The sequence below is a fragment of the Streptomyces sp. NPDC059994 genome, from assembly GCF_042737755.1.
GTDB lineage: Bacteria > Actinomycetota > Actinomycetes > Streptomycetales > Streptomycetaceae > Streptomyces.
Genome location: NZ_JBHWUR010000008.1, coordinates 57,672 through 113,774, shown reverse-complemented (window position 1 = coordinate 113,774; position 56,103 = coordinate 57,672). Strand labels below are relative to the sequence as shown.

The following is a 56,103-nucleotide window of genomic DNA, read 5'->3' as shown; positions in this document are numbered from 1 at the left end:
ACCGAGATCGAATTTGCGAATGACAGATCTCTTGTTACCGTTCTAAGAGCCCGGTCGCTGGTGCATCCCCCGTCGCCAGCGATCGGGCCCTTCCATTTCCTCTTCCGGTTCGCCGCACGCGCCCACGTGGCCGCTTCCCGCTCAACGAGCCGCGTCCGCCGCCTAGTTGAGCGCCGCGCCGTCGGCAGTATTGGACCCGGAACGCAGCAGCAGAGGTGCTTCCTCGCCCGTTCCGGCGAACTCCGCGACCGCCGAGTACGCGCCAGGTTTTCCCCTCGAAGGCCCTCTCGGGGTCTCACACACTCCCGGTTGATCTCCCGCACCGACTGCACAGTTCGTCTGTACGGTGTGGCCGGCCGGCCCCATCAGGGTGAGTACCGAGCGCAACCGTCCGCCCGTGGCATTGCGGTAGTAGGTGCGCGCCCAGGCATCGCGGCCCTCGGTCAGCACACAGGTCTGCGCCTCGACGCCGTCGGGCGAGACCAGTTCGGGCCCGCAGTGGGCAGCCGGCTCGGCGGGCGCACCGCCCACGCGCGCGTGAGGAGCCTGCTTCGGGTCGTCCGGTACGGAGCCGGAGCCACCGGACCGAGCGGAATCGCGCCCACCGGAAGCGGACCCACCGGATTCGGCCCCTACGGAATCGGTCCCTACGGAATCGGACCCCATGGAGTCGGCCGACCCGGAGCCCGCCGCCTCCGCAGGGGTGGGGTCGGCCCGGGCGGGATCGCCGCCCGATGACTCGGCCCCCGTCGGATCCGGCTCTTCGGCCGGTCCGGCCGAAGCCGCCAGCGGCAGCAGCGCCGCGAACACCACCACGGCCCCGATACCGATCATGCGGAGGTTCACGGCGGCCCACCCATCCCATGGAATTCCTGCGGTGGGCCGAAGATAGCGACGGAAACCGGGCGCCCGGTGATCCGCGCGCCCGTTTCCCGTACAAGTGGGGCGCTCTCACACCCGAACGAGTGACACCACGCTCCGGCGGGAACTCGGCGCGCGTCCCGTTCGCTGACCCGGTACGCAGACTGGGTCGGCCGGGTCGCCGGCTCAGTACGCGAGCCGGGACCCGCCGTCCGGTGCGCTGGTCGACGCCGCGACCAGCGCGTCCACCACCGCCTCCACGTCCGGCAGCCAGGGCTTGGCCGACCCCGGCAGCGGGGCCCGCTCCCAGCGCACCTGCCCCTTGCCCGTCTCGGACGGGGGCAGCACCAGATATCCGCCCTCTCCGTGGAAACGGAGCGAACTCGGCACCCAGTCCTTGGAGTAGAGGAGGTCACCCAGACGTTCCAACGAGTACGGAGCGACCAGCAGCGACCACCGGGTGGGCGTCGCCACCACCGGGCCGAGCCGGACGCCCATCTCGTCGAGCACCGTGAGCGCCCGCGCCCCGGCAACCGCCGGGAGGCTCACCGCGCACGGCGCCCTGTCACCCGTCGCGAGGAGCACGGGCGCTGCCGGGCGGTTGGTCCACCACCAGCGCACCAGGCGTTCGTCGGTCGAGGCCGCGAGCAGCCCCGGGTCGAAGGGGTGCGCCCCCGGGACGGCGCAATCGGGGTCGGGACAGGCACAGCCGCGGCCCCGGCCACCGCGGCCGCCGGCCGCCTTGAGTCCCACACCTGGGAGTACGGGCCATTTCCACTCGGTCGCGCAGGTCAGCGCGGCGCCAAGCTGAGCAGCCCTTTCACTGCGCCGGAACCGGAGCCTGCGTCGCCTTCCGAGGATCTCGCGCATGAGCGCTCGTTCCTTTCCGTTGAACGCCGAGGTCCACATCACACCATGTGTGCATCACTTCACTGCGCGTATATGCTCTGTGAGCTCTGCGAGCCTGCGGTACGGGTAACCCGTCAGGACCGAACGTGGGCTGTGACCATTAAAAGCATGGCGAGGGGTGGCGCGCGCCTGGCGCTTGCCGTCCCTTGTGCAAAAACCCCGCCACTCGGGGATGGGGCGCGGCCGTCGGCTCCTAAGACGCCGTGGCCCGCCGCCGGGTTCCGGGACATCGTCAACTGCCCCTGGCCATCACCGAGTACGTACCCAACCCGCTCGATATGACGCGCTCTTGAACGCCCTCAGTCGACCCCAGAGGTGGGCCATAGGGGGCAATTTTCCGCCAAGTTGAACACCCTCTGGACACCAACAATCCCGCTATGACAATGCTGGACATCCCCTTACTTGTGCGTGTACATCTGGATGCATTGATGGCGGCGCAGATTGACATGGGGGTTTGCGATGCTATTGAGCGGAATCGACCGGCCGGAAAGCCGACTGCCATGAGCGCCCCACACTTCCCGAAAGTGGCTGGAATCGATCCAGCCGTCCCGCCCCCCGCGCACACTTCTGCGCCTCTGCCCACATCCACCCCCGGCTCCCCCGCAGGCCCCTGCGCGGTGATCCAGGACCGGCTGGCCAGCTGGGTCTCCGACCTCACCACGCTGCACGAACTCACCGAGCGCCTCTCCCGCACCTGTGTGCTCGACGACGCCCTCAACGAGCTGCTGCGGGCCGGTGCCGCGCTGGTCGGCGCCCGGCGCGGGCTGGTCGTCCTGGAGCCCGCCGACGGTCTGGGCCCCGCCGTCACCACCGGCCTCGGCCTCGCCCACGCCGACCTCGGCCACATCGAGACGGTCCCGCGCAGCGCCACCCCGTACGGCAGGATCCTCGACGGCCTCCCCGACGCCGACGGCGGATCGGACCTGGTCGGCGCGGTGGGCAGCGGCCCCGGCCCCGACCCGCGCCACCGCGAGGTGGCCGCCCGGCTCGGCTACGCCGCCAGCTACGCGCTGCCCCTCACCACCGACACGGGGGGCCGCCTGGGCGCGGTGGTCTGGTTCTACGACGAGCCCGCCGAGCCGCCCGAGCGCCGCCGCCACCTCGTCGGGCTCTATCTGCGGCAGGCCGCCGAGCATGTGGCCCGGCTTGTCGAGCTGGACCGCGCGCGGACGCGGCTCGCCACCGTCACCGAGGAACTGCTGCCCAGCAGACTGCCCCGGGTGGCGCGGGTGCAGCTCGCCGCCCGCCACCGCACCGGGCCGCGCGGCGGCGGCGACTGGTACGACGCGCTGCCGCTGCCCGAGGGCGCACTCGGCCTCGCGGTCGGGTCCGTCACCGGGTCCGGGCCGAGCGCCGTCGCCGCGATGGGCCGACTACGGGCCAGCCTTCGGGCGTACGCGGTGATGGAGGGCGAGGACCCGGTCGCCGTCCTCTCCGACCTCGAACTGCTGCTGCGGCTGACCGAGCCGGCCCGCTCGGCGACCGCGCTCTTCGCCTACTGCGAGCCCGCGCGCCGCAAGATCGTCCTGGCCGGCGCCGGGCACACGCCGCCGCTGATCGTCGGCGAGCGCCGCACCGAGTACGTGGAGACCTCGCTCTCCGCGCCGCTGGGAATGCTCACGTGCTGGGAGGCGCCCAGCGTGGAGATCCAGTGCGCGGCAGGAGAAACGGTGCTGCTGTACACCGACGGGCTGCTCCACCGCACCGGCGACCCGATGGACCGGGCCTTCGCCCGCCTCCACGCGGCGGCCGCGAGCGTCCCCAGGGCCGCCCGCGACGACCCGGGCGCGATCGCCGACCACGTCCTGCGGACCGTGCTGCCGGACGGGCTCGACGCATCGGACGGCGGCGAGGACGTGGTGCTGCTCGCGGCCCGCTTCGCGTAGCGGCTCGGGCGGCTCCGCGGGCCGGGGAACGGGCAGCGGCGCAGGCCACGGGCGGCCCGCGGCTCCGGTAGCGGTCGCCTACGGGGTGTAACGGGCCCTACGGCCCCGGACCCTTTTCCACCCGCCCGTACGATGGACGGAGGTCCAATGTCGTACTAAGTGGAGGCAGACCGTGGCCGAGCAGCTCACCCCGGAGACCCCGGACGAGTCGGAAGAGCAGCCGATCAAGCAGCGCAAGAACGGCCTGTACCCGGGCGTGTCCGACGAGCTGGCCGAGAACATGAAGTCCGGCTGGGCCGACACCGAGCTGCACGGCCTTGAGCCGATCGCCCAGGCCGCGCACACCGCCGACCGCCGCGCCGCGCTGTCCAAGCGCTTCCCCGGCGAGCGCCTGGTGATCCCCGCGGGCAACCTGAAGACCCGCTCGAACGACACCGAGTACAGCTTCCGCGCCTCCACCGAGTACGCGTACCTCACCGGCGACCAGACCCAGGACGGCGTGCTCGTCCTGGAGCCCAAGGGTGACGGCCACGAGGCGACGCTCTACCTGCTGCCGCGCTCCGACCGGGAGAACGGCGAGTTCTGGCTGGACGGCCAGGGCGAGCTGTGGGTCGGCCGGCGCCACTCGCTGGGCGAGGCCGAGCAGCTCCTCGGGATCCCGGCCAAGGACGTCCGCGAGCTGGCCGCCGCGCTCAAGGAGGCCACCGGCCCGGTCCGCAACGTGCGCGGCCACGACGCAGGCATCGAGGCGGCGCTCACCGACAAGGTCACCGCCGAGCGCGACGAGGAGCTGCGGGAGTTCCTGTCCGAGGCGCGCCTGGTCAAGGACGCCTTCGAGGTCTCCGAGCTGCGCAAGGCCTGCGACGCCACCGCGCGCGGCTTCGAGGACGTCGTCAAGGTGCTGGACAAGGCCGAGGCGACCAGCGAGCGCTACATCGAAGGAACGTTCTTCCTGCGCGCCCGCGTCGAGGGCAACGACATCGGCTACGGCTCGATCTGCGCGGCCGGCCCGCACGCCACCACCCTGCACTGGGTGCGCAACGACGGCGCCGTGCGCCCCGGCGAGCTGCTCCTGCTCGACGCCGGCGTCGAGACCAACGAGCTGTACACCGCGGACATCACGCGCACGCTGCCGATCAACGGCACGTTCTCGCCGCTCCAGCGGAAGATCTACGACGCGGTGTACGAGGCCCAGGAGGCCGGTATCGCCGCGGTGAAGCCGGGCGCCCCGTACCGCGCCTTCCACGACGCCGCCCAGCGCGTCCTCGCCGAGAAGCTCGTCGAGTGGGGCCTGTTCGGCGACCTGGACGTGGCGAAGGTCCTGGAGCTCGGCCTCCAGCGCCGCTGGACCCTGCACGGCACCGGCCACATGCTCGGCATGGACGTCCACGACTGCGCCGCCGCGCGCACCGAGACGTATGTCGCGGGCGACCTGGAGCCGGGCATGTGCCTGACCGTCGAGCCGGGTCTGTACTTCCAGGCCGACGACCTGACCGTGCCCGAGGAGTACCGGGGCATCGGCATCCGGATCGAGGACGACATCCTGGTGACCGAGGACGGCAACGAGAACCTGTCGGCCTCGCTGCCGCGCCGGGCCGACGAGGTCGAGGCGTGGATGGCGCGGGTCAAGCAGGGCTGACGCCGCCACGAGTGCCGGAGCCCGGTCGCCCCTCGGGGAGGCCGGGCTCTTCTCATGGCGCCGTTCACGCCTCCGTCGTGTCCGCCTCTTCCCCCACGCGCGCGCAGGGGGACGGATGAGTGGCTCTACTCACCGCACGGGACCCTCATGAGACGTTGAGGAGGGCGCCTTCCCGCCATTTCAGGATCTTGTCGAAGCTCACCACGGCGCCTCTGCCCGGCCGGTTGCCGAAGTGGACGTGGTCGGCGAGCTGTTCGATCAGGCAGAGTCCTCTGCCTTGCTCCGCCATCGCGGAGCCCAATGTGCTGTTCATCCGTGCTGCGGTGCGACGGCCTCGTCGTACGGGAAAGCCCGGCCCCGAGTCGGCGACCTCGATACGGCATTTCTCGCCATCCAGATACGCGGTCACCCGGTACGCCGCCGAGGTGCCGGAACCTTCGTCCCCACCGTGCTCGACCGCGTTCGCACACGCTTCACCGAGTGCGACCGACAGGTCGTAGGAGATGTCCGGATCAACGCCCGCGGTCTCCATGGTGCCGAGCAGTAGACGACGTGCGAGCGGAACGCTCGCGGCCTCGCGCCGCAAATGGAGTGACCACCAGATGCTCATGCTCCGGCCTCCTGGCTGCGGCTCGACATACCCCTACGTATTGCCGCAACCCTTGCTTCGTAAGCACGGACTTGACGTGATAGCGCTCATTCGGCGGATGTATGCGCTCCCTGTACCGGTGTATGGACGCGGCGGACGGCCACCCGTCAGGTTCCGGACAGCCGGGGACGGATGTGATCATCACAGGAATACGGCACCTTGTGGACCTGCCGCATGGGACGGCCAAGGCTGGTGCGATGATGGCCCCGCCATGTCTGCCCGACACGCCCGACACACCGACGCAGGCGCCGGTCTCCGGCTGCTGAGGGCCGCGGTCTTCGCCGCGGTCTGCGTCGTGCTGTCCGCGCTCGGACACGTCCTGGCCGCCTGTACGACGGTCCCGTGGTGGACGCTGCTCGCCGGATTCCTCGGGGTGTTCGCGGTCGCCGCGCCGCTCGCCGGACGGGAGCGCGCGCTGCCGTCCATCGCGGGCGCCCTGGCCGCCGGACAGCTCGGGCTGCACGCCCTGTTCGGCATCGGCCAGCACACGGCCGCCGCCTCCGGAAACGGGGCACCCGGCGACACCTCGCTGCTGCGGCTCGCCGCCAAGCTGGTCTGCGGCCCGGCCGCGTCGGCCCAGCTGACGGCCTCGGACGCGCGACGGATCGTCACCGACGCGGGCCTGCGCCCGCCCTCCGGTGCCGCCCCCGCCGCACACGGCTCCATGACGAGCATGACCGGAATGCCCGGGATGACTGATTCCGGCTCGGCGCACAGCGCCTTGGCCGGACTGTTCCCCTCGCTCCCGATGCTCCTCGGCCATCTGCTGGCCGCGTTGCTGACCGGCTGGCTGCTGCGGCGCGGCGAGGCCGCGCTCTTCCGTCTGGTGCGGCTCTCCGCCCAGGCCGCCACCGCTGCCGCCGAAGGGGCGTGCGCACGTTCGCTGCGCGCCGCCCTCGCGCTCGTACGGGCTCTGCGTGCCGGTCTGCCGGGGGCGCCCGGGCACGGCCCGCGCCTTCCGCTCGCCCGGCTCGCCACCCCCCTGCCGCCGGCCGGGGAAGCACTTCAGCACTCGGTGATCAGGCGCGGGCCGCCCGCCGTATACACCCTCGCAGCCTGACGCGGCCCACTCCGTAACGCACCAGACAACACCCGTCCCAGGAGTGGTCCGTGGAGTCCGCGCGCATCTGCGCTGCGGGCCGCCACCACTTACCTTCCTGCTGACTGGAGTGTCTCCGCCATGAACGTTTCCCGTCGTATCGCCATCGCCGGTGCCGTCGCCGCCTCGTCCGTCCTGATGCTGGCCGGCCCGGCCCTCGCGCACGTCAGCGTGCAGCCCGAGGGCGCGGCCGCGAAGGGCGGCTACGCCGTCGTCAACTTCAAGGTGCCCAACGAGCGCGACGACGCCCAGACCGTGAAGCTTGAGGTCAACTTCCCGGCCGACCACCCGCTGGCGTCCGTGCAGCCCCAGGCCCTGCCCGGCTGGACCGTCGAGGTCACCAAGTCGAAGCTCGACAAGCCGCTGACGGTGCACGGCAAGCAGATCAACGAGGCCGTCACCAAGGTGACCTGGAGCGGCGGCAAGATCGAGTCCGGCTACTTCCAGAAGTTCCCGCTCTCCATCGGCGCGCTGCCCACCGACACCGACAAGCTGGTCTTCAAGGCCGTCCAGACGTACAGCAACGGCGAGACCGTCCGCTGGATCGAGGAGCAGAAGCAGGGCGCCGAGGAGCCGGCGAACCCGGCGCCGGTGCTCACGCTGTCCGCCGCCGCCGCTGACCACCACGGCGGAGCCGCGCCCGCGTCCGACGAGAAGAAGGACGACATGGCCGGGCACGACGACAAGAAGACCGAGGCCGCCTCGGACTCCAAGGACACCGACAACACCGCGCGCGTCCTGGGCGTCGTGGGCATCGTCGTCGGCGTCGCCGGTGTGGCCTTCGGCGTGCTCGCCGGGCGCCGCCGGGCCGCTTGATCCCGCCAGGCCCCTCCCCAGACCGGAAACTTTCCCCATGCGCACCAAGTACGTGCCGGCTGCCATCGCATTCGCGGTGGCGGCGGCGCTCACCCTGACCGCGTGCGGTGGCAGCGACGACAAGGCCAAGAGCCCCGTCACCGATGTCTCCGCCGACACCAGCAACAAGGCCGGCACCGTGCTCGACCGGCCGTTCACCAAGCCGGACTTCGTCCTGACCGACACCCAGGGCAAGAAGTTCGACTTCCGTGAGCGGACCAAGGGCAAGCCGACCCTCATCTACTTCGGCTACACCAAGTGCCCCGACGTGTGCCCCCTGACGATGAGCAACATCGCCATCGCCAGGAAGCGCCTGCCCAAGGCCGACCAGGACAAGCTCCAGGTCGTCTTCGTGACCACCGACCCCGACCGGGACACCCCCGAGTCGCTCGGCAAGTGGCTCAAGGGGCTGGACCCGTCGTTCATCGGTCTGACCGGTGACTTCCCGACCATCCAGGCCGGGGCCCGCTCGATCGGCATCGGTATCGACCCGGCGACGAAGGACAAGGACGGGAACGTCGTGTCCATGCACGGCGCCCAGGTCATCGCCTTCTCGCCGAAGACCGACCAGGGGTACGTCCTGTACGGCGACACCGCCACCCCAGAGGACTACACGAAGGACCTGCCGAAGATCGTTCTTGGAGAAAACCCGTGAACCGCCGCACCACTCTCGTCTCCGCCATAGCCCTGACCGCCGGGCTGGCGCTGGCGGGCTGCTCGTCCGACAGCTCCGACGGCAAGCCCGACCTGAAGATCGGCCAGGCGTTCATGCCGGAGCCGGTGAGCGCGGACATGGCCGGCGGCTTCCTGGTCGTGAAGAACGACGGCAAGACCGCGGACAAGCTGACCAAGGTCACCAGTGACGTCTCGGACGACGTCACGATGCACGCGACCAAGGACCAGAAGATGCGGGAGGTGAAGACCTTCGACATCCCGGCGGGCGGCGAGCTCGACCTCGAACGCGGTGGCAGCCACATCATGTTCATGGGCCTGAAGAAGAAGCCGAAGCCTGGCGACAAGGTCGCCGTCGACCTGCACTTCGAGAAGGTCGGCACGGTCCGGGTCGAACTGCCGGTCAAGGAATCCACCTACAACCCGAAGCACCACTGAGGGATGAGGGACTGAACAGACGATGACGGCCACCGCCCCACGCTTCGGAACCGCCCTGGCCCGGCTGCTGCTCGTCGCGGCCGCCCTGCTCGGCGCGGTGTTCGCGACCGCCTCGCCCGCCTCGGCGCACGCCGCGGTCACCGCGACCAACCCGAAGGACGGGGCGGTGGTCGCCTCCGCCCCCAAGGACGTCGACCTCACCTTCTCCGAGCAGGTCGCCATGGACGACAAGTCCATCCGGGTCCTCGACCCGAACGGCAAGCGCGCCGACACCGGCGAACTGCTCAACCTGTGCAGCGGCTCCATCGTGAAGTACGGGGTGAGCCTGCGCGACGGGCTGCCCAAGGGCACCTACACCGTGGCCTGGCAGGCTGTCTCGGCCGACAGCCACCCGGTCGCGGGCGCCTTCACGTTCTCCATCGGCGCCCCCTCCAAGACCACCGTCTCGCTGTCCGCCCCGGACGTCGGCGGCGGTCTGGTCGGCGCGCTCTACGACACCATGCGCTACGCCGCGTACGCCGGCTTCATCCTCTTCGCCGGCGGCGGCGCCTTCATCCTGGCGTGCTGGCAGCGGGGCACCTCGGTGCGCCCGGTGCAGCGGCTCGTTGTCGGCGGCTGGCTGACGATGACCGCGGCCACCATCGCGCTGCTGCTCCTGCGGACCCCCTACACCGGCTCCGGGCAGCTCTCGGACGCCTTCGACCTCGACGGGCTCAAGGCGGTCCTGCAGACCAAGTCGGGTGCCGCGCTCAGCTCCCGGCTGCTGCTGCTCAGCGCCGCCGCGCTGTTCATCTCCGTACTGTTCGGCGCGTACGCCAAGCGCGAGGACGAGGAGAAGAAGGACCTCACCTACGGGCTCGCCGTCGGCGGCTTCGTGGTGGCCGCCGGCATCGCCGCCACCTGGGCGCTCGCCGAGCACGCCTCGACCGGCATCCAGACGGCGCTCGCGATGCCAGTCGCGGTGGTGCACCTGCTGGCCGTGGCGACCTGGCTGGGCGGGCTCGCGACCTTGCTGGTGGCGCTGCACCTGACGCCCGCGGTGGAGCGGGCGGCGGTGCGGCGGTTCTCCCGGATCGCCTTCTGGAGCGTGACCGTCCTGGTGTCGACCGGCGTCTACCAGGCCTGGCGGCAGGTCGGCTCCTGGTCCGCGCTCACCGGGACCGGCTACGGGCAGCTGCTGCTCGTCAAGGCCGGACTGGTCGCGGTGCTGCTCTGCGCCGCGTACATCTCGCGCCGCTGGACCGGGCAGCTATCCGAGCACGCGGCCCCCGAGGCCGAGGCGGCGTCCATCGTCGAGCAGCGCGCGGCCGAGCCGGAGCTCTCCGAGGAGCCGGAGCCGGTGACCGTTCCCGACGACGCCAAGAACCCGGCCGACCGCAAGCGCGCCCAGCAGCTGGCCCGCCAGCAGGCCGCAGTGACGGTCGCGCGCGAGAGGCGCATCCGCGACGCCGACCCGCAGCGGTCGGGGCTGCGGCGCTCGGTGCTCACCGAGGCCGGGGTCGCGGTGGCGGTGCTCGCCGTGGCGACGATCCTGTCGTCGACCGAGCCGGGGCGTACGCAGGAGGCCGCGGCCACCGCCCAGTCGACGACCCAGGTGGCCGTGCCGGACCGGCCGATCAGCATCCGCATCCCCTTCGACACCGGCGGCAAGAACGGCAAGGGCACGGTCCGCCTCACCCTTGACCCGGGCCGCACCGGCGCCAACGAGATGCACGTGTGGACGGACGACGCCGCGGCCAAGCCGCTGGACGCGGCCGAGGTGAAGGTCGCGTTCACGCTGACCGCCAAGGCGGTCGGCCCGCTGCCCGTAGAGACCGAGCGCATCACCCGGGGACACTGGAGCGCGAGCGGCGTCCAGCTTCCGATGCCGGGCGAGTGGCAGGTGTCGGTGACCGTGCGGACCTCCGACATCGACCAGGTCACCGTGGACAAGAACATCAAGATCGGCTGAGTACGGACCACATGACGGACCAGATCAACAAGAGCGCCGACGACACCGGCGAGTCCCTCGACATGACCCGTCGGCGCCTGCTCGGCACGGTGGGAGCGGCGGGCGCGGCCGGTGTCGCACTGGGCGCGACGGGCGGCGCGCTCGTCCACGCCGCCGTCGAATCGGACGGGTCGGGGGCCACCGAGCTGTCCTCGGTCGGCTCCACCGAGGTCCCGTTTCACGTGAAACATCAAGCGGGGATCTCCACTCCGGTTCAGGCCTGCGGCCATCTGGTCGCCTTCGACCTCGCACCCGGCGCCGGGCGCAAGGAGGCGGCGGCGCTGCTGCGGCGCTGGTCGGCGACGGCGAAGGCGCTGATGGCGGGCGAGCCGACGGGCGCGGACACCGGGGTCGCGCTGGACGCGGGCCCGTCCTCGCTCACCGTCACCTTCGGCTTCGGCCGCACCTTCTTCGACCGTACGGGCCTGGTGGCGCAGCGCCCGGTCGAGCTGGACCCGCTGCCGGACTTCTCCTCGGACCGGCTGGACGCCAAGCGCTCCAACGGCGACCTGTGGGTGCAGATCGGCGCGGACGACGCCCTGGTGGCCTTCCACGCGCTGCGCGCGCTCCAGAAGGACGCGGGCGCGGCGGCCCGGGTGCGCTGGCAGATGAACGGCTTCAACCGGACGCCCGGCGCCACCAAGAAGCCGATGACGGCCCGCAATCTGATGGGCCAGATCGACGGCACCGGTAACCCCAAGCCCTCCGACCCCGACTTCGAGAAGCGGATCTTCGTCCCGGACAGCGGGAAGCCGGCGTGGATGGCCAACGGCTCGTACGCGGTGGTGCGCCGGATCAGGATGCTGCTGGACGACTGGGAGAAGGTGCCGCTCGCCCAGCAGGAGCAGGTGATCGGCCGCAAGAAGGCGAACGGCGCCCCTCTTTCGGGGGGTACCGAGACCACCGCCATGCAGCTCGACAAGTTCGGCCCGGACGGCAAGCTGGTCATCCCCGACAACGCGCACGCCCGGATCTCCGCGCCCGAGCAGAACAGCGGCGCGGCGATGCTGCGGCGCGCCTTCTCGTACCACGACGGCTTCTCGGCGGACGGGGTGCCGGACGCGGGCCTGCTGTTCGTCGCCTGGCAGGCCGACCCGCTGCGGGGCTTCGTGCCCGTGCAGCGCAAGCTCGACCGGGGCGACGCGCTGTCGGCGTTCATCCGGCACGAGTCGAGCGGCCTGTTCGCGGTGCCCGGCGGCCCGCGCGCGGGCGAGTACGTGGGCCAGCTGCTGCTGGAGTCCTGACCGGTCGAGACGGCCCTCGCCCGTGACGGCAGGCCATTAGGGTGACGAGTATGTCCGCCACGCGATACACCTATCTGGGTCCCGAAGGCACCTTCACCGAGGCCGCCCTGCGCACGCTGCCGGAGGCGGCGACCCGTGAGCTGGTGCCGATGGTGTCCGTGCCCGCCGCGCTCGACGCGGTACGCAACGGGGAGGCCGCCGCCGCACTCGTGCCGATCGAGAACTCGGTGGAGGGCGGGGTCACCGCGACCCTGGACGAGCTGGCCTCCGGTGAGCCGCTGATGATCTACCGCGAGGTGCTGCTGCCGATCGCCTTCGCGTTGCTGGTGCGGCCGGGGACGAAGCTGTCGGACGTCAAGACGGTGACCGGGCACCCGGTGGCCCAGCCGCAGGTGCGCAACTGGCTGCGTACGCATCTGCCCGAGGCGCTGTGGGAGTCGGCCGCGTCCAACGCGGACGGCGCCCGCCTCGTCCAGGAGGGCCGGTTCGACGCGGCGTTCGCGGGCGAGTTCGCGGCGGCGACATACGGCCTGGTGCCGCTGGTCACCGAGATCCACGACGCGGAGAACGCGGAGACGCGGTTCGTCCTGGTGGGCCGCCCGGCCCGGCCGGCCGCGCCGACCGGGGCGGACAAGACGTCCGTGGTGATCTGGCTGGGCGACGACCACCCGGGCGCGCTGCTCGAACTGCTCCAGGAGTTCGCCGTACGCGGGGTCAACCTGATGCTCATCCAGTCCCGGCCGACGGGTGCGGGCATCGGCAACTACTGCTTCGCGGTGGACGCCGAGGGCCACATCTCGGACCGGCGCGTCGGCGAGGCGCTGATGGGGCTGAAGCGGATCTGCCCAAAGGTGCGCTTCCTCGGCTCGTACCCGCGTGCGGGCGTGACGGCCGACGAGGTGCGAACGGTACGGCCGGGGACCTCGGACGCCGAGTTCGTGGCGGCGGCGGAGTGGCTGGCTCGCAGCCAGGACGGCCGGGCCTGAGCACGTTTTCCACCGGCCCCGCCCGCGGTCCTACCTGCCGATTTTCACTGTCCACAAAGTTATCCACAGGCTCTCTTCTCGACCTGTGGGTAAGTCGACAACGCAACCAGACAGAGTCGACAAATACCTCTAGTGACGACACACCGTCCACAGAAGATCAGCAGGGACGATGTCACCCCAATTCCCTCGATCAACTCTTTAGAGCGAGCAATTCCCACCCGAATGAGTGTGTGGAAGGGGTGCGAACTGGGAATCCTTGGCCCCGCATCGCGCCATGGAAGGGATCTCCCTGGCGGTCCACAGGAAGTCCCCACACCCTGTGGATAACTTTCCCGACCTGGACACCTCTGTGGACAAGCCCCTTGAGCCGCAAGGGATTCGGGTCAACGAAAGTCCGGAAAGCACCCCTTTTCAGGGAAAAGGCCTGCCTTTATTGACGCCCGTCCCGGAATTCCCCCACCACATTTCCCAATACGGTCAATTCGGGCAAACTGACACGCGGAACGAGCGTGACGGGGATATCCGGTGGGGTGCCAGGGATCCGCACCGGTAGCCTGGAGGGGTGATTGACCTTCGCCTGCTCCGTGAGGACCCCGACCGTGTTCGCGCCTCCCAGCGCGCCCGTGGAGAGGACGTCGCGCTCGTCGACGCCCTGCTCTCAGCCGACGAGCGGCGCAGGTCGTCCGGCGTCCGCTTCGACGAGCTGCGCTCCGAGCAGAAGGCGCTCGGCAAGCTCATCCCCAAGGCCTCGCCCGAGGAGCGCGCCCAGCTCCTGCAGAAGGCCGAGCAGCTCAAGGCCGACGTCAAGAGCGCCGAGGCCGAGCAGAACGAGGCGGACGAGGCGGCCAAGCACCTCCTGCTCCAGCTCGGCAACATCGTCCACGAGGACGTGCCGGTCGGCGGCGAGGAGGACTTCGTCGTCCTGGAGACGCACGGCACCGTCCGCGACTTCGCGGCCGAGGGCTTCGAGCCCAAGGACCACCTGGAGCTCGGCGAGGCGCTGGGCGCCATCGACGTCGAGCGCGGCGCCAAGGTCTCCGGCTCGCGCTTCTACTACCTGACGGGTGTCGGCGCGCTCCTGGAGCTCGCCCTCGTCAACGCGGCGATCGCGCAGGCCACCGAGGCCGGCTTCATCCCGATGCTCACCCCGGCGCTGGTCCGCCCGCGCGCCATGGAGGGCACCGGCTTCCTCGGCCAGGCCGCGGAGAACGTGTACCACCTGGAGAAGGACGACTACTACCTGGTCGGCACCTCCGAGGTCCCGCTCGCCGCGTACCACATGGACGAGATCCTCGACGCGGACAAGCTGCCGCTGCGCTACGCGGGCTTCTCGCCCTGCTTCCGTCGCGAGGCCGGTACGTACGGCAAGGACACCCGGGGCATCTTCCGGGTCCACCAGTTCGACAAGGTCGAGATGTTCTCGTATGTCCACCCGGACGACGCCGAGAACGAGCACAAGCGGCTCCTGGACTGGGAGAAGCAGTGGCTGACCGGCCTCGAACTGCCCTTCCAGGTGATCGACGTGGCCACCGGCGACCTGGGCTCCTCGGCCTCGCGCAAGTACGACTGCGAGGCGTGGATCCCGACGCAGGGCAAGTACCGCGAGCTGACCTCGGCCTCCAACTGCGACAGCTTCCAGGCGCGCCGGCTGTCCGTACGGATGCGCGACAACGCCGACGGCAAGAGCAAGGTCCAGCCGCTGTCGACGCTGAACGGCACGCTCTGCGCGGTGCCGCGCACCATCGTGGCGATCCTGGAGAACCACCAGCAGGCCGACGGCTCCGTGCGGGTCCCGGCCGTGCTCCGCCCGTACCTGGGCGGCCGCGAGGTGCTGGAGCCCATCGCCAAGTGAGCACCGCCCCGGGGAAGCCGTTCCCGTACAAGCTGATCGCGACCGATCTTGACGGGACGCTGCTGCGCTCCGACGAGACGGTCTCGGAGCGCACCCGTGAAGCGCTCGCCGCGGCCACCGCGGCGGGCGCGGCCCACATCGTGGTGACCGGCCGCTCGGTGCCCTGGACCCGGCACGTCCTGGACGACCTGGGGTACCAGGGCCTCGCGGTGTGCGGCCAGGGCGCGCAGGTCTACCACGCGGGCGAGCACCGTCTGCTGACATCGGTGACGCTGGACCGCCAGCTGGCGGGGCTCGCGCTCTCGAAGATCGAAGCCGAGGTCGGCCCGCTGGCGCTGGCCGCGAGCCGGGACGGGCTCGACGGCGAGGTGCTGGTCGGCCCCGGCTACCGGGTCCACGAGGGCTCGCTGCCGGTCGTCGCCTTCGACCAGGTCGCCGAGTTGTGGTCGGCGCCGCTGAACAAGGTCTACATCCAGCACCCGGAGCTCGGGGACGACGCGCTGGCGCGGATCGCGCGCCAGGTCGTCGGCAGCCTCGTCGACGTGGTGATGGCGGGCGAGGGCGTGGTGGAGCTGCTTCCGCTGGGCCTGAGCAAGGCGACGGGCCTGTCGCTGGCCGCGCGCCGGCTCGGCTGCCGGTCGACGGACACGATCGCGTTCGGCGACATGCCCAACGACATCCCGATGTTCGGCTGGGCCGAGCACGGCGTGGCCATGGCCAACGCCCACGACGAGCTGAAGGCCGTCGCCCACGAGATCACGGCGTCCAACGAGGACGACGGGATCGCGGTGGTCCTGGAGCAGTTGCTGGGCGCGTGAGGGCGTACGTACGGGAGCGCCCTTACGGGAGCGCCTGTACGAGAGCCCTGTACGGGCAGAAGTAAGCAGAGGTAAGGGGCGTCCGCCATAGGTGGACGCCCCTTACTGATCCCCGTGCCCCGGGGTGACCCGCGCCGTAGCGCGCTCGAAGCGGTCTGCCCTGGGGCCCTCAACCACTGTGCACCGCACGCCCGTTCGAAGCCACTGATTTACCCCTGGTCAGCGGCCAGAAAGCCAGCCCGATGGCCAGCGAGACCGCATGCCCGATGTCCGTGAACGTGGCCCCCGTCAGCAGCGGGATCCCGAAGAAAGCGACCACGCACGCGAGGTAGAGCCACCGCCACGGCTGCGGCAGCCGGTACACCAGCAGCCCCGCCGAAGCGGCGAGCCCGTAGCTGACCCCGATGTCCACCACGTGCGCCATCCGTTTGGGCACCTCGTGGTTCTGGATGCTCCACAGGATCACTTCCTGGCTGATCAGCGTGGCCGCGACATGGGCTGCGGCGACCGCGACCAGCCACCGTACGGTGCCGATCCAGCGCTCCACCGGCGCGTGGACGAGCTCGAAGAGCACCAGGTACAGCAGGAACGAGGACGGGTTCTCGATCCAGAACGCGCTGGTGAACAGCGACTGGGCGGGGTGCTTGGTGAGCTGGTGGATGTTGCTGCTGTTGCGGTGCAGCAGATAGTGCTCAAGGCCCTGGCTGGACAGTTCGATGACGATGCTCGTGATCGCGATGACCAGCAGCCAGATGTGCGTCCCCGGCGAGGAGCGCACCCAGGCCCGAACCGGCCGGGCCGGCTCGGGGGCCCGGCGCGTGCCCGGACCGTGAAGCGTCGTCATCCCTCGATGATGACCCGGGCGGGGCCGGAAGACCGCCGCCCGGGTCGCGGGAGGGCGACACCTGCCCCGGAGTTCACACTTCGGCGCGCGTCACCCCCCAGCGCCTCACTCCTCCCCGGCCAGCTTCAGCGTCCGCAGCTTCTGGCCCGCGTACCAGGTCGCCAGGACCGTGACCGCCGTCAGCAGGACGACCGCGGCCGGCAGGCCGACGTCCGAGGTGATGAAGCCGTTCGTGCCGATCCGCTCGGCGAGGGCGAGCGACCACTGCTGGACGCTCAGCGTGCGCGCGCCCGGGACCAGGTTGCCGAACAGGCTCTCCCAGACCAGCGCGTAGACCAGGCCGAAGACCACCGCGTGCCGGGTGACCGTGCCCAGGAGCAGGAAGACCGCCGCGTACGCGATCGAGGCGACCAGGGCCGCGACCGTGTAGGCGATCGCGATCTGCTGGCCGTTGCCGTTGAGGATCATTCCGGCGATGAAGGTGGGGACGGCCGAGAAGGCCATGGTCACCGCGATCGCCACGATCAGCTTGGTGAGGATGATCGTCGGGCGTTTCACCGGCTTGGCCAGCAGATAGACGATCGAGCCGTCGTCGATCTCGGGCCCGATGGCTCCGGTGCCCGCGATGACGCCGATCAGCGGGACCATCGTGGCGAGCGCGAACCCGCCGAGCAGATTGGCCGCGACCTGGTCGTCGGCGCCGCTGAAGGACCGTACCGCCGCCGAGATGACGATCAGCAGCACCGGCAGCACGCAGAGGATGGCGGCCCGGCGGCGGCCGAGCAGGGCCCGGTAGGTGAGCCGGGCGACTGTGGGGTTGTACATGACGCTCACAGCTCCTTTCAGGCCGCTACGAGGTAGGAGAAGACGGATTCGAGCGACTCGTCGGACGGCGAGACGGTCAGCAGACGGATCCCGTGCGCCTTCGCGACCTGCGGGAGCAGCGTCGTGAACCGCCCGAAGTCGACCGCCTGGACGCGCAGCGCGCCCTCCTTGAGGTCCACCTCGATCCCGGCCGTCGACGGGTCGGCGATCAGCGCGGCGGCGAGCGCGCGGTCGTCGCTGGAGCGGATCAGATAGCGGTGCGGGCGGTCGGTCATCAGCCGGCGGATCTTGCGGAAGTCACCGCTCGCCGCGTGCCGCCCGGCCACGATCACCTCGATGTGCGCGGCGAGCTGCTCGACCTCTTCGAGGATGTGCGAGGAGAACAGGACGGTGCGGCCCTCGGCGCCCATCCGCCGCAGCAGCTCCATCAGCTGCATGCGCTGGCGCGGGTCCATGCCGTTGAACGGCTCGTCGAGCAGCAGCACCGAAGGGTCGTGGACCAGCGCGGACGCCATCTTCACGCGCTGGCGCATGCCCTTGCTGTACGTCTGGATCTTGCGGTCCTGCGCGTACTCCATCTCGACCGTGGCGAGCGCCCGCTGGGCCTCCCTGGCCCCGAGCCCGTGCAGCTCGGCGTTGGCGACGACGAACTCGCGGCCGGTCAGGAAGTCGTACATCGCCTCCCGCTCGGGGACGATGCCGATCTGCCGGTAGACGTCCTCGTTGCGCCAGATGGGGCGCCCGTCGAGCGTCACGCTTCCCGTCGAGGGGGCGAGGAAACCACCCATCATGTTGATGAGCGTGGACTTTCCGGCGCCGTTGGGGCCGAGCAGTCCGGTCACCCCGGGGCCGACCGACATGGTGACGTCGTTGACGGCCACCACGTTGCCGAACCAGCGTGAGGTGTGGTCGATGTCGATGGTGGTCACAGCCCGACCTTCCGGTAGCGGCGCATCAGGACGGCGTACGAGCCGGCGGTCAGCGCGAGGACGACGAGCAGATACACCGCGCCGGCTCCCGCGCCCGGCCCCTCGCGGCCCGGGAAGGCCGAGGTCGCGCCGAGGAAGGCGGTCTGCACCCCGTCGATGAGCGTGATGGGGGAGAAGAGCCCGAGCCACTGGATGACCCCGGTGGACTGCTGGTCGAAGGCGACGCCCTGGACCGCGGAGACCGCCCCGTAGGAGATGGTCAGCACGGCGATGACGGCCGCGACGCCGAAGCCGCGGCGCGGGGTGAGCGCCGAGACCACCAGGCCGATGCCGGCGAACAGGAGCGAGAGCAGCGCCACGGAGACCAGTCCCTGTGCGAACCCCTTGGTCTGGTCCGCGAAGTCGAGTTTGGCGAGCAGCGCGCCCACGTAGAGCACGACGAGCGGCGCCGCGGTGAGGATGAAGAGCGCGGAGGCCATCGCCGCGAACTTGGCGAGGACGTAGTCCACCCGCTCGATGGGCCGCGAGAAGTACAGCGGCACGGTACGGAACCGCAGGTCGCGTGAGACGGTCTGGGGGGCCTGCGCGGCGATGAAGAGGCCGATGACGGCCTGCATCAGGATCGCGTTGCGCGTGTAGTCCACCGGCAGGTCGTTGGCCTTGGTGGCGACGGCGACCGCGACCATGATGGCCGCGGGCAGGCACATCACCGCGAAGAGCAGCATCGGCAGCACCTTGGACTTGGCGCTGCGGCCCAGTCCGTACGCCCCGCGCAGCGACTGCGAGAAGAGCGAGCGCCGTGCGTACGCCCGGCCCAGGCGCGGGCCGTCGTAGTCGCGGTAGCCGATGTTGTGGATCTGGGTCTGGGCGCTCTGGGTCTGGGCGATCTGGGTCTGTGTCATCCGAGTCCCTGCGGCCTCAGCTGCCATGGCTGCCGCCTCCGTTCTGCTGTGCGGCGGCGGTCGCTGCCCAGGCTGCGGCGCGCTCGGAGACCGGCTCCGGGGCCTGCGCCGGGGTCTTGAAGACCTCCGCGATGTGGTGGCGGCGCTGCTCCATCCGTACGAGCCCGAGGCCGAGCCCGGCGACGGTGTCGCGCACCACGTCGTACGTCTCCTCGCCCGCCGCCTCCACGAGCAGGATGTGCCCGGCGCCCGGCAGTCCTTCCTCCACGCCCGCGTGGAGCGTGATGCCGGCCGCGACGAGCGCGCCGCGCACGGCTTCGGCGCCGTCCGGGTGCGTGTCGGAGTCGGTGACCTCGACCGCGAGGGTGGTGGTGGTCTGGGTGAAGTCGCTGGTGGAGCTGGACCGCAACAGCGTGCCGCCGTCGATGACCACTACGTGGTCACAGGTGCGCTCCAGCTCACCAAGGAGGTGCGAGGTGACCAGGACGGAGATGCCGAAGTCGGTGTGGATGCGGCGGATCAGGCCGAGCATCTCGTCGCGGCCGACCGGGTCGAGCCCGTTGGTCGGCTCGTCGAGCAGGACCAGCTGCGGGTCGTGGACCAGCGCCTGCGCGAGCTTGACGCGCTGCTTCATACCGGTCGAGTAGCCGCCGATCGGGCGGTACCGCTCTTCGTAGAGCCCTACGTGGCGCAGGGTGTCGGCGGTGCGCTCGCGGGCGGCGGTCACCGGGAGGCCCGACATGCGCGCCATGTGCACGACGAACTCGGTGGCCGAGACATCGGGCGGCAGACAGTCGTGCTCCGGCATGTAGCCGACGCGCTCACGGATCGCGCCACCGCTGGTGGCGACATCGAGGCCGAGCACCGCGGCGGTGCCCTCCGTGGCCGGGGAGAGGCCGAGGAGGATCTTGATCAACGTCGACTTGCCGGCTCCATTGGCACCCACCAGGCCGGTCACACCGGGCCCGATGTCCAAGGAGAGCCGGTCAAGCGCGGTCACCCGGGGGAACCGCTTGCTCAGGCTTTCGGTCGCGATCACATTCACACTTCGAAGGTAGTGGCGCAGACCACATCGATCGTCAGACCAGGCGGCTGTATCCGTGTCCGACTCCAGAGGTACGGACCCGTAGATGCCCCCTACGGAAGAGTGACGGAACCCCGAGAAACGCCCTCCGAAGGGGCATCGGGTTGTCCACAACGCGGTCGTTGTCCACAGGCGGACGCAGAACCCTTGACGTAGCCGCCGGGCATTGTCACATTCATCAGTGTCAAGTTACGCACGCGTACGACGACAGGGGTGTGGGCGCGATGCCAACGGCGGTCAGGACGGAACTCGACGCGCGGCTCAGCGGGTTCAGGGAAGTGCAGCGGCTCGCCTACGAGTGCGCGGAGGCCATCGCGGCCCAGCTCAAGCCGGGTGTGACGGAGCGCGAGGCGGCCCGCATGCAGCGGGAGTGGCTGCGCGAGCGCGGTGTGCGGGACTGGTTCCATCTGCCGTTCGCCTGGTTCGGGGACCGCACGGCGTTCATGAACTTCCGCATCCCGCTCCAGTTCTTCCCCACCAACCGGAGGCTGGAGGCGGGGATGCCGTTCATCCTCGACATGGCCCCGGTCCACAAGGGCTTCACGGCCGACATCGGCTACTCGGGCTGCCTCGGCCTCAACCCCGTGCACAACCGGCTCCTCGCGGATCTGGAGGCGCACCGGGAGCTGATCCTGCGCGAGGTCCGCGAGCAGCGGCCGCTGCGCGAGATCTACGAGGACGTGGACCGGCTCATGGTCCGCCAGGGCTACGCCAACCGGCACCGCGCGTACCCGTTCGGCGTGATCGCCCACAAGGTCGACCAGGTCAAGGAGCGCCGCTGGTCGCCGAACGTCTTCGGGTTCGGCACCCAGTCCCTCAAGGGCCTGGCGAGCGACGCGCTGCACGGCCACCGCGACGGCTGGTCGCCGCTGTGGAGTCCCTACAAGTTCTCCGACCACCCGCCCCGGCCGGGGCTGTGGGCGGTCGAGCCGCACCTCGGGTTCCGGGGTACGGGCGCGAAATTCGAGGAGATCCTGGTCGTCACCGACTCCAAGGACCCCGAACAGAGCGCGTTCTGGCTGGACGACGATCTGCCGCATGTGCGGCGCTGGGCCGAGGAGAAGGCGGCGTGAGCGTGGGAGACCGGGCGGGCAACGGTATGGAGGGCGCGCGCGAGCGCTGGGTGCGCACGGGAGGGATCGAGCTGTGCGTCGCCGAACTCGGCGACCCGGAGCAGCCGACCGTGGTGCTCGTGCACGGCTATCCGGACAGCAAGGAGGTCTGGTCGGAGGTCGCCGTCCGGCTGGCCGAGCGCTTCCACGTCGTGCTGTACGACGTACGGGGCCACGGCCGCTCGACCGCTCCGGCCCCGCTGCGCGGCGGCTTCACCCTGGAGAAGCTGACCGATGACTTCCTGGCGGTCGTCGACGCGGTGAGCCCGGACAGGCCGGTGCACCTGGTCGGCCACGACTGGGGCTCCGTACAGGCCTGGGAGTTCGTGACCGTCGAGCGCACCGAGGGCCGGATCGCCTCCTTCACCTCGATGTCCGGCCCCTCCCTCGACCACTTCGGGCACTGGATCAAGAGCCGGATGACCCGCCCGACCCCCCGCCGGGTGGGCCAGCTGCTCGGCCAGGGCGCCAAGTCCTGGTACGTGTACATGCTGCACACCCCGGTCCTTCCCGAGCTCGCCTGGCGCGGCCCGCTCGGCAAGCAGTGGCCGAGGATCCTCGAACGGGTGGAGAAGGTCCCCTCCGGCGACTACCCCACGTCCTCCCTGCCCCAGGACGCGGCGCACGGCGCCTGGCTCTACCGGGACAACATCCGGGCCCGGCTGCGCCGACCGCGCGCCGACGCGTACGCGCACGTGCCGGTGCAGCTGATCACGCCGACCGGCGACGCGTTCCTCTCCGAGCGGCTCTACGACGACCTGGAGCTCTGGGCACCCCAGTTGGTCCGCCGCACCCTGCCCGCCAAGCACTGGATTCCGCGCACCCGGCCCGACCGCCTGGCCGCCTGGATCACCGAGTTCATCGCCGCCAACGAGGACGGCGTCCCGGCCAAGGACGCCGTGGCCAGCGGCCCGTACGCGGACCGCTTCGGCGGACAGCTGGTCCTCGTCACCGGCGCCGCCAGCGGCATCGGGCGGGCCACCGCCTTCGCGTTCGCGGAGGCCGGGGCGCGGATCGTCGCCGTGGACCGGGACGCGGAGGGTGCGGCCCGGACCGCCGACATGTCCCGGCTCATCGGCGCCCCCGAGGCCTGGGCCGAGACGGTCGACGTCAGCGACGAGCAAGCCATGGAGAAGCTCGGCGAGAAGGTCGCCGCCCGGTACGGCATCGTGGACGTCCTGGTGAACAACGCCGGGATCGGCCTCTCCGGCTCGTTCTTCGACACCACCACCGAGGACTGGAAGAAGGTCCTCGACGTCAATCTGTGGGGCGTCATCCACGGCTGCCGGATCTTCGGCAGGCAGATGACCGAGCGCGGCCAGGGCGGCCACATCGTCAACACCGCCTCGGCGGCCGCCTACCAGCCCTCCAAGGCGCTGCCCGCGTACTCCACCACCAAGGCGGCGGTGCTGATGCTCAGCGAGTGCCTGCGCGCCGAACTGGCCGGGCAGGGCATCGGCGTCAGCGCCATCTGCCCCGGCTTCGTCAACACCAACATCACCTCCACCGCCCGCTTCGCCGGGGTCGACGAGGCCGAGGAGAAGCGCCGCCAGAAGAAGTCCGCCCGGCTGTACGGCCTGCGCAACTACCCGCCGGAGAAGGTCGCCACGGCGATCCTGCGCGCGGTCGTGAAGAACCAGGCCGTGGTGCCGGTGACGCCCGAGGCCCGCGGCGCCCACCTCATGTCCCGCTTCACTCCCCGCACCCTGCGCGCGATCGCCCGACTGGAGCCACCGCTGTGAGCCCGGACCGACTGGAGGGCGCGGGTCCGGAGCAGTACAGGATCACCCCGCGGCGGGTCTCGTTCGACTGGCACGAGACCCCCCTGCACTGGATACCGGACGAGCCCACCGCGACCCATGTCATCAACGTCCTGCACCTGCTCCTGCCGGCGGGCGAACGGTGGTTCGTGAAGGTCTTCAAGGAAGCCCTTCCGCTGGTCACCGACCCGGCACTGCTCAAGGACGTCAAGGGCTTCATGGGCCAGGAGGCCACCCACAGCGTCCAGCACGCCTACGTCCTCGACCACCTCGCCGAGCAGCGCCTCGACACCGCCGCCTACACCCGCCACGTCGACTTCCTCTTCGACAAGCTCCTCGGTGAGCGGCCCCCGTTCGGCGCGCCGATACCGACCCAGGAGTGGCTGCGCTTCCGGCTCTCGCTGATCGCCGCGATCGAACAGTTCACCGCGGTCCTGGGGGACTGGGTGCTGCACGCCGAGGCCCTCGACCTGGCCGGCTCGGACCCGGTCATGCTCGACCTGCTGCGCTGGCACGGCGCCGAGGAGGTCGAACACCGCGCCGTCGCCTTCGACATGTACCAGCACTGCGGCGGCGAGGGCCTGCCCCGCTACGCCCGCCGGGTGGAGGGCATGGTCGTGGTCGCCCCGGTGCTGCTCTGGCTGTGGGGGTGGGGCACCTCCTATCTGATCCGCAACGACCCCCAGCTCGCCGGCCGACTGCGCTACTCGCTGCGCGAGCACAACGGGGCGGTACGGCGCGGGCTGCTGCCCAGCTGGAAGGAGCTCGGCGCGGCCATACCCCGTTACTTCCGGCGGTCGTACCATCCCTCGCAGGAGGGCTCCCTGCGCAAGGCCGCCGAATATCTCGCGACCTCGCCGGCGGCCCGTGCGGCAGCGGGTGCGGTGGGCCGCGCCGCCCTGGGGTAGAGGGAGACGGTTTGTCCGGGCAGCCAGCAACACAGTCATCGGCGGCGCCGGGTGTGTCGGCGGCGCCGGACCACGCCCCGGTGCCCTCGGCCGTGCCGGCCCAGCCTCCGGTCCGGCCGACGGCCCAGGCGGCGCTCCAGCCCCCGGTCCCGGCTCCGGTCCAGTCACCGGCTCAGCAAGCCGTCCAGCAGGCGGTCCAGCCCGCGCCACAGCAAGCGGGGCCACACTCCCTCCCCTCCTCGTCCGAGTACCGCATCGAGGACCTGGCCCATGCGAGCGGCGCCACGGTCCGTACGATCCGCGCCTACCAGGACCGCGGGCTGCTGCCCAGGCCCGAGCGCCGCGGCCGGTCCAATGTGTATGGCGAGGCCCATCTGGCCCGACTGCGCCTGATCGCCGATCTGCTCGACCGCGGTTACACCCTGGCCTCCATCAAGGAACTCCTGGAGGCCTGGGACGCGGGCCGCGGCCTCGGCGGTGTCCTCGGCCTGGTCGCCGAGGTCAACGGGCCCTGGACCGACGAGGAGGCCGCCCGGATCTCCCGGGACGATCTCGACGCCACCTTCGGCGGCGAGCCCGACGACCAGGCCGTCGCCGAGGCGGTCGAACTGGGCATCCTGGAACGCATCCCCGGCAACGACCGCGAGTTCCTGGTCCCCAGCCCGCAGGAGCTGGCGGTCGCCGCCGAGCTTCACGCGGCCGGGGTTCCCCTGGACGCCATCTCCGGGCATCTGCGCGAGCTGCGCGGCCAGGTGGAGCACATCGCGGCCCGCTTCCTCGACTTCACCACCGAGCACGTCTTCGCCCGTTATCTGGGCCACCGGCCGCCCACCGACGCGGAGGCTGCCGAGGCCGCCGGCCTGGTGCGCCGGTTGCGCCCGCTCGCCCAGCAGACCGTGGACGCCGAACTGGCCCGGGCCATGCGCCTGTTCGCCACCCGGCACCTTCAGCAGCATCTCGGCGCCGCGGCCCCGGCCGTCCCGGCCGATCCCGACCCCGGGCCGGTCACCCTGCCCGCGCACACGGTCCGGGCCGTACAGGCCCTGGTCGGCCCGGAGAACGTCGCCGCGTTCATCTCCGCCGCGGCCGAACGGGAGGTTCAGTCCCGTACGTTGGACGCTCTCTCGGCCCGGCCGTTGTCCACAGAATAGCCACAAACCCTGTGGATAACCGCACTTGTCTGTGGATCAAACCTAACTGACCGTCATCACTCCGTGATTGCCGTCACTTTGGCGGCCTGAGCGGAGCGCCGGGCGCTCTCCGGGTACTTGGCGGTGAAGAGTGCGGGCAGCGCGAACCCGGCGACCTGCACGGCTATCGCGGCGGTGCTGCCCAGCGACTCGGCGTGGATGACGGCGAGCCCGACGGCGGTGACGGTGAAGGCGGCGGCCCAGGCGGCGGTCAGCACCACGTTGATGCGCAGGAACACCGGGTTGTTCCACACCTCGCGCGGCGCCTGCCGCTTGGCTATCCCGGTGGTGAAGGGCCGCCGGACGGCCAGCGTCGCCCAGGCGGTGAGGGCCAGCCAGCCGGTGGCCAGCGCCCCGCCGTACTCCCGCAGGCCGCTGTCCGGCGCAGCGAAGGCCACAACGCTCAGCACGGCGAAGAAGGCGATGGTGGACTGCTCAAGAATCAGCGAGTCGGCCGCCGCACCACCCTTGCGGTCGGTGTAGAACAGCCAGGCTCCCACGGCGAGCGCGGCGACCGCGCCCCACTGCCAGTGCGCGCTGCCAACGGCGGCGAAGACGATCCACGGGATGAAACCGCGCAGGTAGTTCATGGGAGTCCCCCTTCGTCGGGCTCTCGCCCGCTCCACATTCCAACTTCGACATGTCAAAATTAGGGGTTCCTGCATTGACGTGTCAAGAGTGGAATGTAAAGTTGAGGTCATGAGCCTTCGTCACGCGGTCCTGGGGCTGCTGGCCGAACGTCCGGCCAGCGGCTACGACCTGATGAAACTGTTCGAGACCTCGCTCTCCCACGTCTGGTCGGCGACCCAGAGCCAGGTCTACGGCGAGCTGGGAAAGCTCGCCGACTCCGGCCTGATCGAGGTGGCGGCCGCGGGCCCCCGGGGCCGCAAGGAGTACGCCATCACCGACCCGGGCCGGGCCGAGCTGCGCCACTGGCTCACCGAGACCGAGCCCTCCCGCACCCGCCGCAGCGACTCCCTGCTGCGCGTCTTCTTCCTCGGCCTCCTCACCCCGCTGGAGGCGCAGACGTACCTTCTGACCGAGGCCGAGCGCTCCGCCCGCCAGCTCGCCGGCCTCCGGGAGGCGGAGGCCGCGATCGAGTGGGACAACGACCCGCTCTCCCTCCACGGCCGACTGGCCCTGGAGTACGGCAAGCGGCTCAGCGCGATGCACGAAGAGTGGGCCCGCTGGGCGGCCGAGCAGCTCAAGACGTGACGCCGAGGGAAATTGGGGTGCCGGGACGGTCCCTGCCCGGCACCCTGGCGGCATGACCGAAACACCGGACGACAGACGCACCGTGAAGGTGTCCAAATACCTGTCGAAACACCTGCGCCACCAGCCCGAACGCATCGGGCTGACCCTCGACCCGCACGGCTGGGTCGAGATCGGCACCTTGCTGCGGGCGGCTGCCGCGCACCGCTTCCCCCTCACCCGTGCCGAGCTCGACCATGTCGTCGCCGTCAACGACAAGCGCCGGTTCGCGATCGAGGGCGACCGGATCCGGGCCAGTCAGGGCCACACCGTCGCCGTCGACCTGGGCCTGCCGGCCGCCGAGCCGCCCGCGTACCTCTACCACGGCACCGTTGCCCCCAGCCTGGACGCGATCCGGGCCGAGGGGCTGCGGCCCATGGGCCGCCACCATGTACACCTCTCCGCCGACCGCGAGACGGCGACCCGGGTCGGTGCCCGGCGCGGCCGCCCCGTCGTCCTGAGCGTGGACGCCGCGGCGATGCGGCGGGACGGGCATGTCTTCCACATCAGCGCGAACGGGGTGTGGCTCACCGACTCCGTACCGCCGAAGTACCTGCGCCTTCCGGAGTGAGGTCCGCTGCCGAGTGAGGCCCGCTGCCGGGTCGGGTCGTGCTCTCCGATGGGATGATCGGCGGCATGGCATATCCGCGTCTGCCCAGCACCGAGAGCGCCGTCGCCGCGATCCGCGAGGTCGCCCGCGCGCACCACCTCGCCGTCGAGGTCACCCACGACATAGGCGCCGACCGCTCCTCGCGCCGCAGCTCGGCCGGGGCGTTCGCCGTCCTGGACCCGGACGGTTCGCTTCCGCACGAGGCGTTCGTCGAGCTCGGCGGCTCTCCCGCCGTCACCGTGCAGCTCTTCACGGAGGACGACGCGAAGATCACCGTCGACGGTGTGGAGTTCAACGACGTGCCGCGCGACGCGGTTCCCGCGTTCCTCCGCTCGGTCTACGGCGACCTGGCGTACGTCAAGGGCCGCTTCTTCCCGCCGGGGTGGTGGCTGGTGGTGCCGCTGCCAGGCGACGAGACGTACAAGGAACTCGTCCTCGGCGGCACGCTCACGCCCTGGCTGGGCGGACGCGTACGCGCCAAGAGCTGAGCCGCGCAGGCCCTACGGGCCCGGGAGCGGCGGCAGGGCGGGGAACGGGGGCATCGCCAGTGCCCCCGCCGCGTCAGCGCAGTTGCGCCAGCCCCTCCGTGGCGATCTGCTCGAACACCTTCCGGTCTGCGGCGAAGCCCGAGTCAGGGATCGGCGCGTGCAGAACGATCTCCGTCACACCGAGCTCGAAGTGCCTGCCCGCGAAGTCCACGAAGGAGTCGAGCGACTCCAGCACCCGCCCGGGCTCCGGCGTGAAGCCGGTGAGCAGGATCTTGTCCAGTTCGTCCACATCACGGCCGATGTCGGCGCAGGCCTCGCCGAGCTTCTTGATCTGGCCGCGGATCGCCTCGACCGACTGGTCGGGCGTGCCCGACTCGAAGAGCTTCGGGTCGCCCGTGGTCACCCACGCCTGCCCGTGCCGCGCAGCCAGCTTCAGCCCGCGCGGACCGGTGGCCGCCACGGCGAACGGCAGCCGCGGCCGCTGCACACAGCCGGGGATGTTGCGCGCCTCGACCGCCGAGTAGAAGGTGCCCTCGGACGTCACCGAGTCCTCGGTCAGGAGCCGGTCGAGCAGCGGCACGAACTCGGCGAAGCGGTCGGCCCGCTCGCGCGGCGTCCACGCCTGCTGGCCGAGCGCGGTGGCGTCGAAGCCGTTGCCACCGGCCCCGATCCCGAGCGTGATCCGGCCGTTCGAGACGTCGTCGAGCGTTATCAGGTCCTTGGCGAGGGTCACCGGGTGCCTGAAGTTCGGCGAGGTGACCAGCGTGCCGAGCCGCATCCGCGACGTGGCGGCAGCAGCGGCGGTCAGCGTCGGCACCGCGCCGAACCACGGCCCTTCGCGGAACGTCCGCCAGGACAGGTGGTCGTAGGTGTACGCGGTGTGGAAGCCCAGCTCCTCGGCTCGCAGCCACTCGTCGCGACCGCCGTCGTGCCAGCGGCGTACCGGAAGAATCACAGTGCTCAGACGCATACCTACGACACTAACGGCTGCCTCTGACACTCCCGGCCTCCCACCGTCGCCCCTGGCGTCTCACTGGCCTCGGCCCGGTGGTGCCGGGGGGCCCGCCGGCCTCGCCGCGGGTGCGCCAGGCAGCAAGGCAGGCTGGCAGGGGTGGCCAGAGTGTCGCACCAGGGCCAGCAGAGGCCGGCCAGAGCCCGGCGCCTCATGCGCCCCCTGCGCCCCGCACGCCCCAGCGTGCGTACTCACATGTGCGCTCCCTCGCACGCCCGTGCACCGGTGTACGGGAGAATGGGATCTGTGACCTCAGCTACCGAGCCCCTCCCCGCCGAACACCCCGCCCCTGTCGTCCCCCGGCTCATCGCGACCGACCTGGATGGCACGTTGCTGCGCGACGACAAGTCCGTCTCGGAGCGTACGGTCGCGGCGCTCGCGGCCGCCGAGGAGGCGGGTATCGAGGTCTTCTTCGTCACCGGCCGCCCCGCCCGCTGGATGGACGTCGTCAGCGAGCACGTCCACGGCCACGGCCTGGCGATCTGCGGCAACGGCGCGGCCGTCGTCGATCTGCATGACGGCGTCGGCGAGCACCGGTTCGTCAAGGTCCGCCCGTTGGAGCGTGCGGCCGCCCTGGACGTCGTCGAGATCCTGCGCGCCGCCGTCCCGGGCACGTCCTTCGCCGTCGAGCAGACCGGCGGGCTCCACCACGAACTGTCCTATCCGCCGATGCTGATGGATGCCGCCAGCAGCATCGCGCCCGCCGAGAAGCTGCTGGCCGAGGGCGCCGACACGGGCGGCGAGCCCATCCTCAAGGTGCTCGCCCACCACCCCGAGCTGCCGCCCGACGACTTCCTCGCGCTGGCCCGCAAGGCCGTGGGGGCGCGCGCCGAGATCACCCGGTCCAGTCCGACCGCGCTCCTTGAGATCAGCGGCCCGGGCGTCTCCAAGGCGTCCACACTCGAACTGTGCTGCGCCGAGCGCGGCATCACCCCTGCCGAGGTCGTCGCCTTCGGCGACATGCCCAACGACGTCGAGATGCTCACCTGGGCGGGCACCTCGTACGCCATGGGCAACGCCCACCCGGACGTCGTGGCCGCCGCCTCGGGTCACACGGTCGCCAACAACGACGACGGCGTGGCGGTCGTCATCGAGCGGATCCTCGCCTCCCTCTGAGCCGCACTCCCGCAACGCGCGCGTCCTTCAGCGGCACAGCCGGCGTCACGGGCCGTCCGGTTCCGGCTCGGCGGCGCTGCTGTGCAGCGTCACCCCGCGCTCGCTCAGCCACGGCACCGGATCGACAGCCGAGCCCATCTCGGGGGTGAGCCGGATCTCGAAGTGGAGGTGCGGGCCGGTCGAGTTGCCGGTGGTGCCCGCCTGACCGATCCACTGGCCGGTGCTCACCCGGTCGCCCTGGTCCACGGTGACCGCCGCGAGATGCGCGTACTGCGAGTAGTAGCCGCCGGGGTGCCCGACGACGATCTCGATCCCGAAGCCGCCGCCGCACGAGACGGAGACGACCCGGCCCGCGCCGACCGCCCGTACCGGCGTGCCGATGTCCACCGCGAAGTCCTGGCCGGTGTGGCGCTTGGCCCAGCGCTCGCCCGCGCTGTCGAAGCCCGCCGACAGGCGGTGCGTCTCCACGGGCGCCGTCCACGCACTCGCGGGGCGTGAGCCCGGCGACTCCTCAAGGCGTACGGCGCCACGGCACCGGCCCGCCGCCACGCTCCGGTCGGCCTCGCCCTGGAGCTCCCGGCGCGCCTCCTCCAGGCGCGCTGCGATGGACTTCTTGATGCCCTCCAGCTGGCCCCTGCGGTCCGCGAGCTCATGCCAGGCGTCCTGTGCCCGCCGCTGGGCCGTTGTGAGCCGCCCTTCTGCGCGCCGCGCCTTCCCATAGAGCCTGGCCACGTCCATGTCGGCCTGCCAGGACAGCCTCTGACCGCGCATCAGCTCCTCAGGGTCGTCGGCGAGCAGCAGCTGTGCGGTGTAGGCGATGTTCCCGCCGGTCCGGTACTGGGCACGGGCCACCCGGCCCATGTCGTCATGGAGCCGTGCGAGATCGCGCCGCCGGTCAGCGAGAACCCGGTCGAGCCACTCCGCCTTCGCCCGCTGGGCCTCGGCCGCACCTCTGCCCTGCTCATACGCGGCGGTCACATGGGCGGCGTTCAGATAACGCCGTGCCATGGCCAGGCTCGTACGGGGCACATCGGGGTCGTCGGCGGCCGTGGCGGCGGAAGTGAGCGGCCCGGCGAGGACGCACAGGACCAGCATGAGAGCCCTGCACAGGTGTCCGAGACGCATGCCCGGATCGTCGCGCGGCCGGAGTGTGTTTCACGTGAAACACACCTCTCACCCGGGGGCCGCTCCCCCCAAGTGGCGTACAGATACGGGGTCGAGGCGGCCCGCGCGGTGGCGGTCGGGGTTCAGCGGGCTCGCGGCCTGCCCCCTAAAGCGGGGCCTCCCACACCACTGCCGTCCCGCCGCCGTCCTCCCCGGTCCCGGGCCCGTACGTACTGGACCCGCCCAGCGCCTCCGCACGCCGCCCCAGATTGCGCAGCCCGCTGCGGCGGCCGCCCTCGGGGATGCCGACCCCGTTGTCCGCGACGATGAGCCGCACGCCCTGACTCCCGTCCGGGAGCTGGACGGTGGCGTCCACGACGACCTCGATACGCGAGGCCTCGGCGTGCCGGAAGGCGTTGGACAGTGCCTCGCGCAGGGCCGCGATGAGGTTTTTGCCGGTCAGCTCACCGACGAGGGCGTCGACCGGGCCGACGAAGCGGTGCGCGGGCGTGAAGCCGAGCGGCACCGCCGCCATGTTGATCTCCCGCAGCACCCGGGTGCGCAGCCCGGACGGCACCTCAGCCGGCCCCTGCTGGAGCGCGAAGATCGCCGTGCGGATCTCCTGGATCGTCACGTCCAGCTCGTCGACGGCCTTGCCGACGCCCCGCTGCACCTCGGGCACGACCGACTTGCGCTGGGCACCCTCCAGCATCATCCCGGTGGCGAACAGCCGCTGGATGACCAGGTCGTGGAGGTCCCGGGCGATGCGGTCGCGGTCCTCGTACACGGCGAGCCGCTCCCGGTCCCGCTGCGCCTCCGCCATCATCAGCGCGAGCGCCGCCTGTGAGGCGAACTGCGTGGCCAGCGTCCGCTCCGCCTCGGTGAACGGGCGGCCTCCCCGCGCACGCGGGGTGGCGAGAGCGCCCAGCACCCGGCCGCCGCTGTGCAGCGGCAGCATCATGCTCGGCCCGTACCGCTCCGCGAGTTTGGTGATCATCCGGGCGTCGGTCGCCGCGTCGTCCATGAAGACCGCCTCGCCGTCCAGAAGTGTGGCGACGACCGGGCTCTCCGGGGGAATCACCACGCCCAGCACCGAGCCTGGTTCGTCGGAGGAGACGGCGACGATCTCAAGGCCGCCCTCCTCGGCGGGCAGCAGCACGATTCCGGCGGCGGAGTCCGCGAGGTGCCGGGCCTGCTCGGCGACGACCTCCAGGGCGTCGTCCGCGTCGCCGCCCGAGAGCAGCGCGGTGGTGACGGCGACCGATCCGTCGATCCACCGCTCCCGCTGGCGCGCCGCCTCGTACAGCCGGGCGTTGCCGATCGCGATCCCCGCCTCGGTGGCCAGCACCCGCACCATGTGCAGGTCGTAGTCGTTGAACTCGGCCCCGCCGCTCTTCTCAGTGAGATAGAGGTTCCCGAAGACCTCGCCCTGCACCCGGATGGGAACTCCGAGGAAGGTCCGCATCGGTGGGTGGTGCGCGGGGAATCCAGCCGAGCGCGGGTCTGCGGAGAGGTCTCCGAGCCGCAGCGGCTCGGGGTGGTGGATCAGCCGGCCGAGCAGCCCCCGGTGACCGTCCGGGCGTCGGCCGATGGCGGCGGCCTCCTCGAACGTGACGCCGTACGTCACGAAGTCGGAGAGTCCCGTGCCCGTCTCGTCGACGACCCCGATCGCCGCGTACCGGGCGTCGGCCAGCTCGGCGGCGGTCTCGCAGATCCGGTCGAGCGTGGAGTGCAGCTCCAGGCCGGTACCGACGGAACGCATCGCCTCAAGCAGCCGCGGCAGGCGCGCGGTGAGCTCGGTGGACAGACCCTGGAGGCTTCGGGTGGCCAGGGTCGCCGCTTCGAGCGCGTCACGGTCCTCGGTGTCCTGGGGGTCCTTCGGATCCGGCACTGACATGCCCTTGAGCCTAGTAAGTCCCAATTGGCGAGGAAAGTCGGTCCTGGCGGGCAGCAGGGGGGCAGAACCTCGAAGGGCCAGGGCGCAGACGGGAAGGCCGGGCGGGGATCGCGACAGCCGGGGCCCCGCAGAGCGGAGCCCCGGCACGGAACCCGCCTCAAGCCGGGCGGGCCGGCTGGAGGAGGTCGCTGTCACGCTCACGCTCCAGCATCCGCCGCAGCTCCCCGTCGACCAAGGCGAGTTCGTCGTACGTCCCGCGCTGCACGACCCGGCCCTCGGCCAGCACCACCACCTCGTCCACAGCGTCCAGGCCACGCAGCCGGTGGGTGATCAGCACGGTCGTCCGGCCCTCCGTCACTCGCAGCAGATCCGCCGTGAGCGCGTCGGCCGTCGCCAGGTCCAGATGTTCGGCGGGCTCGTCCAGGACCAGTACCGGGAAGTCGGCCAGGATCGCTCGGGCCAGCGCGAGCCGCTGGCGCTGGCCGCCCGAGAGCCGGGCGCCGTGCTCCCCGACGAGGGTGTCGAGGCCGTCGGGCAGCCCGTCCACCCAGTCGAGCAGCCGGGCCGCGGCCAACGCGTCCCGCAGCGCGTCCTCGTCCGCGCCGGTACGGGCCAGCCGCAGGTTCTCTCGTACGGAGCTGTCGAAGATGTGGGCGTCCTGGGCACAGAGCCCCACGAGGCGGCGGACGTCATCGCCCGCAAGCCCCGCCGCGTCCTTCCCGCCGATCCGGTACGTGCCCTCGCGCGCGTCCAGGAAGCGCAGCAACACCTGGGCGAGGGTGGTCTTGCCGGACCCGGAGGTCCCGACGACGGCGACGCGCCGGCCCGGGGTGAGCGTCAGCGTGAAGTCACTCAGCGCGTCCCGGCTCTGCCCGTCGTAGCGGGCGGCAAGCCCCCGCACCTCCAGGGGGAAGGGCGACGCGGGTGCGGTGGCCGGGTGCTCCGGCTCCCGTACCGGCACGGGTGCGTCGAGCACCTCGTACACCCGCTCGGCGCTGCGCCTGACCCGCTGGCGGGCCTGTACGGCGAGCGGCAGCCCGTTGACGGCCTCGAAGGCGGCGAGCGGCACCAGGACCACTACGGCGAGCCGTACCCCGTCCAGGCGCCCGTCGGCGACCGCCTGAACCCCTACGAGGGCGGCGGCTGCCACGGTCAGTCCGCAGGTCAGCGCGGAGAGGCCACCGCCGAGCGCGGTGGCGGCAGCGGCCCGCGACGCGATCCGCGTGAGCGCCGAGTCGGCGTCCTTCGCCTCCCGGCTACGGCGGCCGAGCGCGCCCGCCACCGTCAACTCGCCCGTTCCGGTGAGCAGATCGGCCACCCGGGTGGCCAGCAGACCGCGCGCGGGCGCCAGTTGGCGCTCGGCCCGACGTGCGCACGCGCCGCTGACCATCGGCACGGCCACCCCGGCGACCAGCAGCCCGATCGCGAGCACCGCCCCGGCCTCGGGCAGCAGCCAGGCGGTGAACCCGGCACCGGCCGCCGAGACCACCACGGCGGTGGCGGCGGGCAGCGCCCAGCGCAGCCAGTAGTCCTGGAGTTCGTCCACATCCGAGACCAGGCGGGACAGCAGATCGCCGCGCCGGGTGGAGAGCAGCCCGGCCGGGGCGATCCTCTCCAGCCTGCGGTACACCGCGACGCGCACCTCGGCGAGCATCCGCAGCACCGCGTCGTGGGACACCAGCCGCTCGGCGTACCGGAACACGGCCCGCCCGATGCCGAACGCCCGGGTCGCCGTCACGGCCACCATCAGATACAGCACCGGCGGCTGCTCGGCGGCCCGCGAGATGAGCCACCCGGACACGGCCATCAGCCCCACGGCCGACCCGAGCGCCAGCGCCCCCAGCACCAACGCCAGGGCGAGGCGCCCGCGCAGCCCCCCGGCCGCCCCGCGCACCCGCGCGAGCACGTCCTGGGAGGTGGCGTGCCCGTCCGAAGCAGAAGCCAATGCAGAAGCCACGGCCGGAGCTGAAGCCAGGGCCTGAGCCGGTACGGGAACGTCAGTACGGGAAGTCATCGCGGCACCCGCTTCGCCGACCCCGTACACCGCCTCCCGCGCCACCGCCCCGCCGTCCCCGCCCCCGGCCGGCCGCAGCTCCACCACCCGGTCCGCGACCGCGAGCAGGGCGGGGCGGTGGACCACCAGCAGTACGGTGCGGCCCGCCGACAGCCTCCGTACCGCGTCGACGATGCCCGCTTCGGTCGCCCCGTCCAGCGCCGCCGTGGGCTCGTCGAGCAGCAGGACCGGCCGGTCCGCGAGGAACGCCCGCGCCAGCGCGAGCCGTTGGCGCTGACCGGCGGAGAGCCCGGCGCCGTCCTCCCCCAGTTCGGTCCCAAGCCCCTCGGGCAGCGCCGTCACGAACTCCAGGGCGCCCGCGTCCCGCAGGGCGTCCCGTACCGCCGTGTCGTCCGCGTCCGGCCGTGCGAGGCGTACGTTCTCCGCGATCGTCCCGGCGAACAGGTGCGGCCGCTGCGGCACCCAGGCGATCCGCTCGCGCCACTGCTCCAGCGAGAGCACCCCCAGATCGGTGCCGGAGATCCGCACCCGGCCCTCGTCCGGCGCCACGAACCCCAGCACCGCGCCCAGGAGCGTCGACTTCCCGACACCGCTCGGCCCGGTCAGCGCCACCGTCTCGCCCGGCTCCACCACCAGGGAGGCGGCCGCCAACGACGGTTCGGCGCGGCCTGCATGACGAATCGTCACCCCGTCGACCTCGATCCGTACGGGACCGGTCGGCACCACGCCCGTACCTCCCTCGGGCAGCGGGGTCTCCAGGACCTCGAAGATCTCCTCGGCGGCCGACAACCCCTCCGCCGCCGCGTGGTACTGCGCGCCGACCTGCCGCAGCGGCAGATACGCCTCCGGGGCGAGGACCAGGATCACCAGCCCGGTGCAGAGGTCCAGATCGCCGTGGACCAGGCGCATGCCGATGCCGACGGCGACCAGCGCCACCGACAGCGTCGCGAGGAGCTCCAGGGCGAACGACGACAGGAACGCGATCCGCAGGGTCTTCAGCGTGGCCCGGCGGTACTCCGAGGTGATCGTCCGGATCGACTCGGCCTGCGCCTTGGCCCGGCCGAACACCTTCAGCGTCGGCAGCCCGGCGACCACGTCCAGGAAGTGCCCCGACAGCCGGGAGAGGAGCCGCCACTGGCGGTCCGTCTGCGTCTGGGTGGCCCAGCCGATCAGCGCCATGAAGAGCGGGATGAGCGGCAGGGTGACGACGATGGTCGCGGCCGACACCCAGTCCTCGGTGACGATCCTGGCGAGCACCGCCACCGGCACCACCACCGCGAGCCCCAACTGCGGCAGATAGCGCGAGAAGTAGTCGTCGAGCGCATCCACCCCGCGGGTGGCCAGCGCGACCAGCGAGCCGGTCCGCTGGCCGCTGAGCCACTCGGGCCCCAGCAGGGCCGCCCGTTCGAGAAGCCGTCCCCGCAACTCCGACTTGACCGCGGCGCTCGCCCGGTGGGCGGCCAGCTCGGTCAGCCAGGACACCAGCCCCCGCCCGACCGCGACCGCCCCGAGCAGCAGCAGGGGCGCCCGCAGCCCACCGGCGCCGAGGTCGTCCTGGAACGCCCCCACCACCACTTCGGCGATGAGCATCGCCTGCGCGACGACCAGCCCCGCCCCGACCAGGCCGAGGGCGACGACGGTCGCGAGGAAGAGACGGGTGGCCCGGGCGTATCGGAGCAGTCGCGGGTCGATCGGTTTCACGTGAAACATCCCCTCGAAGGGTCAGGGGGCTACGGATCAGGGGGTGTGTTTCACGTGAAACACACCCCCCGTGCGGACTCAGTGCGTCTCGGCGATGTGCTGTGTGCCGATCCGCTTGCGGAACACCCAGTACGTCCAGCCCTGGTAGAGGAGCACCACCGGGGTCGCGATACCCGCACACCAGGTCATGATCTTCAACGTGTACGGGCTCGACGAGGCGTTGGAGACCGTGAGGTTCCACTCCTCGTGCAGCGAGGACGGCATGACGTTCGGGAAGAGCGTCAGGAAGAGCATCGCCACGGCGGCCGCGATCGTGATGCCCGACAGGGCGAACGACCAGCCTTCGCGACCGGCCTTGATCGCCCCGACTGCCCCGACCAGGGCGACGACCGCGATCACCATCGCGACCAGGCTCTTGGTGTCACCGCGCGAGACCTGCGTCCAGATCAGGAACACAAGCGCCAGTACGGCCGTGACCAGGCCCAGCTTCAGTGCCAGCGCCCGCGACCGCTCGCGGATCTCACCGACGGTCTTCAGAGAGGTGAAGACCGAGCCGTGGAAGGTGAACAGGAACAGCGTCACCAGTCCGCCGAGAATCGCGTACGCATTGAACAGGTCCCAGAAGGTGCCCACGTACTCCTTGTGCGCGTCGATCTTCACTCCGCGCACGATGTTGCCGAAGGCCACGCCCCACAGGAACGCCGGGATCAGCGAGGTCCAGAAGATGGCCTCCTCCCAGTTGCGCTGCCACTTCTCCTCGGGCCGCTTAGCCCGGTACTCGAAGGCCACACCGCGCACGATCAGACAGACCAGGATGATCAGCAGCGGCAGATAGAAGCCGGAGAAGAGCGTGGCGTACCACTCGGGGAAGGCGGCGAAGGTCGCACCGCCCGCGGTCAGCAGCCACACCTCGTTGCCGTCCCAGACGGGTCCGATCGTGTTGATCAGGACCCGCTTCTCCGTACGGTCGCGGGCCAGCAGTTTCGTGAGGATCCCGACTCCGAAGTCGAAGCCCTCCAGGAAGAAGTAGCCGGTCCACAGGACGGCGATGAGTACGAACCAGACGTCGTGGAGTTCCATGCCTCTGTCTCCTCAGCCTCAGTACGAGAAGGCCATCGGCCGGTCGGGGTCGCGGTCGTCCCCGCCGATCTTGGTGGGCGGGTTGAGGTCGGACTCGGTGAGCTCGGGCGGTCCGGCCTTGACGTACTTCGCGAGCAGCCGCACCTCGATCACCGCGAGCACGGCGTAGAGCAGGGTGAAGACGATCATCGAGGTCAGGACCTCGCCCTGCGAGACACCGGGGGAGACCGCGTCACGGGTGCGCAGCACGCCGTAGACGACCCAGGGCTGGCGGCCCATCTCGGTGAAGATCCAGCCCCAGGAGTTGGCGATCAGCGGGAAGCCGAGCGTCCAGATGGCGATGAACCAGTACCAGCCGGTCAGCCGGGTGCCGAGCACCTTGTTCCGGAAGAGGACCAGGTGCGGCACCTCGTCGTCACCGGTCCTGAGGCCGGGTGCCAGCAGGAACTTCTTGCGGGTGAGCCAGAGGCCGACGGCTCCGATGGCGAAGGACGCCATGCCGAAACCGATCATCCAGCGGAAGCCCCAGAAGGTGACCGGGATGTTGGGCCGGTAGTCGCCGGGGCCGTACTTCTGCTGCTCCTGCTTGTTCACGTCGTTGATGCCGGGAACGTACGAGGAGAAGTTGTTGTCGGCGAGGAAGGAGAGCACACCCGGGACCGAGACCTCGACGCTGTTGTGGCCCTCGGCCACGTCTCCGTAGGCGAATATCGAGAAGGGCGCCGACTTCTCGCCGTCCCACAGCGCCTCGGCCGCCGCCATCTTCATGGGCTGCTGCTTGAACATGACCTTGCCGAGCTGGTCGCCGCTGACGGCCGTGAGCAGTCCGCCCACGACGAGCGTGACCAGGCCGAGCCGGAGCGAGGTGCGCATCACCGGGATGTGCTTCTTGCGGCGCAGATGGATGGCGGAGATGCCGACCATGAACGCGCCACCGGTGAGGAAGGCCGCGGTGAGCGTGTGGAAGACGACGACCAGCGTGGTGTCCTGCGTCAGCACGTGCCAGAAGTCGGTGAGCTCCGCGCGCCCGGTGGCCTCGTTGATCTTGTAGCCGACCGGATGCTGCATCCAGGAGTTGGCGGCCAGGATGAAGTACGCGGAGAGGATGGTGCCGATCGAGACCATCCAGATGCAGGCGAGGTGGATCTTTTTCGGCAGCTTGTCCCAGCCGAAGATCCACAAGCCGATGAAGGTCGACTCGAAGAAGAAGGCGATGAGCGCCTCGAAGGCGAGCGGGGCCCCGAAGATGTCACCCACGAACCGCGAGTAGTCGGACCAGTTCATGCCGAACTGGAACTCCTGGACGATGCCGGTGACGACGCCCATCGCGATGTTGATCAGGAAGAGCTTGCCCCAGAACTTCGTCGCCTTGAGGTACTTCTGGTTCTCGGTCCGCACCCACGCGGTCTGCAGCCCGGCCGTGAGCGCGGCGAGCGAGATCGTGAGCGGCACGAAGAGGAAGTGGTAGACGGTGGTGATGCCGAACTGCCATCGCGCCAGCGTTTCCGGCGCCAGAGCCAGATTCACAACGTCATCTCCTTACATCGCCGTGATCACAGCGGCGGTTTGCCCCTCTGATCCCACTGATTCCGGGATGAAGCGGGACACGCTTGTGAACGCGTTCACATTCACAAGCATTATGTCGCACATGCTTCCGTGAGCTTCAGGGGGGGTACCTCTGTGCGGGGTCCGTATGGGGTGAGCTCCCGGGCCCCCACGAGCGCACTGCTCGCGGGGGCACTCCCGATCGTCCTCAGCGCCCGCACCTGCGGCGAGGAGGTCTACATCGGGACCCCGGCCTCCCCTGCGCCGGAGTCGGACGCGCGCGAGGGGGTGGGCCCGAGGCCGACCTGATCCGCCGGACAGGCCCTGGGCCGCGCCGTCCCGGACCGGGCTCGGGGGCCGCAGAGGCCCTAGTTCGCCTTGCGGAAGCCTTCGGCCACCTTCAGGAAGAGGTCGTTGGCCTCGGTCTCACCGATCGTGACCCGCACGCCCTCGCCCGCGAACGGCCGGACCACCACGCCCGCCGCCTCACAGGCCTGCGCGAACTCGACCGTCCGCTCGCCGAGGCGCAGCCAGACGAAGTTCGCCTGCGTCTCGGGCACGGTCCAGCCCTGGCCGACAAGGCCCTCGTACACCCGGGCGCGCTCGCCCACCAACGAGCCGACACGCCCGAGCAGTTCGTCCTCGGCGCGCAGGGAGGCAACCGCCGCGTCCTGGGCGAGCTGGCTGACGCCGAAGGGGACGGCCGTCTTGCGCAGCGCCGCCGCCACCGGCTCGTGGGCGACGGCGAAGCCGATCCGGAGTCCGGCGAGCCCGTACGCCTTGGAGAAGGTGCGCAGCACCGCGACGTTCGGGCGGTCGCGGTAGATCTCCAGCCCGTCCGGCACGTCGGCGTCGCGGACGAACTCCTTGTACGCCTCGTCCAGGACCACCAGCACGTCCGACGGCACCCGGTCGAGGAATCGTTCCAGCTCTGCCCGGCGGACCACGGTGCCGGTCGGGTTGTTCGGGTTGCAGACGAAGATCAGCCGGGTCCGGTCGGTGATCGCCTCGGCCATGGCATCCAGGTCGTGCACATCGCCCGAGGTCAGCGGCACCCTTACGGACGTCGCTCCACTGATCTGGGTGATGATCGGGTACGCCTCGAAGGAGCGCCAGGCGTAGATGACCTCGTCACCGGGGCCGGAGGTGGCCTGGAGCAGCTGCTGGGCGACACCGACCGAGCCCGTGCCGGTGGCGAGGTGGGTGAGCGGCACGCCGAAGCGGTCGGCCAGCTCGTTCATCAGACCGGTGCACGCCATGTCCGGGTAGCGGTTGAAGCTCCCGGCAGCGGTGACGACGCGCTCCATCACCCCCGGCAGCGGCGGGTACGGGTTCTCGTTGGAGGACAGCTTGTACGCGACCGGGCCGCCGGCGGCCGCGGGCCTGCCGGGCTTGTAGGTGGGGATGCCGTCCAGCTCGGCGCGCAGCTTGGGGCTCGTCTCGCTCACCGCAGGTCCTCCTCGACCGTTCCGTCCGTACGAATACTGCACACCTTATGAGGATTCGGCGCCCCTGCGAAGAGCCAAAAGACATCCTCCGGGCGCGGCCGCCCCCCACCCGCCCCGCCCCGGGAGCGTGGGCGCGCGGGAGGGGGAGCGCACCCCGTAAAAGCCGTGCGCCGGTGGCTTGCGCCGTGGCGCGCATCCCTCGTGCAGGTGAGTTGAGACCTCTTCGAAACATCGGGCATTCGGCAGCCTCCCACCGATCGACAACCGCCACCGCAACGCGAATCCGCCCAACTCCCATGCAAATCAAGGCGCTTATCCACTTATGATCATGCAGAAACGTGCCTGTCAACGCGTGCATATGCACGCGGGGCAACTGTCTCGCCTCGCCCTACTATCGGCTCGCCATGACAGCAGCAGGGAAGCACCAGGTGAGCCGGTCAACCGGTCGCCGGCTGGGGAGGGCGGGCATTCGGGACGTTGCCGCCGCCGCCGGTGTCTCCATCACGACCGTCTCCGACGCGCTCAACGGCAAGGGCCGGCTCCCCGACGCCACCCGCCGCCACGTCCGCGAGGTCGCAGACCGGCTGGGCTATCGCCCATCCGCAGCGGCCCGCACGCTCCGTACCGGCAAGTCGGGCTTGATCGGCCTGACCGTGACGACATACGGGGATGAACCTTTCACCTTCACCGAGTTCGCCTATTTCGCCGAGATGGCGAGGGCCGCGACATCCGCCGCGCTCGCGCGCGGCTACGCCCTCGTCATCCTGCCCGCCACCTCACGCCGCAGCCCCGCGGACGTCTGGTCGAACGTCGCCCTCGACGGCACCGTCGTGATCGACCCCTCCGACCAGGATCCCGTCGTCACCGAACTGGTCCGCCAGGGACTTCCGGTGGTCTCCGACGGACGTCCGGCGGGTTCGCTGCCGGTGACCGCGTGGGTCGACAACGACCACGAGGCCGCCGTACTCGAACTGCTCGACCATCTCGCAGCCGCCGGCGCCCGCCGGATCGGCCTCCTCACCGGCACCACCACCGACACCTATACCCGGCTCTCCACCGAGGCGTATCTGAGCTGGTGCGAGCGGGTCGGGCAGGACCCGGTCTACGAGTCCTACCCCGCCCACGACCCGTGCGCGGGCGCCGTCGCGGCCGACCGGCTGCTCGCCCGCCCGGACCGGCCCGACGCCGTGTACGGACTGTTCGACCCCAACGGCACCGATCTACTGGCGGCCGCCCGCAGATACGGGCTGCGGGTGCCCGAGGACCTGCTGCTCGTCTGCTGCAGCGAGTCCACCGTGTACGCGAGCACCGAACCGCCCATCACCACCCTCTCGCTCAAGCCCCGGCGCATCGGCACCGCCGTGGTCCAACTGCTCATCGACGCCATCGAAGGCATCGACCACGGTCACCCGATCGAGCAGGTGATACCGACCGAACTCATCATCCGCACGTCGTCGCAGCGCCGTTCGCCGCGTACGACGGTCAGTCCCCCGCGCTCCCCCGTCGCGGAACCCAGGGGACTCGGCCAGGACCCGAACGTGCCGGACAGGAGCCCCGAGAGCGATGCGGACAAGGACTAGACCAACACATTGGGGGACATAACAACCGGTAAACCAAGGCCGCGCCCGGATTCACCACCCCTGGTGCGTCACACAGCACGAGCCTCATTCCTATGATGGGCGCACGACACCACGGATCCCCGCCCGACCAGGGGGGTCCCACGGTGTACGGCGGCGCGACGGTGGTGGAGGGGTCGATGACTCAGGGGGCCGGTCTGGGACCCGAGCGGACGGAGACGTTGCGTGACTTCCGGGTGCCTCCGTACGCGCAGGCTCCCGCGCATTCCGCGCAGGTCCCTCCGCCGCCCCCACCCGTCGAAATGCCTCCACCGGCGCAGCCGCGCCCTCCTGTGGCAGTGCACCCGGCGGAGGCGTACCCCGCGGACATCCACCCGGGGAACGCCTTCGCCGACGACGAGCCGCCCGAGGGCTACACCCCGACGGCACGCGACCTCCCGGTGATCAACCGGGGGGACACCGTGCAGGTCCGGGTGCAGACCGACCCCGCCCCGGCGCCCCTGCCGGACGGCCTCGGGCCGCTCTACGTCGTGGGCGACGTCCACGGCTACCTCGACGAACTCCTGGCCGCGCTGCGCGAGCAGGGGCTGATCGACGTCGACGCGAACTGGGCCGCGGGCAACGCCCGCCTCTGGTTCCTCGGCGACTTCACCGACCGCGGTCCCGACGGCATCGGCGTCATCGACCTGGTGATGCGGCTGTCGGCCGAGGCCGCGGCCGCCGGCGGCTACTGCAAGGCCCTCATGGGCAACCACGAGCTGCTCCTGATCGGCGCCAAGCGTTTCGGTGACACCCCGGTCAACTCCGGTGCGGGCACCGCCACCTTCCAGGCCGCCTGGCTGCTCAACGGCGGCCAGAAGGCCGACATGGACCGCCTCCAGGACGTCCATCTGCAGTGGATGTCCCGCCTCGACGCGATCGAGCAGGAGGACGGGCATCTGCTGATGCACTCCGACACCACCGCGTACCTGGAGTACGGCGACTCCATCGAAGCCGTGAACGACACCGTGCACGCGCTGCTCACCCGCAACGACGCCGACGAATGCTGGGACCTGTTCCGGAAGTTCACCAAGCGCTTCGCCTTCCGCGACGACGGCGGCCCCCAGGCCGCCCGCGAGCTGCTCTCGGCGTACGGCGGGCAGCGAGTGGTCCACGGACACAGCCCGATTCCCTACCTCCTGGGCGAAGTGGGCACCGAAGACGGCGAGGAAGACTCCCGTCCGGTCGTGGAGGGCCCGCATGTGTACGCGGACGGCCTCGCCATCGCCATGGACGGTGGGGTGACCATGGCCGGAAAACTGCTGGTCGTGCAGTTGCCTCTGCATGACTGACGCGTAATCGGGAAAGCACCGGCTCGGGCGGCAGCAAGGTGATTTCGGAAACACCCTGTCACCCCGTGCCGTAACCGCTCTACCATCGGCTTATCCGTAGCAGGCTCTCCTCCGTTTCCGCCCGATTGCCCGTTCGTCAGGCGGGCTTTCCGGCCCTACGGAGCATCGGGGGATGCACATGAACAGCGCTCCGCACCTGCTGACCGAGGACCGCCCGGAGTTCGAGCGGATCCTCGACGACGCACTGCGCACCGCGCCCGACCGGCCCGAGCTGGCCGGCGTAGGAGTACGGCTCAACACCGAGCAGTTGCGCACCATGGTGCTCAACGCCGGTGCCCTCGTCTCGGCGGCCGCGGCGGCCGAGTACGACCACTACGTCAGGGTGCGCGAGGAGTTGCGCACGCCCTCCACCCCCGCGCTCACATCGGAACGCGGCTCGGTGATGACGCCTCCGGTGGTCGACAGCCCGGAATCCACCTCGGGTGCGGGCGTCGGCGCGGTCGTCGCGGTGCTGGCACCCGTCCTCTCCGGGACCGCCGCCGCGATCTTCCTGTTGGTGGGCTACGTCCTGAAGATGCTCAACCCCGAGCCCGCCTTCGCCGACACTTTACTGACCGCCGGCTGGTTCTTCGGAGCGCTCACCGCGGCCGCGATACTCGCCGCCGCGATCAGCCTCCTGCTCACCGCGCTCCGCAACGGCGCCACCCAGGTCGTCGCCGAGCCGGAGGAGACCGAGGTGGGCGACGAGAGAACACAGGAGGTCTCCCGGGCCCGTGACGCATGGCGCCACGCCCTGGTGGAGCGGGGCATCTACCCGTTCCTGCGTGAGGCGCTGGCCGACCCGGGCGCCGGTCCGGGCGTACCGAGGCGCCGCTCGGCGGGCCGGATACCGAGCCTCGGCTACGACCGGCCCGACTTCGACAGTCCGGGCGACTCGTCCACCGGGACCCGCCCCAGCTTCACCAGCCCGGACTTCACCAGTCCCGACTTCGGGGGCCCCGAACACCAGCCGGAGTGACCGGCTTGGGGGCGCCCGTTTCACGTGAAACCGCTGGGACCCCACCGGGAAACCACCGGCACCTTCGTTTCACGTGAAACCACGGCCGCGCATGTTTCACGTGAAACAGGGATCGCTGTTTCACGTGAAACATCGGTACGCGTACGTCACTCCGCGATCGGCAGATAGACGCGGTTGCCCGCCTCGGCGAACTCCTTGGACTTCTCCGCCATTCCGGCCTCGATGTCTCCCGCCGCCAGATCCCCGCCGTGCTCGCGCCGGATGTCCTGCGAGATCTTCATCGAGCAGAACTTCGGCCCGCACATCGAGCAGAAGTGAGCGGTCTTCGCCGGCTCGGCGGGCAGCGTCTCGTCGTGGAACTCGCGCGCGGTGTCAGGGTCGAGGGCCAGATTGAACTGGTCCTCCCAGCGGAACTCGAAGCGGGCGTCCGAGAGCGCGTCGTCCCAGTCCTGCGCGCCCGGGTGTCCCTTGGCGAGGTCGGCCGCGTGCGCCGCGATCTTGTAGGTGATGACGCCCGTCTTGACGTCGTCGCGGTTCGGCAGGCCCAGGTGCTCCTTGGGCGTGACGTAGCAGAGCATCGCGGTGCCCCACCAGGCGATCATCGCGGCACCGATGCCGGAGGTGATGTGGTCGTACGCCGGGGCGACGTCGGTGGTCAGCGGGCCGAGCGTGTAGAACGGCGCCTCTTCGCAGATCTCCTGCTGGAGGTCGATGTTCTCCTTGATCTTGTGCATCGGGACGTGTCCCGGGCCCTCGATCATCGTCTGCACGTTGTGGCGCTTGGCGATCGTGTTGAGCTCACCGAGCGTGCGCAGCTCGGCGAACTGCGCCTCGTCGTTGGCGTCCGCGATGGAGCCCGGGCGCAGACCGTCGCCCAGGGAGTACGTCACGTCGTACGCCGCGAGGATCTCGCAGAGCTCCTCGAAGTTCTCGTACAGGAACGACTCCTTGTGGTGCGCGAGGCACCAGGCGGCCATGATCGAGCCGCCGCGCGAGACGATGCCGGTCTTGCGGCGGGCGGTGAGCGGCACATACCGCAGGAGCACCCCGGCGTGGACCGTCATGTAGTCGACGCCCTGCTCGGCCTGCTCGATGACCGTGTCCTTGTAGACGTCCCAGGTCAGCTCCTCGGCGCGGCCGTCGACCTTCTCCAGCGCCTGGTAGAGCGGCACGGTGCCGATCGGGACGGGGGAGTTACGCAGCACCCACTCGCGGGTGGTGTGGATGTTGCGGCCGGTCGAGAGGTCCATGACCGTGTCGGCGCCCCAGCGGGTGGCCCAGGTCATCTTGTCGACCTCCTCCTCGATGGAGGAGGTGACGGCGGAGTTGCCGATGTTGGCGTTGACCTTCACCAGGAACCGCTTGCCGATGATCATCGGCTCGATCTCGGGGTGGTTGACGTTGGCGGGCAGCACCGCGCGCCCGGCCGCGATCTCCTCGCGCACGACCTCGGGCGAGACGTTCTCGCGGATCGCGACGTACTCCATCTCCGGGGTGACCTCGCCCCGGCGGGCGTACGCGAGCTGGGTGACGGCCTGCCCGCCACGGCCCCGGCGCGGCTGGCGCGGGCGGCCCGGGAACACCGCGTCGAGGTTCTTCAGGCCGCCGCGCGGCGAGGTGTGCTTGATGCCGTCGTCCTCGGGGCGCGCGGGGCGGCCCGCGTACTCCTCGGTGTCGCCGCGCGCGATGATCCAGTTCTCCCGGAGCGGGGCGAGTCCCCGGCGGACGTCCGTCTCGATGTTCGGGTCGGTGTACGGCCCGGACGTGTCGTACAGCGTGACGTCCTTGCCATTGGTGAGGTGAACCTGGCGGACCGGCACCCGGAGGTCGGGGCGCGAGCCCTCGACGTATCCCTTGTGCCAGCCGATGGACTTCCCGGCCCCGCTCTGATTCGAGGCAGGCGTGCGTGCGTCCTGAACGGTCATGAGACCTACTCCCTACGCCGGCATTACCCGGTAACAGGTTCGGCGGTCGGCGCAGCCGCTTCCGTACGGTTCGTACGGCTTTCAGCGCCCTCTCAGCCCGGTGCTCCGAGCTCCCGCGTGTGCAAAGGTGTCACCACGCTAGCGCCATCGCCAGCGCGCTGAACAGAGGGGCCCCGCCGTCTTGCGATGATCGGGCGGTGACGTCAGCAGAGCAGCCCCCCGAAGACGCCCACGGACACCCACACGGCCAGACCTCTGGGCACACGCACAGCCACGGTCCCGCGGCGCCCGTCTCGAAGCATCTCCGCAAGGTGATCGCCGCCGTGCTGATCCCGTTCTCGGTCGCGGTGCTCGTCGGCCTGGCCGTGCTGTGGCCCGGGGGATCCCCGTCCCACCAGCGCACCGGAGTCGGCTTCGACCGCCAGACCCAGCAGGCGAAGGTCGTCGCCCTCCAGAAGGTCGACTGCAAGTCGGTCAACGCCGGTCAGACGCCGTCGAACGGCGACACCTCAACCGCCGAGGGCCAACAGGCCGGGCGCTCACAGCGGGGCCTGTGCGCCAAGGCGACGGTCGAGGTCACCAGCGGCAAGGAGAAGGGCCGCACCTTCACCGAGATCGTCCAGCCGGACGCCCCGCGCCAACTGCACAAGGGGCAGGGCGTGATCGTCGCGTACGCCCCCGACGCCCCGCACGACCTGCAGTATTCGGTGACGGATGTGAACAGGCGGCTCCCGATGGCGCTGCTCGCGGGGATCTTCGCGCTCGCGGTCGTGGTCGTCGGCCGGCTGCGCGGGGTGATGGCGCTCGTCGCGCTGGTCGTCTCGTTCGCCGTGCTGACCCTGTTCATCCTCCCGGCGATCCTCCAGGGCTCCAATCCGCTGCTGGTCGCGGTGGTGGGTTCGAGCGCGATCATGCTGATCGCGCTGTACATGTGCCACGGCCTGTCGGCGCGCACCTCGGTCGCCGTGCTCGGCACGCTGGTCTCGCTCGTCCTGATCGGGCTGCTCGGGTCGCTCTTCATCGGCTGGGCCTCGCTGACCGGCAACACCGACGACAACACCGGCCTGATCCACGCGCTGTACCCGAACATCGACATGTCCGGTCTGCTGCTGGCCGGCGTGATCATCGGATCGCTCGGGGTGCTCGACGATGTGACGGTCACCCAGACGTCGGCGGTCTGGGAGCTCCACGAGGCCAATCCGACGATGGGCCCGCGCGGGCTGTACCGGGCAGGCATCCGGATCGGCCGCGACCACATCGCGTCGGTGGTCAACACCCTGGTCCTGGCATACGCCGGCGCGGCGCTGCCGCTGTTGCTGCTGTTCTCCATCGCGCAGAGCAGCGTGGGGACGGTGGCCAACAGCGAGTTGGTCGCCGAGGAGATCGTCCGGATGCTGGTGGGATCGATCGGCCTGGTGGCCTCGGTCCCGTTGACCACCGTACTCGCGGCGCTGGTGGTCTCGGCCGACCGACCGGCCGTCGCGGCCGGCGGGCCCGTGCGGCGCGGACGGGGCCGGCGCCGCAAGAAGTAGGCGGCGCTCAGCCCGCGTTCTGCTCCTCGGCCAGGATCCGTCCCAGCGCCTCGTCCAGATGTCCGTCGAAGTCGCCGAGCGCGCGCTCCTGTCCCAGCGGTACGAGCTTGTCGGTGCGGTCGAGGAAGGCCACCAGCGGGCCGGCCCCGGCCCGGAAGAGCGCCCGTTCGCCGCCCACCTGGAGGCGGATGTGGACGCCGCGGAGCTCCTCGGGGCAGGAGGGCGCGATGTGCACGTCCCCTTCGCCAGTGGGGGTGTTGATGCCGTCGAGCAGCAGTTCCCGCCCGAATGTCCAGGTCACGGGTTCGTCGCCGGGAAGGTGGAAGGTCATGTGGACGGCGTACGGATCGTCGCCGCGGTACGTGAGCTCCACCGGGATCCTGAAGGAGAGCTCCTCGGAGACGAGGAAGCTCATCATGACCTCTGCCAGGACCTCACGCATCATGTACCCCGCTGTAGCTGAAATGGCCAGGAATGATCCCCCCTGGCCCTCTTGACGCAATCGTGCTGGAAGCGCTAACAGATCACAAGGAGTGAGTTTTCAGATACTGATAGAGAACGCGAGGGAACTGAGGAGACGACCGACTTCGCCGCGGAGCTGCTCGATCGCCGGAATCAGGCGTTCTTGCTGGTGGAGGGGGAGGGAGATGGCCACGGTGGCGGCTCCGGAACCCGCCGTGATCGGGATGGCCGCGCAGACCGTACCCAGGGCGTACTCCTGTCGTTCGACGACGGGCTGCATACGCTCCGTAGCCGCGAGGCGGTCCAGGAGGGCCCTGCGGTCGCGTACGGAGTAGGGAGTGACCGCGCGGACAGGGTGCCGTTTCAGATGGTCCTCGCGGGCCTTCTCGTCGAGTTGGCTCAACAGGCACTGGCCGATGGCGTGCGCGTGCCCGGTCTCCCGGAAGTCGGCCCACTCCTCGACGGCCGGGGCCGAGGGCGTGTCGGCCACTCCGGCGATCTCGATCTCACCCTCGCGGTAGACCGCGAAGTAGACGGGGACCCCGATGGCGTCGCGCCACTCCGCGAGAGAGCGGCTGATCTTGGTGCGACGATTCTGCATCGCGCCGCCGTCCGCCAGCCTCTCGGCCGCCTCGCCGAAGAGGAACACACCGTTCTCCCTGCGCAGATAGCCCTCGTGGGTGAGGGTGCGCAGCAGGTGGTACGCGGTGGGAAGCGGCAGCCCGGCCTCCCGCGCCAGCTGTTTGGCAGGAGCGCCGTCCACATGGGCGCCCACGGCCTCCAGCAGGCGCAACGCCCGCTGGACCGAACCGATCAGGGTAGGGATACCGGCGTTCGCAGCCGTGGCCACAGGTCACCCCCAGGCGTGCTGACGGGCAAGGGGGCCCGCCCGAGGCAGCAGAGGTTTTCACCATAACGGCCGCCTCCGGCGCCATGAGGGGTTTGGCCTATCCGTCCCTCAGCCGGGCTAATCCTGGGTCGTTCTGTACGAGCGCTGTGCCTTTACGGGACCGCACCCGTACAAATGCGCGCTGCCGCCTACCAGTCGCCGCGCGAGGACGACGAGGACATGAACCGCCGGACGACGTAGATGAGACCGCCGACCAGGGCCACGAAGATCAGCGCCTTGAAGAGCAGTCCGAACAGGAAGCCGACCACACTGGCGATGAGACCGCCGAATACGACCAGCGCGATGACGGGCACGGCGACCCACTTCACCCACCAGGGCATCCCCGTGAATATCTCCCGTGCGGCCATCGTCCTTACCTCTTTCGTACTCGTGATTCTCCTGAAGTCTCGGGCTGCTGCCTTCGACACCCTCGATGCTAGGGGCGCGGGGGTGCCGAACGGGGGCCTCGCAGCCCTTGGTCTCCCCTGACCGGCCCCCTAGGGAATCCCGGCGGTCGCCCTCAGCTCTCGGGGGGAGAGAAGACGACCAGAACCCGCAGGTCCTCGACGATGTGGTGGAACCGGTGGGCGACCCCGGCCGGCACATGGACGACGCTGCCCCGCGCCACCTCGGTGGTCTCCAGGCCGACCGTGATGGACGCCCGGCCGCTCACCACGAAGTAGATCTCGTCCTGGGCGTGCGGCTTCTGCGGGTCGTGGTCACCCGCGTCCAGTGCGTAGAGCCCGGCCGACATGTTCCTTTCCCGCAGAAACTGCAGGTACGCGCCGTCGTTTGCGGCGCGCTCCGCCTCAAGTTCGTCAAGCCGGAATTGCTTCATCGCCGTCCGCCCCTGCTCTGATACCGATCACGTCTGCCACGATCAGACACATGAAGAATTTCGTAGTCAAGACGCTCGCCAACGCGGCGGCCCTGGCCGTGGCCATCTGGCTGGTTCAGGACATCACGCTCACCGGTGACAGCACCGGCAAGAAGGCCCTGACGCTGGTTCTGGTCGCGCTGCTCTTCGGCGTGGTGAACTTCATCGTCAAGCCGGTCGTGAAGCTCCTCTCGCTCCCGCTGTTCATCCTCACGCTCGGCCTGATCACCTTTGTGATCAACGCCCTGATGCTGCTGCTCACCTCGTGGCTGGCCGGGAAGCTCGACCTCAACTTCCATGTCGAGGGCTTCTGGACCGCGCTGCTCGGCGGCCTGATCATCTCGATCGTGTCCTGGGCGCTGAACGTCGTCCTGCCCGACGACAAGGACTGAGGGGAGCGCGGATGACCTCCGGTGTGAACCCTCCCCGGGCGCCGGGTGACGGCACCAGAGCGGTGCGGGCCGGGCTCCCGGACCCGGTGGCGTACGAACCCCCGCTGCCGGGGCCGGTGTTCGCCGCGCACTTCCACCTCCCGGGCGAGGCCGTGGGCCCCTACACCTACGGCCGGGACACCAATCCGACCTGGACCCATCTGGAGCGCGCCCTCGCCGAGCTGGAGTCCCCGGACGCGCCCGCCGAGGCGGTCGTGTTCGCCTCCGGCATGGCCGCGGTCTCGGCGGTCCTGCTCGCCCACGCGCGCGTGGGCGACGCCGTGGTCCTGCCGGACGACGGCTACCAGGCGCTGCCCCTGGTGCGCGAGCAGCTCGCCGCGTACGGAGTCGAGGTGCGCACCGCGCCGACCGCGGGCGACGCCCAGCTGGACGTTCTGGACGGCGCGGCCCTCCTGTGGATCGAGACGCCCTCCAACCCGGGCCTGGACGTCTGCGACATCCGGCGGCTGGCGCGGGCCGCCCACGACACGGGCGCGCTGGTCGCGGTCGACAACACGCTGGCGACACCGCTCGGCCAGCGCCCGCTGGAGCTCGGCGCGGACTTCGCGGTGGCCAGCGGCACCAAGGGCCTCACCGGCCACGGCGATCTGCTGCTCGGCTATGTGGTCTGCCGGGACACCGAGCTCGCCGCGCGCGTACGTAAATGGCGCAAGGTCGTCGGGGCGGTTCCCGGGCCGATGGAGGCCTGGCTGGCGCACCGCTCGCTGGCCACGCTCCAGCTGCGCGCGGACCGGCAGTCGGCGAACGCGCTGGCCGTGGCCGAGGCGCTGGCGGAGCGCCCCGAGGTGAGCGGGGTGCGCCATCCCGGGCTGCCGTCCGACCCCGCGCACCGGCAGGCGGCCTCGCAGATGCGCCGCTTCGGCTGTGTCGTCTCCTTCGACCTGCCCGACCGTGCGTACGCGGAGCGGTTTCTGGCGGCGCTGCGGCTGGTGGACGACGCCACGAGCTTCGGCGGGGTGCGCTCCACGGCCGAGCGGCGCGGCCGCTGGGGCGGTGACAAGGTCGCGGAGGGCTTCATCCGCTTCTCCGCCGGGGCCGAGGACACCGCGGACCTCGTCGCCGACGTACGGCGGGCGCTGGACGAGGCCTCGGCCGCCGGGGCATGAGACAGGCGGTCCGAGCCTCCCCCCTCATGGCTCGGACCGCCCCGGTTCCACGCGCGAAGAACCGTGCCACCAAGGCTAGTTGACTCTGTGTCAGTGTCCAATCACGGTAGCGACAGAGACCTATCGACATATTTATAGTTGTGTCCGGCCGGGGACGCTGTGAGGCAGTTCGGGACGGGAGGGCACCCATGGACCTCGCCCTGCTGCGCACGTTCGTCACGGTCCATCGCGCGGGCTCCTTCACCCGGGCCGCCGCCCTGCTCGGCCTCTCGCAGCCGGCCGTCACCAGCCAGATCCGCACTCTGGAGCGGCAGTTGGGGCGCCCGCTGTTCCTGCGCCAGGCGCGCGGGGTGACACCGACGACGGTCGGCGACGAACTGGCTCAGCGCGCCGCTCCGCATCTGGACGCGCTGGTCGAGATCGCGGAGTCCGGCTCGTACGAGGAGTCGGGTGTACGCACCCTCCATCTCGCCGGACCGCCGGAGTTCACCTCGCTGCTTGCCCTGCCCGCACTGACCTCCCTCGTCCCGCAGGGGCTCGCGCTACGGGCCTCCTTCGGCAACGCCGAGGAGACCCTGGAGGGCCTGGCCGCGGGCCACCACGACCTGGCCATCGCCACCGCCCGCCCCCGTGGCCGGCTGCTCAGCGCCACCCCGCTCTGCGACGAGGAGCACGTGCTGGTCGCCGGAGTGCGCTGGGCCTCACGGGTCGCGCCGGGGGCGCTGCGGCGCGGAGGCCCCGGCGTACTGGAGCACATTCCGGTGGTGGAGGTGCACGAGTCGCTCCCGCTCGTCTCGCGCTACTGGGCCGCGGTCTTCGACACCAAGCCGGCCGCCGCGGGCACGGTGATCGCGCCCGACCTGCGGGCGGTCCTGGAGACGGTGACGGCCGGGGCCGGGCTGGCTGTACTGCCGCGATATCTCTGCGAGGGGGCGCTGGAGCGCGGCGAACTGGTGGCCCTGCTCGACCCTCCGGTGCCCCCGCTGCGGACCTACTTCCTGGCGGTGCGCACCGGCACGCTCGCCCTGCCGCACATCGCGCGGGCGCAGGAGTGGCTGCTGCGCGCCGCGGTCGACTGGAGCTGAGAGAGTTTCGCGGGCGCCGCCACGGGCCACATTTCTCCCATGACCGTCCGACCCGTGGTCAAGCGCACCGCACGAGCCGTCCTGCTGGACGGCGATGACCTGATCCTGATCAAGCGCACCAAGCCCGGCATGGATCCCTACTGGCTCACCCCCGGCGGCGGTGTCGAGCCGGAGGACTCCACCGTCGTCGAGGCCCTGCACCGCGAGGTGCACGAGGAACTCGGCGCGAAGATCACCGATGTGGTGCCCTGCTTCGTCGACACCGTCGAGCACATCGGCGCCGACGGCGGGGCGACCGGCGTGAAGGTGCAGCACTTCTTCGTCTGCCGGCTCGACTCCATGGACGAATCCCTGCGGCACGGCCCCGAAGTGGACGAGCCGTGCGGCGAGTACGAGATCGTACGGATCCCGTTCACCCGCGTCGGCATCGCCTCCGTCCACCTCGTACCGCTGTCGCTGCGGCACTACCTCGACGGCAACATCGAGGGCGTCCGCGCGATGCACGCGCCCGACCTGGGCTGATCCCCCACCGGGTGCGCGGCCCTCGGCCATGCGCCGCGCCTCGGCCGTGCGCCGCGCCTCAGTCGTTCGCCGCGACGAGCTCCTCGACGGAGTCGTGCCGGATGCGGTCGGAGGGGATCCCGATGTCCCGCAGAGTGGTCACGCCGCTGCGGATCATCCCCGGTGGCCCGGACACATAGGCGTCGTACGAGTTCCACGGCCCGTACTCGCGCACCGCCTCCGGGAGCCGCCCGCCGAGCCCCCGGCCCGGCCCTCCCGAGATCACCGGCCGCACCGACAGCCAGGAGTGCGCCTGCTGCATCCGCAGCAGGGTGTCGATGTCGTAGAGGTCGTGGTTGCTGCGGGCGCCGTAGAAGACCTCGACGGGCCGCCGCTCGCCGTACCGGGCGACGTCCTCGACCAGCGCCTTGATGGGCGCTATGCCGGTGCCGCCGCCCAGACAGAGCAGGCCGTTGTCGGTGGTGTGGTCGACCACCATCGACCCGGCGGGCGGCCCCAGGCGCAGGGTGTCCCCGGGGCGGGCGCGGTGGACCAGCGCGCCGGAGACCCAGCCGGCGGGCACCGCCTTGACGTGCAGCGACAGCAACCCGTCTGCGCGGGGCGCCGAGGCCAGTGAGTAGTGCCGCCAGATCCGCGGCCACCAGGGTGTCTCCAGCGTCGTGTACTGCCCGGCCAGAAAGGGGTACGGCTGGTCCGGGCGGAGAGTCACCACCGCGATGTCCGGGGTCCTCAGATCGTGCGAGACGACCTCGGCGTACCACCAGGCGGGCCGCCTCAGCTCGTCATCGTCGGCCGCGTCGATCATGATCTGCGACATCGTCGTGTACGCCCGGACCCAGGCGGCCTGGGTCGCCTCGTCCCAGGTCTTCACGGCGTACCGGACCAGCGCCCCGATCAGCGCCTCTCCGACGGCCGGATAGTGCTCGGGCCGGGTGCCGTACTTACGGTGGCCCCGGCCCAGCTGGCGAAGATATTCAGTGAGTGTGGCGGTGTTCTCCAGATGCTCGGCGGCCGTGAGCAGCGCCTTGAGCAACCGGTCCCGCTGGGTGTCCATCGCTGCCGGAAAGAGCGTGCGCAGCTCTGGATCGCCTATGAAGAGCAGTGCGTAGAAATACGACGTGACCTTGTCCGCTAAAGGTGCGATCTCCGCGAGTGTGCGGCGTATCAGCACAGCGTCGGTCGACGTGTTGGTCGGAGCGTTCATCCCTTGTCTCGCCTCGAACCTCTGGCCGCAGTTACCGACGTCCGGGAGTCCCGTCCCTCCCGTACCGGAGCATGTCAGCTTCAGTGAGGCCGCGGGGACAAATAGCAGGAATCCCGGGTACCCGAACCCGCATTCCCGTTAGGCTCGTGTGACCTGTGCCAGCGCGTAGGCCTCACGGAGGTCGCCCCCGGTGTAGGTGTGCGTGGCCCTTCCGGCGAGATGGCGGTCGGCGTTCACGGCGACGGAGACGGGCACCGCGGCGAAGAGTTCCATGTCCGACATCGAGTCCCCGTACGCGACACAGTTCGCACGGCTCACCCCGAACTCTGCGCGCAGCCGCTCGGCGACCGTCACCTTCGCGGCGGCGCTGAGGATCCCGGCCGGGTCGACGGGCCGGGTGAAGGGCACCTCGGGGAACGCGGAGCCGTGCGCGGCATGGGCTCCCCACTCCAGCAGCCGCTCGACGAAGAACGACGGCGAGAGCGAGATCACTGCGCAGTAGTCGGCGCCCTCCCGGATCTCCCGCCACACCTCCTGGATCCCGGCGAGCCAGGGCGCCGAGACGAAAGCCGCCGCCACATGTGCCTCTGTCAGGCCCGACCAGAGCTCGTGCACCCGCATTGCGTAGTGGGGCGACCCGATCAGACCGCCGGACAGCTCCCTCTCCAGCTCGCCGATCTCCTCCAGCAACCCGAGCTGCCGGGATATCTCGACCGGCGCGGCGGATCCCCGGATGAGGGTCCCGTCGAGGTCGAAGAGATGAAGTCTCGCCATGTGTCGAGAGGCTAGTACCCCTGGTCACGCCCGCGCACCGGGCAACCCCGGCCCGGAGTCTGGGTCATCCAGGGCCGCCATGTTTCACGTGAAACAACGCCTTCGCTCCACGTTTCACGTGAAACATCCGGGTGGAGGCTGACAGAGCGTGGCCGAAAGCAACGTGCTGTATGCGCAAAACGGTGGACGAAGTGCGGGTCCATCGGACAGCCTGATCCCCATGCCCTCACCGCTCGACGAGCTTCCGATCCGCCGCCTGACCATTGACGACCTCGTTTCCTGCGCCAACCTCTCCGAGGACCGCGGCTGGCCGCGCGAGGAGCACAAGTGGGGCCTGCTGCTCACAGCGGGAAGGGGCTACGGCATCGACGACCCGGATGACAAAGGGCTGGTCACCGCCTGTGTGGTCACCTCGTACGCTGATCTCGCCGCCATTGGAATGGTCCTGGTGGCCGAGAAGCACGCACGGCTGGGCGTGGGGCGGCGGCTGATGCGGCACGTTCTGGCCGAGCTGGGCGACCGGCCGGTCACGCTGCACGCCACGCCGTCCGGGCAGCCGCTCTACGAACAGCTGGGCTTCGAGACCACCGGCCGCGCCGAGATGATCTGTGGCCACTTCCGTCCCTCGGGC

General features: G+C 70.6%; 51 protein-coding genes and 1 riboswitch (1 of these 52 cut by a window edge). Of the genes, 28 read left to right on the top strand and 23 right to left on the bottom strand.

Features of this window, described 5'->3' with window-relative positions; all coding sequences use genetic code 11:
- Positions 1–162 precede the first annotated feature (162 nt).
- Both ACFWA7_RS07410 and ACFWA7_RS07405 read right to left on the bottom strand, forming a co-directional pair.
- On the bottom strand, positions 163–846 hold the full coding sequence (locus tag ACFWA7_RS07410) for a hypothetical protein (RefSeq protein ID WP_385821537.1): 684 nt from the start codon (positions 844–846) through the stop codon (positions 163–165).
- Positions 847–1,047: 201 nt separating this feature from the next.
- Positions 1,048–1,731 carry a bifunctional DNA primase/polymerase gene (locus ACFWA7_RS07405; RefSeq protein WP_385536265.1) on the bottom strand — a complete coding sequence of 228 codons (684 nt, stop codon included), beginning with the start codon at positions 1,729–1,731 and terminating at the stop codon, positions 1,048–1,050.
- 422 nt (positions 1,732–2,153) lie between these two features.
- On the opposite strand from ACFWA7_RS07405, the gene ACFWA7_RS07400 reads away from it, so the two are divergent.
- Together ACFWA7_RS07400 and ACFWA7_RS07395 are read left to right on the top strand one after the other, a co-directional pair.
- A complete protein-coding gene (locus ACFWA7_RS07400) occupies positions 2,154–3,656 on the top strand; it encodes a PP2C family protein-serine/threonine phosphatase (RefSeq protein WP_385821578.1) in 1,503 nt (500 codons plus the stop codon).
- A 172-nt stretch (positions 3,657–3,828) separates the two neighbouring features.
- Positions 3,829–5,295: an aminopeptidase P family protein gene (locus ACFWA7_RS07395; RefSeq protein WP_385536263.1), complete on the top strand. Its 1,467-nt coding sequence runs from the start codon at positions 3,829–3,831 to the stop codon at positions 5,293–5,295.
- A gap of 145 nt (positions 5,296–5,440) precedes the next feature.
- Here the strand turns inward: ACFWA7_RS07395 and ACFWA7_RS07390 are convergent, their stop codons facing one another.
- Positions 5,441–5,905 (bottom strand): ATP-binding protein, encoded by a 465-nt coding sequence (locus ACFWA7_RS07390; RefSeq protein WP_101389220.1) that lies wholly within the window; start codon positions 5,903–5,905, stop codon positions 5,441–5,443.
- A 250-nt stretch (positions 5,906–6,155) separates the two neighbouring features.
- Between ACFWA7_RS07390 and ACFWA7_RS07385 the strand changes: the two genes are divergently transcribed.
- The 9 genes from ACFWA7_RS07385 (at position 6,156) to ACFWA7_RS07345 (ending at position 15,898) form a co-directional block, all read left to right on the top strand.
- Complete coding sequence (locus tag ACFWA7_RS07385; RefSeq protein ID WP_385821535.1) at positions 6,156–7,004, top strand: hypothetical protein; 849 nt, start codon at positions 6,156–6,158, stop codon at positions 7,002–7,004.
- 120 nt (positions 7,005–7,124) lie between these two features.
- Positions 7,125–7,859: a YcnI family protein gene (locus ACFWA7_RS07380; RefSeq protein ID WP_385536257.1), complete on the top strand. Its 735-nt coding sequence runs from the start codon at positions 7,125–7,127 to the stop codon at positions 7,857–7,859.
- A 37-nt stretch (positions 7,860–7,896) separates the two neighbouring features.
- The gene (locus ACFWA7_RS07375) at positions 7,897–8,553 is read left to right on the top strand and encodes an SCO family protein (RefSeq protein ID WP_385536255.1); all 657 of its coding nucleotides are present in this window, start codon (positions 7,897–7,899) and stop codon (positions 8,551–8,553) included.
- Positions 8,550–9,008 (top strand): copper chaperone PCu(A)C, encoded by a 459-nt coding sequence (locus ACFWA7_RS07370; protein WP_385536253.1) that lies wholly within the window; start codon positions 8,550–8,552, stop codon positions 9,006–9,008. Before ACFWA7_RS07375 ends, ACFWA7_RS07370 begins: the two co-directional genes overlap by 4 nt.
- Positions 9,009–9,030: 22 nt before the next feature.
- Positions 9,031–10,959 (top strand): copper resistance protein CopC, encoded by a 1,929-nt coding sequence (locus tag ACFWA7_RS07365; protein ID WP_385821533.1) that lies wholly within the window; start codon positions 9,031–9,033, stop codon positions 10,957–10,959.
- Between the two features lie 11 nt (positions 10,960–10,970).
- Entirely contained in the window at positions 10,971–12,242 is a 1,272-nt protein-coding gene (gene efeB, locus ACFWA7_RS07360) for an iron uptake transporter deferrochelatase/peroxidase subunit (RefSeq protein WP_385536249.1), read from the top strand.
- Positions 12,243–12,292: 50 nt separating this feature from the next.
- Positions 12,293–13,228, top strand: coding sequence for a prephenate dehydratase (gene pheA, locus ACFWA7_RS07355; protein WP_385536247.1), 936 nt, complete (start codon positions 12,293–12,295; stop codon positions 13,226–13,228).
- A gap of 562 nt (positions 13,229–13,790) precedes the next feature.
- Entirely contained in the window at positions 13,791–15,080 is a 1,290-nt protein-coding gene (gene serS, locus ACFWA7_RS07350; RefSeq protein ID WP_385821531.1) for a serine--tRNA ligase, read from the top strand.
- Positions 15,077–15,898: an HAD family hydrolase gene (locus ACFWA7_RS07345; RefSeq protein WP_385821529.1), complete on the top strand. Its 822-nt coding sequence runs from the start codon at positions 15,077–15,079 to the stop codon at positions 15,896–15,898. The genes serS and ACFWA7_RS07345 overlap by 4 nt, the downstream gene beginning before the upstream one ends.
- A 169-nt stretch (positions 15,899–16,067) precedes the next feature.
- Here the strand turns inward: ACFWA7_RS07345 and ACFWA7_RS07340 are convergent, their stop codons facing one another.
- The 5 genes from ACFWA7_RS07340 to ACFWA7_RS07320 all read right to left on the bottom strand — a co-directional run bounded on the left by ACFWA7_RS07340 (position 16,068) and on the right by ACFWA7_RS07320 (position 20,437).
- Positions 16,068–16,742 carry a rhomboid-like protein gene (locus ACFWA7_RS07340; protein WP_385821527.1) on the bottom strand — a complete coding sequence of 225 codons (675 nt, stop codon included), beginning with the start codon at positions 16,740–16,742 and terminating at the stop codon, positions 16,068–16,070.
- A 105-nt stretch (positions 16,743–16,847) separates the two neighbouring features.
- The gene (locus ACFWA7_RS07335; RefSeq protein ID WP_385536239.1) at positions 16,848–17,567 is read right to left on the bottom strand and encodes an ABC transporter permease; all 720 of its coding nucleotides are present in this window, start codon (positions 17,565–17,567) and stop codon (positions 16,848–16,850) included.
- A gap of 17 nt (positions 17,568–17,584) precedes the next feature.
- The gene (locus tag ACFWA7_RS07330; RefSeq protein WP_385536237.1) at positions 17,585–18,496 is read right to left on the bottom strand and encodes an ABC transporter ATP-binding protein; all 912 of its coding nucleotides are present in this window, start codon (positions 18,494–18,496) and stop codon (positions 17,585–17,587) included.
- Positions 18,493–19,398 carry an ABC transporter permease gene (locus tag ACFWA7_RS07325; protein ID WP_385536235.1) on the bottom strand — a complete coding sequence of 302 codons (906 nt, stop codon included), beginning with the start codon at positions 19,396–19,398 and terminating at the stop codon, positions 18,493–18,495. The genes ACFWA7_RS07330 and ACFWA7_RS07325 overlap by 4 nt, the downstream gene beginning before the upstream one ends.
- Before the next feature lie 16 nt (positions 19,399–19,414).
- On the bottom strand, positions 19,415–20,437 hold the full coding sequence (locus ACFWA7_RS07320) for an ABC transporter ATP-binding protein (RefSeq protein ID WP_385536286.1): 1,023 nt from the start codon (positions 20,435–20,437) through the stop codon (positions 19,415–19,417).
- 269 nt (positions 20,438–20,706) lie between these two features.
- On the opposite strand from ACFWA7_RS07320, the gene ACFWA7_RS07315 reads away from it, so the two are divergent.
- The 4 genes from ACFWA7_RS07315 to ACFWA7_RS07300 all read left to right on the top strand — a co-directional run bounded on the left by ACFWA7_RS07315 (position 20,707) and on the right by ACFWA7_RS07300 (position 25,413).
- Positions 20,707–21,555 (top strand): M24 family metallopeptidase, encoded by an 849-nt coding sequence (locus ACFWA7_RS07315; RefSeq protein WP_385821525.1) that lies wholly within the window; start codon positions 20,707–20,709, stop codon positions 21,553–21,555.
- Between the two features lie 26 nt (positions 21,556–21,581).
- On the top strand, positions 21,582–23,336 hold the full coding sequence (locus ACFWA7_RS07310; RefSeq protein WP_385821576.1) for an SDR family oxidoreductase: 1,755 nt from the start codon (positions 21,582–21,584) through the stop codon (positions 23,334–23,336).
- Positions 23,333–24,262, top strand: coding sequence for a metal-dependent hydrolase (locus tag ACFWA7_RS07305; protein ID WP_385821523.1), 930 nt, complete (start codon positions 23,333–23,335; stop codon positions 24,260–24,262). The genes ACFWA7_RS07310 and ACFWA7_RS07305 overlap by 4 nt, the downstream gene beginning before the upstream one ends.
- 254 nt (positions 24,263–24,516) lie before the next feature.
- Positions 24,517–25,413, top strand: a complete 897-nt coding sequence (locus ACFWA7_RS07300; protein ID WP_385536282.1) for a MerR family transcriptional regulator — start codon at positions 24,517–24,519, stop codon at positions 25,411–25,413.
- Positions 25,414–25,469: 56 nt separating this feature from the next.
- Here ACFWA7_RS07300 and ACFWA7_RS07295 read toward each other — a convergent pair whose 3' ends face one another.
- Positions 25,470–26,042, bottom strand: coding sequence for a hypothetical protein (locus ACFWA7_RS07295; protein ID WP_385536229.1), 573 nt, complete (start codon positions 26,040–26,042; stop codon positions 25,470–25,472).
- 109 nt (positions 26,043–26,151) lie between these two features.
- On the opposite strand from ACFWA7_RS07295, the gene ACFWA7_RS07290 reads away from it, so the two are divergent.
- From ACFWA7_RS07290 to ACFWA7_RS07280, 3 genes are all read left to right on the top strand, one after another.
- The gene (locus ACFWA7_RS07290; protein WP_385536227.1) at positions 26,152–26,667 is read left to right on the top strand and encodes a PadR family transcriptional regulator; all 516 of its coding nucleotides are present in this window, start codon (positions 26,152–26,154) and stop codon (positions 26,665–26,667) included.
- A gap of 52 nt (positions 26,668–26,719) precedes the next feature.
- The gene (locus tag ACFWA7_RS07285) at positions 26,720–27,274 is read left to right on the top strand and encodes an RNA 2'-phosphotransferase (RefSeq protein ID WP_385821521.1); all 555 of its coding nucleotides are present in this window, start codon (positions 26,720–26,722) and stop codon (positions 27,272–27,274) included.
- A 65-nt stretch (positions 27,275–27,339) separates the two neighbouring features.
- On the top strand, positions 27,340–27,801 hold the full coding sequence (locus tag ACFWA7_RS07280; RefSeq protein ID WP_385821519.1) for a hypothetical protein: 462 nt from the start codon (positions 27,340–27,342) through the stop codon (positions 27,799–27,801).
- Between the two features lie 73 nt (positions 27,802–27,874).
- Here ACFWA7_RS07280 and ACFWA7_RS07275 read toward each other — a convergent pair whose 3' ends face one another.
- Positions 27,875–28,771, bottom strand: a complete 897-nt coding sequence (locus tag ACFWA7_RS07275; protein ID WP_385536223.1) for an LLM class flavin-dependent oxidoreductase — start codon at positions 28,769–28,771, stop codon at positions 27,875–27,877.
- Positions 28,772–29,050: 279 nt separating this feature from the next.
- Here ACFWA7_RS07275 and ACFWA7_RS07270 point away from each other — a divergent pair, with 279 nt between their 5' ends.
- Positions 29,051–29,929 carry a Cof-type HAD-IIB family hydrolase gene (locus ACFWA7_RS07270; protein WP_385536221.1) on the top strand — a complete coding sequence of 293 codons (879 nt, stop codon included), beginning with the start codon at positions 29,051–29,053 and terminating at the stop codon, positions 29,927–29,929.
- Between the two features lie 45 nt (positions 29,930–29,974).
- Here ACFWA7_RS07270 and ACFWA7_RS07265 read toward each other — a convergent pair whose 3' ends face one another.
- The 6 genes from ACFWA7_RS07265 to hisC form a co-directional block, all read right to left on the bottom strand.
- The gene (locus tag ACFWA7_RS07265) at positions 29,975–31,054 is read right to left on the bottom strand and encodes a peptidoglycan DD-metalloendopeptidase family protein (RefSeq protein ID WP_385821517.1); all 1,080 of its coding nucleotides are present in this window, start codon (positions 31,052–31,054) and stop codon (positions 29,975–29,977) included.
- A 145-nt stretch (positions 31,055–31,199) separates the two neighbouring features.
- On the bottom strand, positions 31,200–32,930 hold the full coding sequence (locus ACFWA7_RS07260) for a GAF domain-containing sensor histidine kinase (RefSeq protein ID WP_385536217.1): 1,731 nt from the start codon (positions 32,928–32,930) through the stop codon (positions 31,200–31,202).
- A 157-nt stretch (positions 32,931–33,087) separates the two neighbouring features.
- On the bottom strand, positions 33,088–36,645 hold the full coding sequence (gene cydD, locus ACFWA7_RS07255; RefSeq protein WP_385821515.1) for a thiol reductant ABC exporter subunit CydD: 3,558 nt from the start codon (positions 36,643–36,645) through the stop codon (positions 33,088–33,090).
- A 78-nt stretch (positions 36,646–36,723) separates the two neighbouring features.
- Positions 36,724–37,725 (bottom strand): cytochrome d ubiquinol oxidase subunit II, encoded by a 1,002-nt coding sequence (gene cydB / locus ACFWA7_RS07250; RefSeq protein ID WP_385821513.1) that lies wholly within the window; start codon positions 37,723–37,725, stop codon positions 36,724–36,726.
- An 18-nt stretch (positions 37,726–37,743) separates the two neighbouring features.
- Entirely contained in the window at positions 37,744–39,252 is a 1,509-nt protein-coding gene (locus ACFWA7_RS07245) for a cytochrome ubiquinol oxidase subunit I (RefSeq protein ID WP_385821511.1), read from the bottom strand.
- A 386-nt stretch (positions 39,253–39,638) separates the two neighbouring features.
- Positions 39,639–40,718 carry a histidinol-phosphate transaminase gene (gene hisC / locus ACFWA7_RS07240; RefSeq protein ID WP_385536207.1) on the bottom strand — a complete coding sequence of 360 codons (1,080 nt, stop codon included), beginning with the start codon at positions 40,716–40,718 and terminating at the stop codon, positions 39,639–39,641.
- A 404-nt stretch (positions 40,719–41,122) separates the two neighbouring features.
- On the opposite strand from hisC, the gene ACFWA7_RS07235 reads away from it, so the two are divergent.
- The 3 genes from ACFWA7_RS07235 (at position 41,123) to ACFWA7_RS07225 (ending at position 44,644) form a co-directional block, all read left to right on the top strand.
- Entirely contained in the window at positions 41,123–42,298 is a 1,176-nt protein-coding gene (locus tag ACFWA7_RS07235; RefSeq protein WP_385536205.1) for a LacI family DNA-binding transcriptional regulator, read from the top strand.
- 161 nt (positions 42,299–42,459) lie between these two features.
- Positions 42,460–43,626 (top strand): metallophosphoesterase, encoded by a 1,167-nt coding sequence (locus ACFWA7_RS07230; RefSeq protein WP_385821574.1) that lies wholly within the window; start codon positions 42,460–42,462, stop codon positions 43,624–43,626.
- Positions 43,627–43,798: 172 nt separating this feature from the next.
- Positions 43,799–44,644, top strand: a complete 846-nt coding sequence (locus tag ACFWA7_RS07225; RefSeq protein ID WP_385536203.1) for a hypothetical protein — start codon at positions 43,799–43,801, stop codon at positions 44,642–44,644.
- A gap of 146 nt (positions 44,645–44,790) precedes the next feature.
- Here the strand turns inward: ACFWA7_RS07225 and thiC are convergent, their stop codons facing one another.
- Complete coding sequence (thiC, locus tag ACFWA7_RS07220; RefSeq protein WP_385821509.1) at positions 44,791–46,569, bottom strand: phosphomethylpyrimidine synthase ThiC; 1,779 nt, start codon at positions 46,567–46,569, stop codon at positions 44,791–44,793.
- Positions 46,562–46,696, bottom strand: a riboswitch (TPP riboswitch). It overlaps the preceding gene by 8 nt.
- A gap of 70 nt (positions 46,697–46,766) precedes the next feature.
- On the opposite strand from thiC, the gene ACFWA7_RS07215 reads away from it, so the two are divergent.
- Positions 46,767–48,101, top strand: coding sequence for a YibE/F family protein (locus tag ACFWA7_RS07215; protein ID WP_385536199.1), 1,335 nt, complete (start codon positions 46,767–46,769; stop codon positions 48,099–48,101).
- A 7-nt stretch (positions 48,102–48,108) separates the two neighbouring features.
- On the opposite strand, the gene ACFWA7_RS07210 is transcribed toward ACFWA7_RS07215, so the two are convergent.
- The 4 genes from ACFWA7_RS07210 to ACFWA7_RS07195 form a co-directional block, all read right to left on the bottom strand.
- Positions 48,109–48,546 (bottom strand): SsgA family sporulation/cell division regulator, encoded by a 438-nt coding sequence (locus tag ACFWA7_RS07210; RefSeq protein ID WP_385821507.1) that lies wholly within the window; start codon positions 48,544–48,546, stop codon positions 48,109–48,111.
- Positions 48,547–48,642: 96 nt separating this feature from the next.
- Positions 48,643–49,413: an IclR family transcriptional regulator gene (locus ACFWA7_RS07205; protein WP_385536195.1), complete on the bottom strand. Its 771-nt coding sequence runs from the start codon at positions 49,411–49,413 to the stop codon at positions 48,643–48,645.
- 188 nt (positions 49,414–49,601) lie between these two features.
- Complete coding sequence (locus tag ACFWA7_RS07200; RefSeq protein WP_385536193.1) at positions 49,602–49,820, bottom strand: DUF5326 family protein; 219 nt, start codon at positions 49,818–49,820, stop codon at positions 49,602–49,604.
- Positions 49,821–49,972: 152 nt separating this feature from the next.
- Positions 49,973–50,290 carry a cupin domain-containing protein gene (locus tag ACFWA7_RS07195; protein WP_385536192.1) on the bottom strand — a complete coding sequence of 106 codons (318 nt, stop codon included), beginning with the start codon at positions 50,288–50,290 and terminating at the stop codon, positions 49,973–49,975.
- 50 nt (positions 50,291–50,340) lie between these two features.
- Between ACFWA7_RS07195 and ACFWA7_RS07190 the strand changes: the two genes are divergently transcribed.
- The 4 genes from ACFWA7_RS07190 to ACFWA7_RS07175 all read left to right on the top strand — a co-directional run bounded on the left by ACFWA7_RS07190 (position 50,341) and on the right by ACFWA7_RS07175 (position 53,494).
- Positions 50,341–50,721, top strand: a complete 381-nt coding sequence (locus ACFWA7_RS07190) for a phage holin family protein (protein ID WP_385536190.1) — start codon at positions 50,341–50,343, stop codon at positions 50,719–50,721.
- Between the two features lie 11 nt (positions 50,722–50,732).
- Positions 50,733–51,887 carry a cystathionine gamma-lyase gene (locus ACFWA7_RS07185; RefSeq protein WP_385821505.1) on the top strand — a complete coding sequence of 385 codons (1,155 nt, stop codon included), beginning with the start codon at positions 50,733–50,735 and terminating at the stop codon, positions 51,885–51,887.
- A 188-nt stretch (positions 51,888–52,075) separates the two neighbouring features.
- Positions 52,076–52,972: a LysR family transcriptional regulator gene (locus ACFWA7_RS07180; protein WP_385536186.1), complete on the top strand. Its 897-nt coding sequence runs from the start codon at positions 52,076–52,078 to the stop codon at positions 52,970–52,972.
- Positions 52,973–53,011: 39 nt separating this feature from the next.
- Entirely contained in the window at positions 53,012–53,494 is a 483-nt protein-coding gene (locus ACFWA7_RS07175; protein WP_101389186.1) for an NUDIX domain-containing protein, read from the top strand.
- Positions 53,495–53,552: 58 nt separating this feature from the next.
- On the opposite strand, the gene ACFWA7_RS07170 is transcribed toward ACFWA7_RS07175, so the two are convergent.
- Together ACFWA7_RS07170 and ACFWA7_RS07165 are read right to left on the bottom strand one after the other, a co-directional pair.
- Positions 53,553–54,782, bottom strand: coding sequence for a globin domain-containing protein (locus ACFWA7_RS07170; RefSeq protein ID WP_385536278.1), 1,230 nt, complete (start codon positions 54,780–54,782; stop codon positions 53,553–53,555).
- A gap of 54 nt (positions 54,783–54,836) precedes the next feature.
- Positions 54,837–55,472 (bottom strand): HAD family hydrolase, encoded by a 636-nt coding sequence (locus ACFWA7_RS07165; protein WP_385821503.1) that lies wholly within the window; start codon positions 55,470–55,472, stop codon positions 54,837–54,839.
- Positions 55,473–55,692: 220 nt separating this feature from the next.
- Between ACFWA7_RS07165 and ACFWA7_RS07160 the strand changes: the two genes are divergently transcribed.
- Positions 55,693–56,103, top strand: the beginning of a protein-coding gene (locus tag ACFWA7_RS07160; protein ID WP_385821501.1) for a GNAT family N-acetyltransferase. 441 nt of this gene lie beyond the right edge of the window; the window shows 411 of its 852 coding nt (coding positions 1–411); the start codon lies at positions 55,693–55,695; its stop codon lies beyond the right edge, outside the window.

What these genes read in the sequence shown, in the direction of transcription:
- ACFWA7_RS07405 (WP_385536265.1), bottom strand. Translation starts at nt 1,731, where the DNA reads ATGCGCGAGATCCTCGGAAGGCGACGCAGGCTCCGGTTCCGGCGCAGT.
- ACFWA7_RS07400 (WP_385821578.1), top strand. Translation starts at nt 2,154, where the DNA reads ATGCTGGACATCCCCTTACTTGTGCGTGTACATCTGGATGCATTGATG.
- ACFWA7_RS07390 (WP_101389220.1), bottom strand. Translation starts at nt 5,905, where the DNA reads ATGAGCATCTGGTGGTCACTCCATTTGCGGCGCGAGGCCGCGAGCGTT.
- ACFWA7_RS07385 (WP_385821535.1), top strand. Translation starts at nt 6,156, where the DNA reads ATGTCTGCCCGACACGCCCGACACACCGACGCAGGCGCCGGTCTCCGG.
- ACFWA7_RS07380 (WP_385536257.1), top strand. Translation starts at nt 7,125, where the DNA reads ATGAACGTTTCCCGTCGTATCGCCATCGCCGGTGCCGTCGCCGCCTCG.
- ACFWA7_RS07375 (WP_385536255.1), top strand. Translation starts at nt 7,897, where the DNA reads ATGCGCACCAAGTACGTGCCGGCTGCCATCGCATTCGCGGTGGCGGCG.
- ACFWA7_RS07365 (WP_385821533.1), top strand. Translation starts at nt 9,031, where the DNA reads ATGACGGCCACCGCCCCACGCTTCGGAACCGCCCTGGCCCGGCTGCTG.
- efeB (WP_385536249.1), top strand. Translation starts at nt 10,971, where the DNA reads ATGACGGACCAGATCAACAAGAGCGCCGACGACACCGGCGAGTCCCTC.
- pheA (WP_385536247.1), top strand. Translation starts at nt 12,293, where the DNA reads ATGTCCGCCACGCGATACACCTATCTGGGTCCCGAAGGCACCTTCACC.
- ACFWA7_RS07340 (WP_385821527.1), bottom strand. Translation starts at nt 16,742, where the DNA reads ATGACGACGCTTCACGGTCCGGGCACGCGCCGGGCCCCCGAGCCGGCC.
- ACFWA7_RS07335 (WP_385536239.1), bottom strand. Translation starts at nt 17,567, where the DNA reads ATGTACAACCCCACAGTCGCCCGGCTCACCTACCGGGCCCTGCTCGGC.
- ACFWA7_RS07325 (WP_385536235.1), bottom strand. Translation starts at nt 19,398, where the DNA reads ATGACACAGACCCAGATCGCCCAGACCCAGAGCGCCCAGACCCAGATC.
- ACFWA7_RS07315 (WP_385821525.1), top strand. Translation starts at nt 20,707, where the DNA reads ATGCCAACGGCGGTCAGGACGGAACTCGACGCGCGGCTCAGCGGGTTC.
- ACFWA7_RS07310 (WP_385821576.1), top strand. Translation starts at nt 21,582, where the DNA reads ATGGAGGGCGCGCGCGAGCGCTGGGTGCGCACGGGAGGGATCGAGCTG.
- ACFWA7_RS07295 (WP_385536229.1), bottom strand. Translation starts at nt 26,042, where the DNA reads ATGAACTACCTGCGCGGTTTCATCCCGTGGATCGTCTTCGCCGCCGTT.
- ACFWA7_RS07290 (WP_385536227.1), top strand. Translation starts at nt 26,152, where the DNA reads ATGAGCCTTCGTCACGCGGTCCTGGGGCTGCTGGCCGAACGTCCGGCC.
- ACFWA7_RS07285 (WP_385821521.1), top strand. Translation starts at nt 26,720, where the DNA reads ATGACCGAAACACCGGACGACAGACGCACCGTGAAGGTGTCCAAATAC.
- ACFWA7_RS07280 (WP_385821519.1), top strand. Translation starts at nt 27,340, where the DNA reads ATGGCATATCCGCGTCTGCCCAGCACCGAGAGCGCCGTCGCCGCGATC.
- ACFWA7_RS07275 (WP_385536223.1), bottom strand. Translation starts at nt 28,771, where the DNA reads ATGCGTCTGAGCACTGTGATTCTTCCGGTACGCCGCTGGCACGACGGC.
- ACFWA7_RS07270 (WP_385536221.1), top strand. Translation starts at nt 29,051, where the DNA reads ATGGGATCTGTGACCTCAGCTACCGAGCCCCTCCCCGCCGAACACCCC.
- ACFWA7_RS07265 (WP_385821517.1), bottom strand. Translation starts at nt 31,054, where the DNA reads ATGCGTCTCGGACACCTGTGCAGGGCTCTCATGCTGGTCCTGTGCGTC.
- ACFWA7_RS07260 (WP_385536217.1), bottom strand. Translation starts at nt 32,930, where the DNA reads ATGTCAGTGCCGGATCCGAAGGACCCCCAGGACACCGAGGACCGTGAC.
- cydB (WP_385821513.1), bottom strand. Translation starts at nt 37,725, where the DNA reads ATGGAACTCCACGACGTCTGGTTCGTACTCATCGCCGTCCTGTGGACC.
- ACFWA7_RS07235 (WP_385536205.1), top strand. Translation starts at nt 41,123, where the DNA reads ATGACAGCAGCAGGGAAGCACCAGGTGAGCCGGTCAACCGGTCGCCGG.
- ACFWA7_RS07225 (WP_385536203.1), top strand. Translation starts at nt 43,799, where the DNA reads ATGCACATGAACAGCGCTCCGCACCTGCTGACCGAGGACCGCCCGGAG.
- thiC (WP_385821509.1), bottom strand. Translation starts at nt 46,569, where the DNA reads ATGACCGTTCAGGACGCACGCACGCCTGCCTCGAATCAGAGCGGGGCC.
- ACFWA7_RS07210 (WP_385821507.1), bottom strand. Translation starts at nt 48,546, where the DNA reads ATGATGCGTGAGGTCCTGGCAGAGGTCATGATGAGCTTCCTCGTCTCC.
- ACFWA7_RS07200 (WP_385536193.1), bottom strand. Translation starts at nt 49,820, where the DNA reads ATGGCCGCACGGGAGATATTCACGGGGATGCCCTGGTGGGTGAAGTGG.
- ACFWA7_RS07195 (WP_385536192.1), bottom strand. Translation starts at nt 50,290, where the DNA reads ATGAAGCAATTCCGGCTTGACGAACTTGAGGCGGAGCGCGCCGCAAAC.
- ACFWA7_RS07190 (WP_385536190.1), top strand. Translation starts at nt 50,341, where the DNA reads ATGAAGAATTTCGTAGTCAAGACGCTCGCCAACGCGGCGGCCCTGGCC.
- ACFWA7_RS07185 (WP_385821505.1), top strand. Translation starts at nt 50,733, where the DNA reads ATGACCTCCGGTGTGAACCCTCCCCGGGCGCCGGGTGACGGCACCAGA.
- ACFWA7_RS07180 (WP_385536186.1), top strand. Translation starts at nt 52,076, where the DNA reads ATGGACCTCGCCCTGCTGCGCACGTTCGTCACGGTCCATCGCGCGGGC.
- ACFWA7_RS07175 (WP_101389186.1), top strand. Translation starts at nt 53,012, where the DNA reads ATGACCGTCCGACCCGTGGTCAAGCGCACCGCACGAGCCGTCCTGCTG.
- ACFWA7_RS07165 (WP_385821503.1), bottom strand. Translation starts at nt 55,472, where the DNA reads ATGGCGAGACTTCATCTCTTCGACCTCGACGGGACCCTCATCCGGGGA.